We start from the raw sequence: 57,671 nt of genomic DNA on the forward strand, positions 1-57,671 counted from the left end.
TCACGAACACCGGCGAGGAGCCTGCGACATCGGCGCGCCGTGGTGTGCACATTCAGGGTGAAGATGTCGGAGTCGGCGACAAGACGCAGACCGACCTTGACGAGGTGTCCACTCTCTCGGGCATCCACCTGCACGACCTGTACATCCACGACGTCAACGGGGAGGACGAGAAGGATGCCGACGGCAGTGCCGGCATCCAGGTGAGCGTCAACATCGCCGGGCTCACCGACCAGCAGGAGCCGTCTCAGGGAGACGTGCATCAGCGCACGACGTTCGATGACGTCCTCATCGAGAACAACGTCATCGACACCGTCTCGCGCACGGGCATCATCACGTGGACCGATTGGAAGAACCGCGACGAGCTCGGGGAGGGCATCGGCTACGGCGACAAGGACCTCACGCCGTTCACGCCTCTGACCGACGTGGTGATCCGTGGCAACACCCTCAAGAACATCGGCGGCGACGGCATCACTCCGCACATGACCGAGGATGCTCTCGTCGAGCGCAACCTCGTCGACGGCTTTCACATGACATCGTCGGGCTACAACGTCGGCATGTGGGTCTGGAATGCCGACGGCACGCTGTTCCAGTACAACGAGGTGACCGGCGGCAACACGACCCGCGACGGCAACGCCTTCGATTTCGATCACGGCTCGCGCGGCGTCATCTACCAGTACAACTACAGTCACGGCAACGACGGCGGTGCGCTGCTGTTCTGCGCCGACGGTCGCGCTGGCGGAGTGTACGACGGCATCTTCCGCTACAACGTCAGCCAGAACGACTACTACAAGCTGTTCACCATCTGCGGCGGCGCGAACATGTACAACATCAACGTGCACAACAACGTCTTCTACGTCGGCGCGGGCTTGAACACGACGATGCTCGACGCCCAGGGTGGACGCAACGACATCACACTGAGCAACAACATCTTCTACAACCTCGGTTCGGGCGGCTACACCAGCAAGCCGGGCTGGACGTACGACAGCAACATCTACTTCGGCAACAACACGCCCTCGTCGTCGACGATCCCGGACGCGAATGCCATCACTGCCGAGCCGATGCTGGTCGCTCCCGGCACCGCATCCGGTGTGGATGAGCTGGACGGTTACCGACTCCTCGCAGGTTCCCCGGCACTCGGCACCGGAGCGGCGATCGGTGCGGGGACGAAGGACATCTGGGGCAACGTCATGTCGCAGAGCGCCCCGAATCGCGGCGTGTACGCCGGTGCCGGCGAGCTTGCAGCATCCACCGGGAATCTCCTGACGAACGCCGGCTTCGAGTCGGGGCGCTCGGGGTGGACATGGTGGAACGGCACTGTGGTCCGCGGCGAGGCGCACACCGGTGTGAACGCCGCCCGCATCGCCGGCGGGCAGGGTTCTGTCGAGCAGACCGTGACCGGCTTGAAGTCGAATACGACCTATACGCTGTCCGGGTCGGTTCGCACCGAGGGCGGAGAGATCCGGGTGGGGGTGAAGGGCCACGGCGGCCAGGAAGCGCATGTCGTCGGCGACTCGGCCGAATACACGCAGGTGTCGCTCGAGTTCACCACCGGTGCCGACGCGACCTCGGCGATCGTCTACCTGTACAAGGCGACCCCGGGCAACACCGCCTTCGGCGACGACTTCGCGCTGACCGAGGTCGACCTCGTGGCACCGGCCGCACCGCACGTGGCGCCGTTCGCCGGCAAGGTGTCGCGCACCCCGACGTTCACGGGCACGGGCGAGCCCGGTGCGAGCATCGAGGTGACCTTGGGAGGGCGCGCCGTCGCCGCCGGCGTCGTGGCCGCCGACGGCACCTGGAGTGCAACCGCCGACTCGCAGCTGCGTCCGGGCAAGCACCGTGGCTCGGTGACGCAGACGGACGCCGCAGGCAACGTGTCACCGGCAACCGGCGTCTCCTTCATCGCGGTTCCCGACGCCGCGTTGAAGAACGGCGGCGACGACTCCTGAGCCACCCGCTGAGAAACCACTTCCCGCACGAGAAACCACGCCTGGCGTGATGCCTCAAGCGGGAAGTGGTTTCTCGCAGTTACGGCGGGGCGGAGGCATGGCCGGCGCGGCGGGAGAGAATGGGGGGATGAACACCGCCGAGACCACGCACACGTTCGACGCCATCACCCAGGACGACCTGCGGCGGGCCGGCAGTGTGAAGTGGACGCGGTTCCCCGACACGATCGGCACCTTCATCGCCGAGATGGACTTCGGGGTCGCCCCGGCCATCTCGCAGGCGATCACTGAAGCGCTCGCCGACGGGCTCACCGGATACCTGCCGAAGCCCAAGGCCGACGCCCTGCAGGCGGCGACGGCACGCTGGTACGCCGAGCACTACGACTGGAATGTGCCCGCAGCCGACGTGCGCCTGGTCTCGGACGTGATCGTCGCGTACGAGTTCGCCATCACGACCTACACGCAGCCCGGCGCCGCGGTGATCGTGCCGACACCGGCGTACATGCCGTTCCTCGACGTGCCGCAGCGCCACGGACGCCGCGTCATCGAGGTGCCGAGCGTCGAGATCGACGGACGCTGGACGATGGACCTCGACGCCGTCGCCGCCGCATTCGCCGATGGCGGCGAGCTGCTCGTGCTGTGCAACCCGCACAACCCGCTTGGCACAGTCGCGACGCGCGACGAGCTGCTCGCGATCGCGAAGACGGTGTCGGATGCCGGTGGCCGGGTGTTCTCGGACGAGATCCACGCGCCGCTCGTCTACGCCCCGGCCACGCACATCCCATACGCGTCGGTGTCGGATGCTGCCGCAGCGCACACGCTGACTGCGACGTCCGCATCGAAGGCATGGAACCTGGCGGGCTTCAAGTGCGCGCAGCTGATCCTCTCGAGTGACGAGACCCGCGATGCCTGGGAGGCGGACGGCGGTTGGGCTGGTCATGGCACGGCGACGATCGGCGTGCTGGCACAGCTGGCCGCGTACACCGGTGGGGAGCCGTGGCTGCAGGAGGTCACCGCGTACCTCGACGGCAACCGCCGCGAGCTCGCCGAACTGGTCGCCGAGCACCTGCCCGGCGTGAAGGTGACGATGCCGGAGGGCACCTACATCGCGCTGCTCGACTTCCGCGCGACGGGGGTGACGGGCGACCTCGGCGCGTGGTTCCGCGAGCATGCGGGCGTGTCGATGACCGATGGCGCCGCATGTGGCCAGGCGGCGATCGGATACACGCGTTTCGTGTTCGCGACGCCGCGGCCGATCATCCGCGAAGCGATCCTGCGCATCGCGCGGGCACTCGAGGCCCGCGCGGCGGTGTGAGGGTCCCTGCCGCGCGCCGTTCGCGCGCTGGCGGGGAGCCAGATGTCGGTGATGAGGGCCGGATGACGGGCATTTGGCTCCCCGCAACCGGCGCGGGGTGCGCGGGATCAGCCATGAGCCGACTTCACCCCAAGCCCTGGGTCGCCCAGATCGTCAGCAGGGCGGTGGTCGTCACCAGGATCCACAGGATCGCGCCGAGCAGCAGCGGCCGCAGGCCGGCGCGACGCAGCGCCGGGATATCCGTCGAGAGCCCGATGCCGGCCAGCGCCATCGCGATGAGGAACACGCTCGCCTGCACGAGCACGTCGCGCGGCCCGTCCGGGATGATGCCGGTCGAATTCACGACGGCGACGATGAGGAACCCGATCAGGAACCACGGCACGAGCTTCGCGATCCGCTTGGCGTTCATCGGCTTGCCGTCGTCGTGTTTCCACGCCTCGATCACCGACAGCCCGATGCTGATCGGGATGATCATCAGGGTGCGCACGAGTTTCACCACGACGGCGAACCCCAGCGCTGCAGTGCTGTAGACGCTGGCTGCGGCGACCACCGAGCTGGTGTCGTTCACCGCCGTCCCGGTGAGCAGCCCGAACGTGTGCGGGTCGAGGTTCAGCGCATGCCCTAGGAGCGGGAACAGGATCACCGCGAGGATGTTGAACAGGAAGATCGTCGACACCGCGTACGCGACCTCTGCCCCGACCGCGCCGATCACCGGAGCGACGGCGGCGATGGCGGATGCCCCGCAGATGCCGGTCCCGACACCGATGAGGGTGGTCAGCCGGCCCTCGATGCGCAGCATCCGACCCAGCGCCCACGCCGCCACCAGGCAGACGGCCAGCGTCGTCAGCATCACCGGCAGGGACTCCAGCCCGACCTCGGCGATGCTGGTCAGCGACAGCTGCGCGCCGAGCAGGACGACGGCCAGCTGCAGCAGGAACTTGCCCGAGTACTGGATGCCCGGCTGCAGCCGTCCGTCGAGGCGGGCGAATCCGGTGCCGGACTCGTCGCGCTCCAGCATCCGACCTCGCACGAGCGACAGCAGCACCCCGATGACGATGGCAGGCACGGCCGAGCCGAGCACCGGAACGACCGTGCCGATGCCCGTGGAGATCAGGGCGATTCCTCCCGTGAGGAGCACGCCGGGCAGCACGTCACCGCCTCGTCGGGTGAGCCGGGCGGGCAGGGTCTGAGCGGGTGAGAACTGCACCATTCCAGCATTCGCGGTGTGTGCGCAGCGCAGTAGAGGGCAGCCGTCGATAGGGGTACAGGTCTGGACTGTATCCTGGGCTGCATGAAGGACGTTCCTGAGCTGGCTGCGCTCGAGCTGCTCGTCGCCGCGGTGCGAAGCGGCTCGATCTCGGCCGCGGCTCGTGAGGCCGAGGTGGCCCAGCAGTCGGCGTCGATGCGGCTGCGCAACATCGAGCGGATGCTTGGACTCGAACTGCTGCAGCGCACCACCCGCGGCGTCGAGCCGACGGCCGCGGGGGAGACGGTCGCGGCGTGGGCCGAAGAGGTGCTCGCGGCCGCTGAGCGGTTCCGGGTCGGGGTCGAGATGCTGCGCGATGAGCGTCGGCGTGAGCTCACCGTCGCCGCGAGCCAGACCGTCGCCGCGCACCTGATGCCGGCATGGCTGGTCGCCCTGCGCGAGCGGCAGGTGCGCGAGGGCCGCACGCCGACGGCGGTGCGTCTCATCGCGGGCAACAGCGAAGAGGTCGCGACGCTGGTGCGCGACGGTGCCGCTGACCTTGGTTTCATCGAATCGTCGGCGCTTCCAGAGCGGCTCTCGCGGGTCGCCGTCGGAGTAGATGCCCTCGTGCTGGTGGTCGCTCCGGGGCATCCGTGGGCCACGGCGGGGCCGATCGCGATGTCGGATGCTGCGGATGCGGCGATCGTGGCTCGCGAAGCGGGCAGTGGCACCAGGCAGACGTGGGAGGACGCGGTGCGCGCGCGCCTGGGGCGCGAACCTGCCGAGCCGATTGCAGTGCTGCCGACCTCGGCGGCCGTGCGCTCCGCGGTCGCGAACGGGCTGGCACCTGCGCTGCTTTCACGTCTGGTGGTGGCCGATGACCTGCAGCTCGGGCGGCTGGTGGAGGTGCCGATCGACGGGTATCCCGTGTCGCGGCCGATCACGGCGCTCTGGCGTGGCGGTGTGCGCGACCTGGAATCGACCAGCCGAGACCTGATCGAGGTCGCGACGGGCGGCTGAGGCCGGGTCGTTGCCGTGCCTCGCGTCTGGCTAGTTCGCGTGGCGTATGGTCGCTTCAAGGTGGGGGATGCGGCCAATTGGCCATCCGATGTGGGCTCGTAACGATGTCAGTGGCCGCGCGTAGCGTCGCCGGTGTGACAGAGACCTCCGTTGTGGAAGAGAGTGATGCACTCGCCGGGCTCGACGCGGCACAGCTGCAGGCCGTCGAACACGGCGACGGCCCGCTCGTGATCGCGGCGGGAGCGGGTACGGGCAAGACCCGTGTGCTGACCTCGCGGGTCGCGCGACTGCTCGAGGCGGGGGTCGCGCCTGAGCGGATCCTGCTGCTGACGTTCACCCGGCGGGCGGCCGCATCGATGATCTCGCGGGCTGCCGCGCTGTGCGGCGATGCGCAAGCGGCGCAGCGGATCGCCGGTGGCACGTTCCACGCCGTCGCGCACCGGATCATCGCCGAGCACGCGCAGCACCTCGGGCTCGCGGATGTCACCGTGCTCGACCCGGACGATGTGATCGACCTTCTCGACCTGCTGCGCAGTGAATTCGGACTCGACGGTGCTGCTCAGGACGGTGCTGCGGCGAAGCGCCTGCCGACGACACGCACGATCGCCGACATCTGCTCCCGTGCGATCAACACCGGCACACCCGCACGGAAGGTGATCGACGAGCAGTTCCCTTGGGCGCTGGAGCATGCGGATGCCATCCTCGCCCTGCTGCGGCACTACAGCATCCGAAAGCGCGAGCGCGGTCTGCTCGACCTCGACGACCTGCTCATCGCATGGCGGGCGCTCGTGCGCGACCCGGACGTCGGGGCGCGCCTGCGCGCGCGGTGGGACTGGGTGCTCGTCGACGAGTATCAGGACGTCAACAGCCTGCAGGTCGACATCGTGCGCGGTCTCGCCCCGGACGGCCGCGGGCTGACCGTCGTCGGCGATGACGCGCAGGCGATCTACGGGTTCCGCGGCGCGAGTGCCGGGCATCTGCTCGACCTTGCGGCGGCGTTCTCGGATGCCACGCTGGTGCGACTGGAGCGCAACTTCCGCTCCACGCAGCCGATCCTCGATCTCGCGAACGAGGTGCGCCCTGGCGAGCTCGGGCTGCGGCTGCGCGCGGACCGGCCCGATCCGGGCATCCGACCGTCTCTCGTCGTCTGTCGCAACGCGGATGACGAGGCGCGCACGGTCGCCGATCGCATCCTCGCGGCGCACGCCGACGGCATGCCGCTGCGTGAGCAGGCCGTGCTGATGCGCACCGGGTCGCACAGCGCGCTGCTCGAGGTCGAGCTGAAGGTGCGGAACATCCCGTTCCACAAGTTCGGGGGCATCGGGTATCTCGAGACCTCGCATGTGCGTGATCTGCTGGCGAGCTTCCGGGTGGTGCTGAATCCGTCCGATGAGGTCTCCTGGTACCGGCTGCTGACGCGGCACCGTGCGATCGGCAAGGTGTCGGCCCGCTCGCTGGCGGGGATCCTCGCCGACGGTGGCATCGATCGGGCGTCGGATGCTGTCGCCGCAGCCCCCGCGAAGGCCCGCACCGGTCTTGCGACCACGCTGTCGCAGCTCGGTGCGGTGGATTCCACGACGACGGTTCCGGAGCTGGTGGAGGCGTGCCGCGGGGCGGTGGATCCTCTGCTGCGGGCGCACTATCCGGACTGGCAGCGCCGCATTACCGATGTCGACGGCATCGCCGAGGCAGCAGCCCGGCAGTCGGATCTGCGGTCGTTCGTCAGCGAGCAGGCGATCGATCCGGTGAACGTCGCCGGCGACTGGGCGAAGAAGCCGCACCTCGACGAGGACTGGGTGACGCTGTCGACGATCCACTCCGCGAAGGGGCTGGAGTTCAGCTCCGTGCACGTGATCCGCTCGTGCGATGGCGCGATGCCCTCCGACATGGCGCTGTCGTCATCCGCGGGGCTGGTCGAGGAGCAGCGGCTGTTCTATGTGGCGCTCACGCGCGCCCGCGACACGCTCGACGTTTACGCCCCGTCCCGGCTGCCGACGCACCCCACGTCGTTCCTCGCCCGACATGTGATCGCGAAGCCGAGCCGGTTCCTGACCGAGGCTGCCCGAGGGCTGATGGATGCCGTCGACACCAGTGCATCCGACGAGCGCGTGCTCGAGCCAGTGGGGGCGCCGGCGATCGCGGGGCCGCGCGTGCGGCTCGACGAGTTCGATGACCTGTTCGCTTAGATGCTCGGGTTCTTTCAGCCGATCAGGCGACGTTCGGCTTCTTCGATCAGCGTGGCCGTCTCGCGCAGCGCGACGTCGCGATCGTGAGGTGTCAGGAGCCCAGCTCCGTACTGGCTCTCCGACTTGAGGCTGATGAGGCGAGCAGATCAGCGACCTCGAGGTACTTTCTCCCGATGCGCAGACGAGCCCGGCCGGCCGCAATGTCGGAAACTCGGGTGGAGAGCTTGTTCGGGGTCAACTCGATGCCTTCCGGTTCAGCAGGACGCTCGGGTCGTCTCCGATGAGGCGGAGCCCGTCATCCCGCCAATTCTGGACAATCGGCTCCCCCGTAGCGATGAGCTCCCTGACCTTCCGGGCCGTGAAGCTCAGGACCTGCAGGCTATTGCCTGTCCATCGCCCTACGTCGTCTGCGGTAGCTCCCGCCTGTGTCCGCCATTCGTCGGAGCGGGGATCGACGGTGTCTGCCACGATCACAGCGAGGTCGATGTCGCTGTGATCGTCCGCCTCGCCCCGGGCGAATGAGCCGAAGAGGAACGCGTGCAACGGTGGAGGATCCAATTGCTGCAGACGCTCGCGTAGTCTGCCCACAAGGCGGACCCTCGCGTCAGCGGCGGCCAGCACCGCATCGACGAGCACGTGGTCGTGGTTCAGCGCGTAGAGATGGCCGGTTGCCGCCGGGAAGGCGTTGACGAGGCCATGCTGGACGAGTCGGTTGAGTACTGGCAGCTGTCCTGCGCGTGTTCCGCGCGAGCTGGCTCTCCAGATCGCCGACGCGCTCTGCGGCTGCTCCGAGCGGGCGAGGACTTCAAGCACGGCGGAATCGAGGCTCGGGATGAGCGTGCGAAGCGGCGAGCCGAGATCCATCATTCAAGCCTGCAGAAATATCGTCATGTTGTCAACTATTTCTGCAGGTTCCCCAGCGGAAACCGCCGCTCCCCGGCATCCGACCCCGCTCAATCCGACTTCGTCTAGTTCAGTGCGGACGTCAACCGCGCCAGCCCATCGAGGAAGGTCGATTTCGCCGGTTCACGCTCCCACTCCGCCAGCGTGAGCTCGCGGCCGAGGGTGCGGTACTTCTCCTCGACCTCGCGCATCTGCGCCACGAACGACTCGCCGCGCACCATCATCGAGATCTCCGCGTTGAGGCTGAACGAGCGGATGTCCATGTTGCTCGAGCCGATCACGGCGACGTCGTCGTCGATCGAGAAGTGCTTGGCGTGCAGGATGTACGGCGCCGGATACAGGAAGATCCGCACGCCGGCGCGCAGCAGCGCCGAGTAGTACGAGCGCTGCGCGTGATAGACGAGGCCCTGGTCGCCGAGCTCCGAGACGAACAGCTGCACGTCGAGTCCCCGCTGGCACGCGGTGGTGATCGCGTACAGCATCGCCTCGTCGGGAACGAAGTAGGGGCTGGTCAGGATGACCCGTTCGGTGGCGCCGTGGATGAGCGAGAGGAACAGCCGCAGGTTGTTCTCGGTGCCGAACGTGGGGCCGCTCGGCACGAGCTGGCAGCGCAGGTCGCCGGCGCGAGGGATGTCGGATGCTGCGACGCGTTCGTCCACGAGATCCTCGCCGGTCTCGATCAGCCAGTCCACGTGGAACACGGCATCGACCTGCGCGACGACCGGACCTTCCACGCGCGAGACGAGCTCGTGCCACATCAGCCCGCGCTTGATGTTCTTCTCGGCGTTGTAGTCGCGCGAGATGAGGTTCTGCGAACCGACGAACCCGACCACTCCATCGACGACGACGAGCTTGCGGTGGTTGCGCAGATCCGGGCGCTGGTACTCCCCCTTGAACGGGCGCACCGGCAGCATCCACGACCACTTCACGCCGATCCGGTCGAGCTCGGCGAACGTCTCGTCCGACTTCGGGATCTTGCGCGAGGCGATGTAGTCGGCGAGCAGACGCACCGTGACGCCGCGCTGCACAGCATCCTCCATCGCCTTCAAGAACTTGCGGGTCGTGTCGTCCCACGCGGTGATGTAGAACGCGATGTGCACGTACTTCTGGGCTTGGTCGATCGCGTCGGCCATCGCGTCGATCGAGCCCTGGTAGTCGTCGATGAGCGTCATCGCCGCGCCGTCGACCTCGGGCATCGCGGTCAGGTCATGGTTCTGCTCGACGACGCGCTGGAACCAGCGCGGGTCGTCGGCCTGGGTGTCCGGCGTCGTCTCGCCGAGCACGGCGGTGATGCGATCGCGCTCGCCGCGGCGCTTCTTCGGCAGCAGGAAGTTGCCGATCAGCAGATACAGAGCTATGCCGAAGAACGGCACCAGGAAGATCAGCAGCAGCCATGACATCGCCGCTGTGGGCTTGCGGTCGCGCGGGATGTAGATCAGAGCGATGATGTTGATCGCGAACACGACGAGGACCGAGATGATCCAGATCAGGTTCGAGGAGAGCAGAGCAGTCATGCGGGATCCTTCAGACGGTGATGACTCAGTGTGGCACGCCGCAGGGCGTGTCCTATGGTCGGATCATGGCGGATCTGCGGGTGGCGTTCCTCGGTGGTGGCAACATCAACGGCGAGCTGCGCGGCATCGTCGAGCACGCGCGTCCGTACGACGTGGCGGGCACGTTCGGTCGGGGCGACGAGTTGCCGTCGGCCGCGGACATGGACGTCGTCGTCGAGGCGGCGACGCAGGATGCCGTGCGCGAGCGGGTTCCGTCGCTGTTGGATGCGGGTGTCGACGTGATCCTGCTGTCGGTGGGGGCGCTGGCGGATGCTGACCTGCGGGCGCGACTGTCGGCGCCGGACGGCGCCGCCGCGGGCCGTGGCATGCTGATCGCCTGCACCGGAGCGATCGGCGGGCTGGATCAGGTGCGGGCGCTGCGCGCGGCTGGCACCCTGCGGGCGGTGTCGATCGAGAGCCGCAAGCAGCCGGGCGCGCTGATGCAGCCGTGGATGGATGCTGAGCTGCGCGAGCGGCTGACCGAGGGAGACACCGAGATCGTGCTCGCCGACGGGCTCGCGGCCGAGGTCGCCCAGCAGTTCCCGTCGTCGGCGAACGTCGCGGCCGCGCTCGCGCTGGCGGCGGATGCCTGGGACACGGCGATCGCTCGGATCGTGGCCGACCCCGCTGCGACGCGTACGCGGCACGAGATCCGGGCGTCGGGGGAGTTGGGCGAAGTGCGCGTGGTGGTGGAGAACGCGCCGTCGGCGGAGCGGCCCCGCTCGAGCGCCGTGGTCGCGTGGGCCGCGCTGCGCGCGCTGGACGACTACGCCCGACTGCGCGGCTATGACGGGGTCGACGGGGTGGCATTCCTCTGAGTGCAGGCGTCAGCGGCGCCTCGTCAGGGAAGCGGATGCAAGAGAGCGAACCGCTCGCAGAGAACCGCCATGTCCGTCGCCCAGCCCCGGGAGCTCTCGGAGTGCTGGCGCCAGAAACGCTCATGGATGTCTCGCCAGGCGGTCAGCGTGCGGTCGCCTTCGCCCTCCGCGTTGGCGTGCTCAGCGGTGACCTGGTCGAACGGCACGATCGCCACCGAGGTCGTGCGGATCACCGCCCGCGGGGCGCCAGCGCCGTCGAGGATGACGCTGAGGTCGCCGACCTCGGGCATCCGCTCGCCGCTGGCCTCGTAGTCCCACACCGATGATGCGGTCCCGGTCTTGATTCCGGTCAGGACGAGGTCGAGCAGCCCGTCGGCATGCTCGGGCGTGGCCCCGAAGGCCCAGGCCTCGGGCACGTCGGCGGGCAGTGCGGGAATCTCCGCGCGCACGCGGTGCCAATAGGTGCTGAGGGCGTCAGTCGTCATGGTTCTCCTGAAGTGGGGGAAGCATCAGTGCACGAACGCCTTGAGAATGACGAACACGATGCCGAACGAGGCGGTGGCGAGCGAACCGAGGATCCTCACCGGGATGCTGCTTCCCCGGCGGAGGAAGGCGACGTAGCCGAGGAATGCGAGGATGATCGTGCCCGACCAGAGCGCCACGTCGTTGGCGATGTCGTCGGAGATCACGCGGGTCGTTCCCAGCAGCAGGATGATCGCCGGGATGGCCGCGGACGTCAGCATGCCGAAGGAATGACGCACTGACTGTCGAATCGCCGTGCGCACGCCGATCCCCTTGTTGTCGACCCCGGCGCCCATGCGGGAGACCGCGCCCGCATAGACGTGGGCTGCCCAGAACACCAGCACGGTCACGGCGACCGTGACGAGTACGACCACGGATGTCTCGCCGTGCGCGGACGAGACCGCGATCAGTCCGCTCACCAGGATCGTGCCGTACACCGCGGCCTCGGTCCCGAAGCCCGGCTGAAGAACGCGGTGCGCAAGAAGGACCTTGTGCTCGTTTGGTGAAGGCTCCATGTGATTGAGCCTATTCGCCTACGGTGTGGAGGGACTGACGGGAATCGAACCCGCGCTATCTGCTTGGGAAGCAGAAGTTCTGCCATTGAACTACAGTCCCGAACGCCTCGCGGCGTCTGGCCAGCATAACAAAGTCGAGCGACTCGCGATCACGACCCACCCAGCGATGTACGCCACGCCCCGGATGTCATCCTGCAGGCGGACGCGCCACCGGCATCCGAAAAGTAGCGTCGAAGACATGATCACAGCAGAAGGTCTCAGCAAGCGCTACGGCGACAAGCTCGCCGTCGACGACGTGTCGTTCACGGTGCGCCCGGGCAGCGTCACCGGATTCCTCGGGCCGAACGGCGCGGGCAAATCGACCACCATGCGCATGATCGTCGGCCTCGACCGGCCGACCGCCGGCCGCGTCACAGTCAACGGGCAGAGCTACGCCCACCTCCGCGCACCGCTGACCGAAGTCGGCGTGCTGCTGGATGCCAAGGCAGTGCACACCGGGCGCAGCGCGCGCAATCACCTGCGTGCCATGGCCGCCACCCACGGCATCCCGACCTCTCGCGTCGACGAGGTCATCGAGATCACCGGGCTCGGCTCTGTGGCTGGCAAGCGCGCCGGCGGCTTCTCGCTCGGCATGGGCCAGCGCCTCGGCATCGCGGCTGCCCTGCTCGGCGACCCGCACACCCTGATCCTCGACGAGCCGGTCAACGGCCTCGACCCCGAGGGCGTGCGCTGGGTTCGCCAGTTCGTGCGACACGCAGCATCCGAGGGACGCACTGTGCTGCTCTCGAGCCACCTCATGAGCGAGATGGCGCAGACGGCCGACCACGTGATCGTGCTCGGCCGCGGCAAGGTTCTCGCTGACGCGCCCCTCCCCGAACTCGTCCGCGCGTGGACCACCGCGCGGGTGCTGGTGCGCAGCCCCAGGGCCACCCAGCTCGCCGACGTCCTCGCGGGTCCTGACGTGGAGATCGTCGCCACCGACGCGTTCACGCTCGATGTCACCGGCCTGCCGGCATCCCGCATCGGTGATCTCGCGTTCGAGCGCGGAATCCCCGTGCACGAACTCACCCCCGCCAGCGGCTCACTCGAAGACGCCTACCTCGCCCTCACCGGCGAAGCCGTCGAGTACCGCACCCGCGCCGTCCCGCAGGAGGGCGCCCAGCTCGAGGAGGCCCGCGCATGACCGCCATCCAGGCCCGCGCCACGCACCTGCCCGTCAGCACCATCCGCCTCACCTTCCCCCGCCAGCTGCGCAGCGAGCTGATCAAGCTCATGACCGTGCGCGGCACGTGGTGGTCGGTGGCGATCGTCGCCGCCCTCAGCATCGGGCTGGCCTTCCTGGCGACCATGACCATGTCGCCTCCGTCCGACGTGATGATGGCCGTCGTCGCACCAGTGCAGTTCACGATGCTGCTCGCAGGCATTCTGGGTGTGATCTCGGTGACCGGCGAGTACTCCACCGGCATGATCCGCTCCACGCTCACCGCCAACCCGGTGCGCGGGTCGGTGCTGGTGGCGAAGTCGATCGTGCTCGCGGTGTTCATGTTCGTCGTCTCGCTCGTGATCCTGCTGGCGTCCGCGATCGCGATCACCCCGCTCGCCGCCGCGAACGACATGGCCGTGCAGTGGTCGGATCCCGCGCTGACCCTGGTGCCGATCCTGTCGGCCGCCGGCGCCATGGCGCTGTTCGCCCTGCTCGGCGTCGGGCTCGGTTTCCTGCTGCGCTCCGGCGCCGCTGCGATCGCCACGACCGTCGGCATCCTGTTCGTGCTGCCCATCATCGTGATGGCGCTGGCCAGCCTCGCTCCTGACGTGCAGTGGCTGATGAGCGTCGGCGATTACCTGCCGTCAGCGGCCGTGCAGTCCGCGATCATGCCCGCAGAGGGCTACGGACTCACCCGTGGCGAGGCATGGGTGACGCTGGTCGCCTGGCCAGGCATCACGCTGCTGGGTGCGTGGGCAGTGCTCCGCGGGAAGGATGCCTGACACTCAGCCGCACACAGAAGCCCGGGTCATGAGACCCGGGCTTCTGGCGTACGCGTTACGCTGAACACGTGCTTCTCAGCGACCGCGACATCAGGGCAGAACTCGCATCGGGCCGCGTCGGGCTTTCACCGTTCGACGACACGATGGTGCAGCCCTCCAGTGTCGACGTGCGCCTGGATCGGTACTTCCGGCTGTTCGACAACCACAAGTACCCGTACATCGATCCGTCCGAGGATCAGCCCGAGCTGACCCGCCTGATCGAGGTCAAGCCCGACGAACCGTTCATCCTGCATCCCGGCGAGTTCGCCCTCGGCGCCACCTTCGAACAGATATCCCTTCCGGACGATGTCGCCGCACGACTCGAGGGCAAATCCTCACTCGGGCGCCTCGGCCTGATCACGCACTCCACCGCCGGTTTCGTCGACCCGGGGTTCACCGGTCACGTCACGCTCGAGCTGGCGAATGTCGCCACCCTGCCGATCAAGCTGTGGCCGGGTATGAAGATCGGCCAGTTCTGCTTCTTCCGCCTGAGCTCGCCGGCCGAGAACGCCTACGGTTCCGGCCCGTACGGCAACCGCTACCAGGGGCAGCGCGGCCCCACAGCATCCCGCGCATTCCAGAATTTCCACCGCACCGACGTGAGCACGACCGATGCGGGAGCGATCGGAGGCTGACATGTCCAACCCTGTCGAAGGCGAACACGAAGAGGCGACCGAGCCCGCGTCGCCCGAGACAGGGCCGCTCGACGCAGGGCAGGCCCCGCCCGAAGCGGCGGTGTCGGATGCGGCGGTGTCGGATGCCATCGACGAGGCCACTGCGCTCGCCGACGCCGCACCCCTCACCGAGAGTGACGTCGCCGATGCGGTGATTCCGGATGCGGTGATTCCGGATGCGGTGATCCCCGCCCTCGACCTGCCGGAGCCCGAGATCCCCGAGCCCGTTCTGCCCGCCTCCGCCCTGGCCGAGCCCGTGATCCCGCCGGCGCCGGCATCGGATGCTGTAGACGCAGCGACTGATTTCTCCGGGGGCTCAGGTGTGACAGCATCCGACTCCACGGAACTCGCCGCACCGGCCACGCGAGCCGAGCGCCGCGCGCTGCCGAGCGTGGACTCGCTGCCGGAGCCGGCCCCGATTCCGCGTGACCCGGCAGTGGTGCCGCCCGTCTCGGGCGCGACGATGGGCGGGTACCGGGGTTGGACGATCGCGATCTTCCTCATCCTGATCGTGCTGCTGATCGCGGCCGTCGCGACGGTGATCGTGCTGGCGACCAGCGGTGCCAATCCGTTCCCGACCGCCGCAGCCGCCGTGGGATGGATCCCGCTGGTTGTATGAAGTCTGAACCGGCGTTATCCATCCCGGGTGGGGTGGCGGTGGTGGCCCGGGGTGGATTCTGCTGGTTCGGGGTGGGCTGGACCAGTTGATGGCATCCCGCGACTGGGGTGGACCCGGCGGCAGGCCCGGGATCGCGCCCGGACGAACGGTCGGATGCCCCGGACGCGCGGTCGGGCGCACCTGCCGCACGGCGACCAGGCTGGAAGCATGACCGTCTCCGCGCCCTTGCCCACTGTCGCCACTCAGAAGACACGCATGCCGTACGCGGCGCTGCTGACGATGATGGCGATGAGCTTTCTGCTCGTCAGTGCGGAATTCCTGCCGAACGGGGTGCTCACCGAGATCGCCGCAGAGCTGAGCGTGACGCCAGGGCAGGCAGGGCAGCTCGTCACAGTCACCGCGTTCGCCGGACTGCTCGTCGCGCCCACGATCGGGCTGGCGCTGCCGAGGCTCGACCGGCGCACGCTGCTGGTGTGGATGGCCGTGCTGGCCGCGATCTCGAATCTGGTCGTCGCAATCGCCCCGAGTCTGCCGCTGATGCTGGTCGCCCGAGTACTGCTCGGCGCGGCGCTGTCGGGGTTCTGGACCATGTCGATCACGGTCGCCGCGCGCATCGCCGGCCCCGAGCGCCTTGGCCGGGCGGTGATGTTCACCTCGGCGGGAACCTCGCTGGCGACCGTCGCCGGGGTGCCTGTGGGAGTGATGCTCAGCCAGGTGCTGGACTGGCGCGGCGTATTCGGGATCGCCGCTGCGGTGACGGCGCTGCTCGCGATCGGGCTTCGGATGCTGCTGCCGTCGGTGCCCGCCGAGAACGCGGCCCGGATCTCGATCCTGGTCGAGACGCTGCGCCGCCCCGGGATCGGTCTCGGCGTCGTCGGCCATGTGCTGGTGATCTTCGGCCATGCTCTGGCGTACACGTACATCCGCCTCGCGTTGGAGCGGGTGCAGGCAGACGGAGTGGCGGTCGATGAAGGAACCATCATCGTGCTGCTGGCGGTGTTCGGCGTCGGCGGCTTCATCGGCAACATCGTCATCGGCGTCGGCATCGACCGCACCTACCGGGTGCTCGCGGTCGCCACCCCGCTGGTGATCGCGCTGGCGCTGATGCTCATCATCGTCGGCGCTGGGTCGCTGTGGACGGTGGGCGCTGTGGCGTTCGTGTGGGGATTCTTCTTCGCCTCGTGGCTGCTGATCGTGAACACGTGGGTCGGTCACCGCATGCCCGACCGGCTCGAGGCAGGAGGCGGACTCATCGTGGTCGGCTTCCAAGCGGCGATCATGCTCGCGGCGGGGGTCGGCGGAATGCTGGTGGACGCCATCGGCATCGAACTCGCCTACAGCGTCGGCGCCGCGACGTTGGTCGTCGGAGCCGTGCTGTTCGGGCTGTCGGATCGGGTGTCTACGCGCCGATAGCCGGATGCCACGGGTCTCGGTTGGGGATCACAGACGATTTGGTCTGTGCGCTGCGTGTCGATCGGCGACGCGCCGGGCTGGAGCCGTTCGGTCTGTGATCTCCAACCGGCAACCCGCTCAGGCTCTTGCGGTCGTCTCCCGCGCCCGCCAGGCGGACGGCGTCATGCCGGTGTGACGCCGGAACGCACGGCTGAAGCCCTCGTCGGATCCGTAGCCGAGCTCGCGGGAGACCTCGCTCACCCCGCGTCCGTCGATCAGCAGAGCGCGGGCGGCGCGCATGCGCACATCGGCGACATATTGTGCCGGTGATGACCCGAAGGCAGCGCGAAACCGCTCGGCGAAGACCGAGCGGGAGAGTGCGCTGATGGATGCCATCTGCTCGACGGTCCACAGCCGGCCCGGTGCGTCGGCGACAGCATCCACCACCCGATCCAGGAACGGATCGTTCGTGCGCGACGGCCAGCCCTGCGGCGCGCAGCCGATGCGTGACCACGCACGGATGACGGACTGCAGCAGCGTGGTGGCCATCATGCGGCAGATGACCAGGTCGCCGTCCCGCTCGCACGTCGTCCCGTCGCCGCCCATGTGCTGGGCGAGCGCCGCCGCGGCGGGCTCGAGTTCGGCGAAGCCGCGGATCCAGGCGCTGTCGGGCAGCAGGTCGGCGAGGTGGACGGCGCTGTCGGAAAGTACGAGGTGCGACGCCAGCACCTCTGCGCCCGCCGGCACCTGCAGAGTCAGACTGCGGCGGCCCGAGACGAGCATCGCGTCGCCCGCCGCGAGGGAGTCGGGGATGCCGGACCCTGCCGGCGGCCGCACTCGCCCCGCCAATACGTAGACCAGCGAGAGCGCGCCGGTGTCGAGGGCGATGGCCGTCTCGACAGCAGGCGCGACGCGGCGCTGTGAGCGGATGCTGATGGCGATGCCGCCCAGCAGCCGCTCCAGCGCATCAGTGCGCGTGGACGGAGTCGGCGCCGGTGCGAGAAGGCTCATGTGAGGGCGAACCTTCTGCCGGGCGGGCGTATTCCGCCGGCGCTGTCCGTCAGCGGGTGTGGATATGGATGTGGTGCTCGGTCGCGTGACCGCGGTGCGGGTGGCCGTGGTGTGAGCCACGGTGGTGCGGGTGGTCGTGGTGGGCGTAGCCGGGGTGGGCGTCGGCGCCGCGACCGTGGCGGTCTGCGTGTCCGTCACGAGTTTCGTATCCGTGGCGGTGTCCGCCGTCGCGGTGGTCCTCGTGTGCGTGATGGCGCCCGTGTGCGTGGCGGCGTCCGTGCTCACAGTCGTGGCCGTGGCGCTGGCGACCTTCGGGTCGACGGGGGAGGCGCTTGCCCTCTTCCCAGCCGAACTCGCGGGCGATCTTCTCGAGCGATGCCGTCAAGGCGGCGTACTCGTCTGGCGTGACGGCTCCGGCCACACGGGCGCGAAGTTCGTCGACGGCCGCGCTCAGGCGGGTCTTCGCCAGCCGGCCGGCGTCGGTGAGGGTCCAGCCGCCTGGGGAGGAAGTGTCAGCCGTGCGCTCGATCCAGCCGAGGTCGATCAGGCGGCGCATCTTCGGGCCGCGCAGCGGCCGCGAGGGTACGCGGGCAAAGGCCGTGCCGTCGATGACGTTCAGCATCCGCCATTCGCGGCGGGTGACGCGCTCGTCGGCGAAGACGGTGGCGAACTCGGCCTTCATCAGGCGGTCGACGGCGGTGATCCAGTATCCGAAGGGATGTGTGTTGTCGGTGTTCATGGGAATCCTTTTGTTGTCATGTTGCATGTATATGCAGTGTGACATGGATTGTGTATGCATGTCAAATCGCATGTAAAGTCGGAGCCATGAGCAACGACCGTGACGCAGACGCCATCGCCCTCGCCCTGTCGCGCCTGCGCGGGCGCCGCGGCGGCCCGCACGGTCACGGGGGCCCCCACGATCACGACGGGCAGCACGGACACCAGCATCCACACGGCCCCCGCGGCGCGCGTCACGGTCGCATGGGGTGGGACGCGGCGCGCGGGGGAGCGCCGGCGGTGATCCGGATGCTGGATGCGCTCGCCGCAGCATCCGATCCACTCAGCGTCAGCGGACTGGCCGAGGCGATCGGCGTCGACCAGCCCCGCGCTTCGCGCCTGGTGCAGCAGGGCGTCGACCGCGGCTGGGTGCGCCGCGAGGCCGACCCCGCCGACGCTCGACGCACGCGCATCGCCCTCACTGACGAGGGATCGCAGATGATCCGCGGTGTGCGCGGGGAGCGGCGCGAACGTCTCGGCACAGCCCTCGAGGCGTTCACCGAGCCCGAGCGTGCGGAGCTGGCCAGGCTGCTCACCAAGCTCGCCGACAACTGGCATCCCTGAGCCTCGAGCTCATCTGGTCCCGACGGCACCGCGCCACAACCGCCGCGAAGCCAGAAACGCACCTCCCCGATGCCGGGAAGGTGCGTCTCTGACTGCGGGACGTCAGCCGGTCAGCTGCCGCAGGTGAACTTCGCGTCCGCCCAGTCGGCGTGATCGTTGCCGTTGCCGTCGGCGGTGGTGTCGACGATCAGCTCGACGAACTGGCCGCCGGTGACATCAGCGGTCAGTGCGAAGGTCTCGCTGGTCGCCTTCTGCAGCGGCGAGGTGACGACGGTCTCGCCGTCGACCTTCACCGAGAACACGACCGACCCGCGGGTCGGCTGCGCGTCGTCGATTCCGACGTCAGCGGTGAACGTGGTGCACTGTCCGCCGAGGAAGTACTTCACGTTGCTCGGTGCGTGGGCACCCAGACCCTTCTCGTAGACCTTGCCGGCCAGCGTCAGCGGCGTGCCGTCGCCGGCACCCTGATCGCCGTTCGACATGTCGCGCTCCACCGGACCCCAGCCGTTGCTGGCGGTCACCCAGTCGTGATCGCTGGCGAACACGGTGCTGGTCGGCGCCTTCGGCAGCGTCTTCACCTTCGTCACGCTGGTCACCTCGCGCTCGCCGATCGGCTCGACGGTCGTGGTGTAGGTGGCGGTGGATCCGATGTCGTACGAGCCGTCGACGTCGGCCGGAGCCGTGACGTTCCAGGTGGTGACGAGCGTGCCCTTCGGTGCGATCGACGCTGCGGTGGCCGGGGTGACGGCCTCGGCAGTCCAGCCCTCTGGCAGGTTCAGCGCGACCTCGACGTTCGCGATCGCCGCAGCCTCGTCAGAGGTGAACGTCGTCGTGAACTCGGTCGACTTGCCCTGCTGGATCACGTCAGCGCCGAGCTCGCCGCTCAGCTGCGCGCAGGCCGGGATGGCGTCGGATGCCCCGAGGTCTTCGACGGTGAAGTCGTCGACGATCAGGTCGGCCGTGCCGCCGCCGATGCGGTTCAGGCCCACGAACGTGTCGCCGCAGGCGCTGGCATCCACCACCTGCTCGAAACGCGTCGTCTCGTGCACGGCACCGAACTCGGTGCTCGACGTGACCCGCGGACCGGTCGAGGAGTCGTACCCGGTGACCCAGGCGTACTGTCCGGCCTCGGTCGACTGATAGTCGAACGACACGCGGTAGCGGTGGCCGGGCTCGAACGGAACCGAGTACTCCGAGGTGCGGTACACCAGACCGCGGTTCTCGTCATGCGCCATCAGCGAGTACTCGCCGCCCAGGATGTTGTCGATCTTGCGACCGTTCCAGCCCTTCTGCGTGAAGTCGTTGCGCTTGGCGATGTGCGTGCGCGGATCGGTCGATCCGCCGGCATTGCCCTTGTAGAACGGACCCCAACCGGCATCCGTGTCTTCGAAGTCCTCGCTGGCGATCACGCCGTCACCGAGCTCGGGAGCAGCGGCAGCGATGATGCGCACGTCGTCGACGCGCACCGCGGCGTCGCCGTCGCCGACCGAGACGGTGAAGACCGGCTTCGCGCCGCCCTTCGGCACCGTGAACGCGACCTTCAGTCGCTGCATGGTCGTTCCGTGCCACTCGTCGGATGCCATGTAGTTGACGGCATTCGACGAGTTGATCGCGACACTGGCATCCGACCCCTTCTTGCCGAGGTCGACGCCGAGCGTCGCCTGGCGAGTCTTGTCCTTGTCGACGCCCACCCACGCGCTGGCGGTGTAGTCGCCGGCCGGCAGTTTGTCGAGCTGCTGTGAGATGGATGCTGCGCCAGCACCGAACAGTGCCGAGCGGCGGCCAAGGCCGTCACGCTCGATCGCGACGTCACCGGTGGGGCTCCACGCGTCGAGGTTCGTCAGATTGAAGCCGGGGTCGGTCACCGGGGTGCCCTGGCCGAAGTCGACCTTCTTCGGCAGCGCGCTGCCGGAGTCGGCCTTCTTGCCCGCAACGAGCACGTACGGCTGACCGGCCGTGGCGTCGATGGTGACTGTGCCGTCGGTGACAGGCACGTCGGCGACCTTGGTGCGGCCGCCATCTCCCAGCGAGAACAGCTGCAGGGTGCGGTTCTTCGCGAAGTCGTCGGTGAGGGTCCAGGTGCTCTCTCCGCCGGCGGGGTTGTAGTGGTACAGCTTGTCGACCTTCTTGCCGGCCTTCGACGACCAGGGCAGCAGGTACGTGTCGCCGCGCAGAACCTCGTCGCCGTCGACCGTGATCGAGCGGTCGGATGCTGTCGTGCCGGTGATCCGCACGCCGTCTTCGAGGTCGATGGCCTCGTCGGTCCAGCGCGTGATCTCGTGGTGCTGCACGAACTTCGCCGGGACGTTGGCTGTCCAGACGTTCTCGAGGAACCCGTTGAAGTCGTTCTGGTTGGTCCAGCCCTCGAACTCGATGATGTGCGCGGTGCCCAGGCGAGCGTCGGGGTTCCAGGTGTCGGACTGCGTGTTGTTCACGAAGCGCAGGATCTGCGAGTTGACGCCCTTGTTGCCGGATCCGCCGTAGTTCTCGTCGGTGGCCCAGTGCGACCAGGTGTTGTTGGCGTTGAGCTTGTCGGCCCACTCGGATGCGACGCGGAAGTCGTGGTCGACCAGCGACTGCTGGATCTTCTTCGCCAGCCAGCCGAACTGGTAGTAGACGTCGACGTAGACCCAGTCCAGGTTGCCGTTCGTGGCATCGGCCAGCTCGCCGATGCGCTTGTCGAGCAGGCCGGAGTTCGTGTCGTAGCGCTGGTCGATGTAGTACGACTGGTCGAGCCAGTTCCAGCCGGGGGCGTTCGGGTTCATGATCTCGTCGCTGAACGAGTTCGCCTCGGGGTAGATCTCGGTGGCGTTGATGTGCACGCCGAACTGGGTGTTCCACTTGTCGGCGGCCTTGAGCGCCGTGTTGAGGTCTTCGAGGCCACCGGCGCGCTCGTTGAAGTTGTCGCCGTAGTCGGTGTTCGCCGAGTCGTGACCCTCGCTGGTGTACCCCTTCAGTAGAGCCGCCTGGCCGAGTCCGTCGGTGTTCTGCGCGATGCGCTTGACGTCGTCGAGCGTCCGCAGGAACGGGTGGGTCGCCTGCGAGGCGAAGTTGAACGGGATGTGCGTGATGACGTTGTTGGCCGTCTCGTCGCCGCGGAACGGGCCGACGCGCAGGTCGCGCAGCGCGATCGCGCCGTCCTGCCAGTCGACCGTGCCGTCGGCGTTCGCGTCGGGGGTGATGGCGACCTTGACCCAGGGGAGTTCCTCGGGCTCGGGGGCGTCCTTCGCGCGGTACAGCCATTGACCGCTTGAGATGCCGACCTCGACATCGTCGCCGTCCTTCACGGCCTGGCGCCAGAAGTTGCCGCTGTCCTTGTTCGCGGGCCCCGATGAGGCGTCGTACATCGCGTTGGTCGTGAAGGCTGCGGCGAGCTGCGACGTGTTAGCGATAACAGTGTTGGTGGACACCGGCTTGGCGTCGACGGGGGTCTCGGCGGTGACCGGGATGAACTTGTCTCCCGAGACGGCACGGTCGACCGACAGGTCGGCCGTCGCGACGTGCGCGCCGGCCTCGTCGGAGGAGACGGTGACGAGGTCGTGACCAGGGATGCGCAGGCTTGCGACCTGCTTCTCGGGGTCGTTGATCTCGGTGAACGCGAGCGTGACGACGTTCTTCTTCACGCTGAGCTTCGCGGTGAACTCGACGCCTTCGAGCTGGGTCGGCGTGATCGTGTACTCGGCAGTGGAGCCGTTGATCTTCTTCGAGCGCACTTCGACGGGCTGAACGGTGCCGTTGATCTCGAGCTCGGTGAGGGCGGTGTCGTTGCCGTGCATGACCGCGCCGCTGTCGCGGTCGGTGTACTGCACGACCTGGGGGAACGCGCTGGAGGCACGCACTTCGAGGTCGCCGCTGCGGAGCGTGATGTCAGCGGATGGGGACTCCGCGCTGAATGCCGGTGCTGCGGCGAGCGGTGACAGACCGGTGACGACCAGGGCTGCGCCCAGTCCTACTCCGGCCCATCTGCGAGGGGTTTTCATTCTGGCTCTCCTTCGAATCAGTCACCGGACTGGGGACCCGGCAGGTTCGAGGATGCCACGAAATGTTTGCGGAAACAAGGGTGGGATGTGCGGCGGACTGGTGATCGATCGTGTTTGGTCAGTTCACAAGAGCGTCAGAAGTGGGCAGGAGGAAGCCTCCGCGAGCGGTTGTCGCGGGGGCTCGATCGGATGCTGTCAGTGGGTCTTCTCGGCAGCGACCTGCTCGACGCGCACGTTGACGATCTGACCGGTGAGGTAGGACTTCAGGGCCTCGCGCGTGTCAGATGCGATGAATCCGGTGGCCTCGATCTTTGACAGGTCCAGCACGCTGTTGCGCGGGCGTGGCGCGATCGGGCCGGCTGCCCCCGCGTAGTAGTCGTCGGTCGAGACCGGCGTCACGCGCGCCGGGTCGTGCCCGGTCAGCTCGTACACCGCTGCGGCGATCGACGCCCAGGTCTGCGGCTCGCCGCCGCCGGTGAGGTTGTACGTCCCGAAGGGCGCATCGACGGAGAGCAGGTGTCGGATGCCGCGGGCGAGGTCGTCGGTGAAGGTGAGCCGTCCGGTCTGATCGTCGACGACCTTCGGGTCGATGCCGCGTTCGGCGAGGGACGCCATGGTGCGCACGAAGTTCGCGCCGTCGCCGATGACCCAGGAGGTGCGGACGATGTAGTGCCGCGGTGCGGTCGTGACGGCGAGGTCGCCAGCGGCCTTGGACTGCCCGTAGACGCCGAGTGGGGCGAAGGGGGCGTCCTCGTTGTAGGCGCCTGCAGCGGTGCCGTCGTAGACGTAGTCGCTGGAGATGTGCACGAGGGTGATGCCGTTCGCGGCGGCGATGCGGGCGAGCTGTGCGGGGCCGGTGGCGTTGATCGCCCATGCGGCCGCTCGGCCCTCTGTCGTCTCGGCGGTGTCGACGGCCGTGTAGGCGGCGGCGTTGATGATGGTGCCGTAGTCGCGCCAGTGCCGGGCAGCAGGTTTCGTGATGTCGAAGTCGGTGCGGGTGGCGTACTCGATGTGCGAGGCGTCTCCGAATTCCTTGCGCAGCGCCCGCCCGAGCTGGCCGTCGGCGCCCAGCACGAGGATTCTGCGTGGGGCGACGGGGGTGGCGTCGGCCAGTCGCGGGTGCGCTTGGTCTTTCTCGGACAGCACGGCGTCGGCGAGCGGGATCGGCCAGGCCACCGCGGCCGTCTCATCCGCGAGGTTCAGGAAGGAGTATTCGGCGTCGGGTGACCAGTGGTCGTTCACCAGGTAGACGTACGAGGTGTCGGGTTCGAGTGTCTGGTACGAGTTGCCGACGCCGCGGGGCACGAACACGGCGCGCGACGGGTCGAGTTCGATGGTGAAGACGGTTCCGAACGAGGGGCCTTCGCGCAGGTCGACCCAGGCGCCGAAGATGCGTCCTGTCGCGACCGAGACGTACTTGTCCCACGGCTCGGCGTGGAAACCCCGGGTGGTGCCCGGCGCGGGGTTGAAGGCGATGCTGTTCTGCACGGGACCGAAGTCGGGCAGCCCTGCGGCGACCATCTTCTGCCGCTGCCAGTTCTCCTTGAACCAGCCGCGGCTGTCGCCGTGCACGGGCATCTCGACGACGAGCAGCCCCGGGATCGGGGTCTCGGTGACGGTCAGCATCAGTGTCCCCGCTTCGCGTAGAACGCTTCGGTGGCGTCCTTCGCCGGCGCCCACCAGGCCTCGTTGTTGCGGTACCAGTCGATGGTCGCGGCGAGCCCGGCTTCGAAGTCGCCGTACTGCGGCGTCCATCCCAGTTCGTCGCGCAGCTTGGTCGAGTCGATCGCGTAGCGCAGGTCGTGGCCGGCGCGGTCGGAGACGTGATCATATGCGTCGGCGTCCTGCCCCATCAAGGTGAGGATCAGTTCGACGACGGTCTTGTTGTCCTTCTCGCCGTCGGCGCCGATCAGGTAGGTCTCGCCGAGCCGGCCGCGCTCGAGGATGGCGAGGACGGCGGAGGAGTGGTCGTCGGCGTGGATCCAGTCGCGCACGTTGAGCCCTGCGCCGTAGAGCTTGGGGCGGATGCTGCGGATCACGTTCGTGATCTGGCGGGGGATGAATTTCTCGACGTGCTGGTACGGGCCGTAGTTGTTCGAGCAGTTCGACAGCGTCGCGCGCACCCCGAATGAACGCACCCAGGCGCGCACCAGCAGGTCGGATGCGGCCTTCGTCGACGAGTACGGCGACGACGGGTTGTACGGGGTGGTGTCGGTGAACCGCTGCGGGTCATCCAGCTCGAGGTCACCGTAGACCTCGTCGGTGGAGATGTGGTGCAGGCGGATGTCGTGGCGGCGGGCGGCTTCGAGCAGCGTGTACGTGCCGATCACGTTCGTGTCCAGGAACGGCCGCGGGTCAGCCAGCGAGTTGTCGTTGTGCGACTCTGCGGCGTAGTGCACGACAGCATCCGCCTGCCCGAACAGGTCATCGACCAACTCGGCATCGGTGATGTTCCCGTGCACGAACGAGACGCGGTCAGCGGGCAGCCCTGCAAGCGAGGCCCGGTTGCCGGCGTAGGTCAGCGCGTCCAGCACGGTCACGTGGTGGTCGGTGTGCGCCACGACGTGGTGCACGAAATTCGATCCGATGAACCCGGCCCCGCCGGTGACGAGCAATCTCACAGGTGCGACCTCTCCAACAACTCCAGCAGATACGTCCCGTACCCCGACTTCACCAGCTTCTCGGCCCGCTGCCGCAGCTCGCCATCCGAGAGGAACCCCTGCCGCCAGGCGACCTCCTCCGGACAGCCGATCTTCATACCGGTGCGGCGCTCCATCGTGCGCACATAGTCGGCGGCATCCGTCATCTGATCGAACGTCCCGGTGTCCAGCCACGCCGTCCCGCGGGGGAGCACTTCCACCTGCAGCTTCCCGCGCTCCAGATACGCGCGGTTCACATCCGTGATCTCGTACTCGCCGCGGGCGCTTGGCCGCAGACCGCGGGCGATCTCCACGACATCGTTGTCGTAGAAATACAGGCCGGGCACCGCGTAGTTGCTCTTGGGAGCCGCGGGCTTCTCCTCCAGCGACACCGCGACACCGGCGCCATCGAACTCGACCACACCGTAGGCCGACGGCTCGGCCACCCAGTACGCGAACACCGCGCCGCCATCCACCTCAGCGAACCGCGACAGCCGCGTGCCGAGGCCGGGGCCGTAGAGCAGGTTGTCGCCGAGCACGAGGGCGACCGAATCGTCGCCGATGAAGTCCGCGCCGATCGTGAACGCCTGCGCCAGCCCGTCGGGCGACGTCTGCTGTGCGAACGACAACGAGATACCGAACTGCGAGCCGTCCCCCAGCAGACGCTCGAAATGCGCGGCATCGTGCGGCGTGGTGATCACCAGAATGTCTCGGATGCCCGCGAGCATCAGCGTCGACAACGGGTAGTACACCATCGGCTTGTCATACACCGGCACCAACTGCTTCGAAACACCCAGCGTCACCGGATGCAACCGCGTACCGGAACCGCCCGCGAGAACTATGCCCTTCACGCAGATATCCTCCCATAACCGGTTTTCGGAACGGCCTCAGCGATGGGACAGCGCCTTCTCCATGGAGTCCTGCAGGCGGGGAGCCAGCGACACAGCGAATGTGTCGGTCAGGTGGTGATGGTCGTAGTAAGCCAGCGCATTGCCGATGACGGGCTTGCAGACGTCATCGGTGCAGAACACATCGGTGAAATTTGCCACGTCGATCTCCGGGGCCAGACTCACGGCTTCATCGAACAGGTCCGTTCCTGGGAATGACTTGGCACGCGGGGTGGCGCAGCTATCGGGGTCGTCATAATGCTCTGCGATGCAGTCGGGCATGTTCTCGTCCATTCGCGGGGTGTCCCGGAGAACGAGCACATCGATATCGGCCGCCTCGAGCGTGCTCCAGTAGTCCGCGAACCCGGACGCCGCCAGACCGCCATCCGCAAAAGTGCTGTTGAACGACCAGGTCGTGACCAAGAGGTCGGGGGACTCTGCCAGAATCTCCTCGAGCACCTTGGCATTCGGCTCAGTGCAGGGGAAGTCGCTCGTAGCTTCCTTCTTCGTGGGCGATGGGTTGAACGGGCAGTCATTGCGCAAATAGGTCTGTCCGGACCAGCCCTGTTGTTCACCGATGTTGTCGAGTGCCGTCGAATACATCCGGGCATGCGAGTCGCCGACCAGCACGACGGACAGGTCGGACGCGGGCACACCGATGGCACAGGTCGGGGTGACTGCATCGTCAGTCTTGGCCACGCAGTCCGTATCGCTGACGGAGCGGTTGCGGTCCTGCTCTGCGCCGAGGGGGTTCGGAGTGATGGCCGCCGTGTCCGTGGTGAATGTCGGGATGCTCTTCCCGGTGACAGCCGCCGCACCGAGGTCGGGGAGCGAACGCGCCTCGCTTGCCAGGGCATCCCAGTCGCCGTTTCCTGCGGCGCGGGCGGTCATGACCGGGTACGCGAAGGTCAGGGCCGCGGCCGCGGCCATCGCGATCAGCGCTGCGATCAGGGAACGGAAGGTAGACGTCTTGAAGTACGTCGAGCTCCGAGTCGGCTGCTCGATGAAGCGGTAGCTGAAGTGCGCCAGTACGAACGACACGACGAGCATGCCCACGATGTCGAGGTAGTCGACCTTTCGGTCAGCGATCATTGTCCACAGAATGATGACGGGGAAATGCCACAGGTAGAGCGAGTAGGAACGGTCGCCGATCCACTGCGTGATGCTGAGGCGTGAGCCGAACGTCCACGGGTCGTATTTGGCCAGCGATTGTCCGCTCTCCTCTGATCCGGGCGTTCCCGCCAGGATTATGAAGGCGGTGCCGAGGATCACCGGGACTGCAGCAAGCCCGGGGAACGGCGTCTCGTTTGTCAGGACGAAAGCGGATACCGCGATCGCCGCGAGGCCGACGTACGCGAGGGCATAGCGGGACATACGGCTCGGGCGTCGGAATCGGACGGCCGCGAGCAAGCCGCCGGCGCCGAGTTCCCAGACACGCGTGGTCGTGACGAAGTAAGCGCTGGGCTGGCCATCGGCGACCGTGAAGATCGAATAGGCGAGAGAGACCAGGACGACCGCGCCAAAGAGGATGAAGAGGGTGCGTCGAAGGACCGTCTCGCGACTCGCCGTTTCGGAGGCGCCGCGCATCTGGCGCGCGACGAGCCACAGCGCTACGATGACGAGCACCGGCCAGAAGATGTAGAACTGCTCTTCCACGGAAAGCGACCAGAAATGCTGGAACGCCGTCGCCGCGTTCTCCGCGGCGGAGTAGTCGACCGCGTCAGCGGCCAGGACCCAGTTCTGCACGTAGAAGATCGATGCGAGCGCCTGCTTGCGCAGATCGTCGAACATGGTGACCGGCGCCAGCCACGCTGTCATGCAGACGGTAACAGCGATCGCTACGAGGCTGGCAGGAAGGATGCGGCGCGCGCGGGCGGCCCAGAACGCTCCGAGCTTGACTCGCCCGCTTCGTGTCGCCTCACGGATGAGATGGCTCGTGATCAGGAACCCGGAGATCACGAAGAAGACGTCAACGCCGATGTACCCGCCGGACAGCCGGTTCGGACGAACGTGGTAGATGACGACGAGAAGCACCGCGATCGCGCGAAGTGCCTGGATGTCGGCGCGGAGGGCGCGCGGACCGCGCGTGGACCGATCCCGCGCCGAAGGTCGTTCGCGCGGGGTTTGCGGGGTAGCGGCTTCCGCGACTGGGGGGAGGCTGATCGTCACCGGGCCTCAGCCGCCGATCTGCCTATGCTCAAGCACGTCGAAGAATGCGCGGCAGATGTAGTAGTCCTCCGCCGTCGTGATCTTGATGTTCGAGCGGGGTCCGTCGACGCGGTGCAGGGTGTGGCCGTACCGGCGCAGCAGACTGCAGGTGTCGATGGAGTCGTTCTCGCCGTCGGCGACGGCACGGTCGTACACATCGAGAGCCGTGCTCAGCAGGGCGCTCTGCGGCGCTTGCGCGACATACAGGTTGTCCCGAGGGTAGACGTCATCGACGAGACCGTCGCTCGAGGCGACCGCGGTCTCGTTGAACTTCGTGGTCGTGATCGCCGGGCCGGACTCGCGCACCGTGCGGATGTTGTCCGAGATGAGATCGGCGTTGATCAGCGGGCGGACTCCGTCGTGCAGCAGCACCACGGAGTCGGGCGGGCTGTCATTGGCGATGGCCCGAAGGGCGCGGTGCCGCGACTCCTGCCCGGTGGCTCCGCCGTCGACGATCCAATTCACCTTGGTGAGTTCGTACCGCGCGACGAGGCGGGCGAAGCGTTCGCGCCATTCCGGCAGGATCGAGACAGCGATGCGATCGATCTCGGGGTGGTCCTGGAAGTGCTGGATCGTGTGGACGATCAGCGGAGTCCCGTGGATCTCCAGGAACTGCTTGGGCAGGCCGGCGGAGCTCATGCGTGAGCCGACACCGCCGGCGAAGATCGCAGCGATGTTCATCGGGCGGCCTCCTCTTCTTCCTCGTGCTCTTCCGCGTCGGGCTCGTTGTGCCCCTCAGCGATGTGTATCTCGTCGGACGTCTCCTCGACCAGCGCGGACGGCGGCGCGTCCTGCAGGACGAGCCAGTCGATGACGCGATCGGCGGCGCCGGTGTCGATGCGGTCGAAGTTCTCGGCGCGGAATTGCGCGACCTTCTCCTGCTCGAAGTCGCCGGTGGTGATCGCCTGCACGACCTCGTCGAACGTCGTGCACACCTTGCCCGGTGCCGTCTCGTCGTAGTCGCGGTGGAAGCCGCGGGTGGCCGCATAGTTCACTCGATCGGGCGCGTAGAACATCATCGGACGGTCGAGCAGCGAGAACTCGTAGATGATCGACGAGTAGTCGGTGATCAGCAGATCGACCATGTGCAGCAGGCCGAGCCCATCGGCATAACGGGTGAAATCAAAGAACCGGTCCTGGTACTGCTCAGGGATCTCGATGTCCTGCTTCACGAAGTGGTGCATCCGGAACAGGACGACGGTCTCGCGACCGACGGCCTCGTAGAGCGCGTCGAAGTCGATCCAACTGTAGTCGTAGAACGCGGTGTAGATGGAGCGTCCGCGGAAGGTCGGCGCGAAGAGGATCACGCGCTTGCCCGCGATCTGCGGGTGTTCGGCCGCGAACTCCTCTGTGAAACGCGCCGTACGGTCGTCGTCCAGGAACCAGTCGACCCGGGGGAGCCCGGTGGGGATGACGGCGGACTCCTCAATGCCGAAGGCCTCGGCGTACACCGGCACGAGGTGCTTCGAACCCGTGATCGCGTATGTGTACTGGCGGTGCGGGTGCCACAGCTTGGGCGATCCGATGTTCCCGAAGCGGCTGTACCCGACCGACTTGAAACCGCTCCCCGCGTGCCAGAGCTGGATGACGCGGGTGCGAGCGGTGTCGATCTTGACGCTCTTGAGCAGGCCGAAGTAGTCGTCGAGGAGGATCACCTCGCTGGTCGCCATCAGGAAGAGGATGCGGATCGTCGTTCCCCACCCGCCGGTCTTGGGCAGGCGGAACGAGTACTTGAAGTCGAGCTCCTTGTCGAGGCCGCGCTCGACGAGACGCTCCTGCACGCGCAGCAGGTTGCCCGCGATCGTGAGGCGCTGATCGGAAGCGAACAGGACCCGCCCTTTCTTCACGCCGACCAGGCGGTTGACCCGCGTGTAGATCCAGCCCGCGTACTTCATCATGCTGGGCTCGCTGAGATACTTCCGCTTGAACCATTTGATCGGACCGACCCGCTTGGGCTTCGCGCCGCCCCGGGTCAGCTGGTAAGTCCGCATCAGGAAGTCCAGCGAGTCGATGTTCTCGCTGATGCCGAACGAGACGGTGACCACCGAGCGGTTCTTGTTGTAGAGGAACACGCGGGATGCCTCGTCGAGGCGCTCCAGCTCTCGTCCGTCGTAGCTCACGATCGCCAGCGGTGCGTCGTCCATCCTGACGCGGATGCGCCAAGTGCCGTTCGGGATCTGACGGCGCCCGCCGAACCGGGTGATGTTGATGTCGATCCGGAACTCGCCGTCGCGGAGGGCAGTGGCATCCACGGGGAAGTCTCGGCCGAGATCGACGATCTCGAATGCGATGGCGGTGGGATCGAGCGAGCTCGCCGGTGCCGCGGTGAGCGGTGCGAGCCGCACATGGATGGAGAGCAGGACGCGCTCCCACGTGATCTTCGTGACGGCACCCTCATAGGGGTAGTCCACGTTCGCCCAGTCGATGGCGCCGGTGGACACATCCTCGGGGCGGTCCGGCTGTGGAGTGGTCATGCTGTCGTTCGCTCCTCGTGCCATGCGATCGTTCGATCGATGCCGGCGTTCAGCCCCGCCTGCGGTCGCCATCCCAGTCCGCGCAGTCGGGTGTCGTCGAGTCCCTGGCCGCGGGTGGGGTTGTAAGCCGAGAGGTCGACGCCGGCGGAGAAGCGGACGTTCAGATCCTTCTCGGGGCGCGCCCGGGTGAACGCTTCGGCGAGATCCCGGATGGAGATGAACCCGTCCCGGTCCGCGATGTTGTAGGCCGGGGCGTCGCCGAGCAGCATGGCGTAGAACATGCCCGCGACGGCATCCGCCACGTACGTGTAGGTGCGGCGGGCGCTGCCGTCGCTGTTGAGCGTGATGTCGCGACCGTTGATGACGTCCGCGGTGAAGTCCGCCTGCACCCGGCCGTCGTCGAGCAGCATCCCTGGCCCGTAGATATGCCCGAACCGGGCGATGGTGACGGGGATGCCGTACTGCGCGCGATAGCTGGTGGCGATCGTCTCGGCCGCTCGCTTGCCCTCGGTGTACGAAGCGCGAGGATTGAGGATGTCGACGGATCCGTACTCGTCCTCGGCGACGAGGGAGCCGTCGTCGGCGCGCTGCCCGTACACCTCTGCCGACGACATCAGGACGAAATGGCCGTGACCGGCTTCGACGCAGAGGTCGAGCAGGCGGAAGGTCCCTTCCACGTTTGCACGGATTGTGTCGACGGGACTCGCCGAGTGCAGCGAGGGGCGGGCAGGCGAAGCGCCGTGCACGACGATGTCGACTGAGGAGTTGAGGTCGAGGGGAGCGGTGACATCCTGCGCCAGCAGCGTGAAGTCTTCGCGGTCGAGGATGTCGTCGAGCAGCGTCCGGGCCTTGGCCTCATTGCGCACGAGCCCGATTACGCGCATCCCGGCGTCCCGTCGGAGGTTCAGCGCGAGCAGGGTGCGCACCACGTAGGAGGGGATCATTCCGCTGGCGCCGGTGACGAGCACGGTCTTGCCGCGGAGGGAATCCCAGGGCAGATCGTTGGCGAGGATCTCGTCGACATCACGGTCGATCACGCGAATGTTCGCATCGAATTCACCGGCGGGTCTGGAATCGGACATCCGACAATGCTAATCGAGAGGTCTTACCGCAATCCCCAGCTACGGAGCAGTTTGCCGCACCGGCGCCGGATTCTGCGCATGACACCGGGCTTCGGCGTCGACTGGTCGGCGTTCGGCGCGTCTCCCTCGGGCTTTCGGCTCCCCGCGTTCGACTCCGCGGCCGCGGCCGCGGCCCGTTCGCGTTCCTGGTCCTCGGCGACGATCTCATCTGTCGTGCGGATCTTCGGGAACTGGCCGACATTGAGCTCTATCTCCGGTGGCGTGACGAACAGCGTCCAGAACTTTGGACGCCGTCCGATTCGGTCGCCGATCCGCACTCGCATCACTTTTGAAGTGGCATCAAACGTGAGCGTTGCCTGCCCGCCATCGATGTCGAGCACCGCGGGGTGCTCGACAAAGTCGACCTCGTCAATGGCGGCCGATGCGTCCAGCCCGACGACTGTCGCGATGCTTCCCTGCCCGTCGTGAACTCCCGACAAGTGGACGCGCACGCGGCCGTCCTCGTTCTGCGTCGCGCTGAGCGGAGTCAGCCTGCGAACCGTCTCCGCCTGTCCGTCGGGGATCAGCGTCGCGTGGCCGCCGTCGTTCGGGTACACGAGATGGAGTCGGCCCTTGACGAAGCTTGCGCTAGGGGGGAGGTCGGACCGTAGGTTCCTATGGGTCAGGGCGCTCCCGAGGCGAACACGCGTTTGCAGATCCCAGTACGTGGACTCGAGCGTGGACCCGTGAGCGGCCGTTGAAGGGTCGATAGTGGTCGTCAACGCCCCTGTGATCCGGACGGAGCCATCTGCGGCTTCCTCGGTGTGCACAGACCAGGTGGAGGGCGTACTCCAGACGACCTTGTCCTCCCGGTTCCGGATGGCGAACGCCCCCGTCGCGCGAGAAACCTCAGCAGTCATGTCCCGATCGTCATCGCTGAACGCCTCGGAGAGCTCAGGTGATAGCACTTTCAAGATGCGCTCCCCCTTCCGCCGGAGTGTGGGGCGGCGTCCTTGCGCACTCGACCACTCCACTGTCGTCGTGACTTCAAGCACGCCAGCGTGCCAGGTCATCGACCTCGCCGTTCCCCAGCCCGCGATCGCGACATCCTCCGAGCACAGACGCTCAAGAAGGTCTTGCCGGTCTGCACCAACCAACTGCGCGCGCAGACGAACCGATACGCTCAGCGAGTCATCGAAGCGGGACAGTTCGAAGTCCTCGCGCAGTGCTCGCGACTCGGCGAAGATCATACGGCGAGCCTCGACGGAACGCTTCGCGTAGCCGACGTTGTAGGCGCCCAGCACCCTAGCTCCGTATTGCAGGCGAGCGATCTGTTCGTGCAACAGCTTCCGATCGGGCCCGGACAGCTCAACGTCGACAGCTTCGCAAAGTCGCCGTAGCATCTGCCAGTAGTAGATTTGTGTGACGTCGAAGAGCGTCGTTCCGCTGCCCGCAGTGGTGACCCAGTGGTAGAACGGTACACTCGCCAACCGTGACATGACCTTCGCATAGCGGGCGACACGAAGGTTGAAGAACTGGTCCTCCCAGAGCACTAGGCGCCCCTCGGGGAAGCGGATTGAGTACTCCTCGAGCAGTCGGCGACGGTACAGCTTGTGGGGGTTAAGTGGCGTGAGGGGATGGTCACCATCGCGGTCGAGCGCCTGTCGCTCATCTTTCTCAAACGAATCGAACACCCAGCCCGCATCATCGGTGCGGACCTCTTTACCCGACAGCACGTCCGCGTCGCTGCCCTTGGCCAGCTCGTACCCGGCGCGCAGCGCATCTGGATAGAGCGTGTCGTCATGATCCATGAACAGGACGTACTCGCCCTGTGCTTTATCGATTCCAACGTTTCGGGGTCGGGACGGCCATCCGCTGTTCTCGATGCGGTCCAACTGTACGTTTGCGTGGGATGACTGCAGCATCTTCAGCCGTTCGAAGGTGTCATCCGGTGAGCCGTCATCGATGAAGATGACCTCGAACTCGTCGGAGGGCATGGTCTGGCCGTCCAAAGAATCCACCAGACGCTGCAGACCCTCGGGGGCAGTCTTGTATGTCGGAACGACCACGGAAACCTTGATCATCAGCGAACACTCCTGTCTGCCTGCTGTTCGACCCGCACGGCGACGATCTGACCGGTCAACCCGCTGTCGAGCACCTTCAGGCTGACCTCGGCCACTTGGTGTGGATCCAGCAACGACTCCGCAGGTTCCTCGCCGAACGCGCTCGTGCGCATCGGCGTGCGCGTGCGCTGAGGATTGATGCAGTTGACACGCACGCCGTCCTCCGCCCATTCCTCGGCCAGCGCCTGGGTGAGATTGACGACGGCGGCCTTGCTGGCGGAGTAGATGCCGTAATTGGCGCGTCCACGCGTGTGCGAACTCGAGGTGAACAGGAGAACTTGCCCCGCAGTCTCCTTGAGGTACTTGTGCGCGGCGCGGGACACGATCACCGGAGCGAGGAAGTTCGTCTCGATGCTCGACTCGATGTGCTTGACCTTCGTCTTGGTCAGCGGGCCCATCCGCAGCACACCGGCAGACATGACCACCGCATCGATGCGTCCGGAAGCATCGTGCGCCTGCTTGAGAGCCGTCTTCACTGCACTCCGGGAGCGCACGTCGGTGTCAGTTGTCGACCGGCTGAACTGGTGCACCTCGGCTCCCGCCGTGCGGGCGAGCTCGACGATGCTTTCGCCGATGCCGTAGCTGCCTCCGAAGACGACGATGACTTTTCCGGCGAGATCGGGCATCTCGGCGTCTGCGGTCAGGCTTGCGGATTGCAGTTGGAAGAGCTTGTCGGCGATGTGCACGTCGATCGGCTCGGTGACCTTCATGTTCTCGGGTGTGCCGTCCACTACGTAGATCGGAGTGCCCGGAAGGTAGGTGAACACGACACCGCAGTCGTCCGTCGCGTGGAACGTCTTGTCTTTGTCTGCGAGTTCGTAGGCAGCGCGGATCGTGCCGAGACGGAAGGCCTGCGGAGTCTGGCCGCGGCGCAGAATTGCACGATTCGGGATGCCGGTGATGTGCGACGCAGAGTCGACCTGGATGATGGTGTCGGCGGACGGGATCGCGGTGTCGACGGCCTCATAGTGATCGAGCGCCTCGACGCACTCCTCGAGTATCCGTTCGTTGACGAACGGACGCACCGCATCATGGAACAGGACCTTGGTGTTCGCGTCATCTCCGAGGGCGGCCAACGCCGCCTTCGTCGAATCATTGCGTGTCTCGCCCCCGGGGATGATGCGGGTCAGCTTCGGGAAGCGCTCATCATGCTTGAGGGACTCGAGTTGATCGATTGCACCGGCGTTCATGACGATGATGATCTCGTCGATCACTTCACTCGCGTTCATCACGTCGAGTGTGTGCTCGACGATGGCCTTGCCGGCGATCTTGATCAGCTGTTTCGGGATGCCCAGCCCGACGCGCACTCCGATGCCGCCCGCTAGGATCACCGCGACCGTCCGGGGTGCAGTGGTTGAATCAGGCATTGATATCCCTTCGCGGTGCGGAGACATTCGCATGCAGGATCACCTGCGCCAGGTGATCCGACGCGGAACCGTGATCCGTATCCACTTCAGCGACGAACTTCTCCCGCATGACACGCGTCATCTCAGCATCCGCCAACCCACTCCGCACCGTCTCCGCGAGCTCGTCAACGCTCGAAGCCATCGGCAGGCCGAGGTCGTCTGGGTACTTTGCGTAGAAGTCGCGCCGCTGGGCGTACGAGTTCAGGTCGGGTGCGATCAGGTACGAGGGAACCTCGGCGACGGCGGCCTCGAACACCGCTGACGAGTAGTCGGTGATGAAGATGTCGGACACCAGCAGCAGGTCCTGCGTCGAGATGCCGGGTGCTGTGCGCAGACCGCCCTCGGTGGGCACCGGCACCAGGGGGTGCAGCTTGGTGATCATGGCGTATCCGGCATCCGACATCGCCTGAGTCAGCTCGAGAGGGTCGATGCCCGACATGAGCCCCTCGGTGCGGAAGGTCGGGGCGAACAGCGCCACCTTCTGGCCGACCAGGTCGGGGTACAGGTACTCGAAGCGCTTGCGGACCTTTGCCTTGTGCGCCGGATCGCGCAGCTTGTCGACGCGTGGCAGCGGCGCGACGACGACCTTCGAGACGTCGACGCCGAAGGCCTCGGCGAACGGCTCGCGGCAGCGTTCGGCGCTGGCGATCACGATGTCGTAGCCGGCGTGCATGCGCATGGCCTTCGCCAGCATCGGATCGCGTCCACCGCGCTGTCCGACGATGCTGAGCCCGAACTTCTTCAGCGCGCCGAGGGCATGCCACAGCTGCACGACGGTCAGCCTGTCGGACGGCGGCGTCGCTGACGCGATGATCGAATATCCGTCGACCACGAGCACCCGTGACGTCGACACGTGGTACATCTCGACCAGCAGGTGCAGTGCGTAGCCGAACTTGCGAAGGATGCCGGGGGGCACCATCTTCGCGATCATCACGACCTCGACGGTGGGGTCGGCCCTGAGGATCGCATCGCGCAGCAGCAGGAAGTCCGACGGCGGCCTGCTGCTCTGCCTGGTCAGCAGCATCACCTTGTGCCGCCTCGGCAGCACCCGCATCACCACGCTCACCAACGTCAGCGCGAATCGGGCAGCGTACGCGGCGAGCACATCCAGGCGCAGGCGCTGCGCCAGCACCATCACGAGGCGGCCTCCATACGCGAAGCGGCCCGCACACCCACCAGATGCTCTGCGATCCGCTCGCTGGAGTGCCCGTCGAGGGCATCCGCGAACTCGTCGAGGAACGCATTCAGGCGCGCGTCATCGACCACCGCACCGCGGATCGCGTCTTGCAGGGCGTCGGCTTCGCGCACGACCGGACCGATCGCATAGTGATCGAACGGGCGGTAGAACGACCGGGCCGACTCGTACTCCTCAAGGTCCGGCACGAAGAACACCACCGGCCTGCGCAGCAGCGCGAACTCGAAGATAGACGACGAGTAGTCCGTCACCAGCACATCGGTCGCCATCAGCAGGTCGTTCATCTCGGTGACGGCGGCAGCATCCAAGATTCCTGCAGGCAGCGGCCCGGCAGCGACGAACGGATGCTGCCGAACTCCGACCCGCCAGCCGGCGCCGAGCGCGTCGGCGATACTCGCCCAATCCGCCTCGGGAGCCGCGGTCGCGCTGCGCTGACCGTTGCCGCGGAACGTCGGCGCGTACACGACGAACCGCTCGTCATCGCCCACGCCCAGTTCGCGCCGTACGCGCGCACGGGTCGCAGCGACAGCATCCGCGTCGAAGAACACGTCCGACCGGGGCATACCCCAAGGCCGCACTCGCTCGACGGGGATGGCGAACGCCTCGGCGTAGTCGTCGACGATGCCCGACGAACTCACGATGGCATCCGTGTAGTTGCGGTGGATCTCGCTGCCGGGGGTCGGCCCGCCAGGCAGCCCAGCGCGACTGTGTCCGACCTGCTTGAAAGCGCCGGCGGCGTGCCAGATCTGCACCAGGCGGGCGCCCTTGCGGATCGGGACGTGGTAGATCAGCGGGTAGAAGTCATCAAGGACGACGACCGCGCTCGTCGCGATCAGCTTCGGCAGGTTCCAGACATCCCTCAGTGACCGACGCGAAGCGAGGCTCGGCTTGAAGACGCCGATGATCTCGACCTCGGGATCTGTGCGCACCATCGCGTCGCGCAGAAAGGCCATGTTGCCGACGAAGTCGCGGTGCGAGTCCGACAGGAACAGCACGCGATCGGTCTTCACTGGTTTCAGGGTCGCCCAAACCCCGTAGGGGAGGATGTAGGGGAGGAATCGGATGCTGCGAAGCACCCGACTCTTCCGGAGCCATTGGCGCACGAAGAGTTAACCCGGAGTTTGATCGGCGGACAGAACCCGTTCAGTATACGAGGACGCTCCGACCGGGAACCCTCAGGGTTCTGAGCCTCCGCGGCCCCTCAGCGCACTGCGCGCAGCGCCCCCTCTGACGGATCGCGCAGCCCGTCGAGGCCTGCATCAGCGAACGCCAGCACGGCGTCGAGCACCGGATCGGCGTTCAGCACCCGGTTGTGCCCGAACCCCTGCGTCAGCAGCAGTCGCGACTGAACCGGGTGCGCCGCATGCAGCGCCTCGGAGTTGCGCGCCTCGAGCCCGCGATCGCCCCGGTCGTGCACGATGAGCAGCTCGGTCTGCGAGGGGAGCGGCTGCACGAGTGAGTCGTACCGGGCATCCGACTCATCGCGGCTGAGGTGCATCCGACGATAGAACGACGCCTCGAAGTGCGCACGTGCCGCGTGAGGCAGGCCGACCATCTGCAGGAACTGATCATGGAACGCCTGCACCTCGCCGCCACCTGCGATCGAGACGACCCGCCGGGCATCCACGCCATCCCGGAGCGCGGCCAGCGTCGCGAACGCGCCGAACGAGTGCCCGACGATCAGCTCGAACGGCCCCTCGGCATCCGACAGCATTCGCATCGCGGCCACCCAGTCGCGCACGTCGGTGCGCCGCCCGGGGGATTCGCCGTGCGCCGGGGCATCGAATGCCACGACGCGAAATCCCTCGCCGACAAGGTCGCGCACGAGTGTTGCGAACTGCGAAGCACGGCCGTTCCAGCCGTGCACGAGCAGTGCCGCCCGCGTGCCCGTGCCCCACTCGTAGGTGGCGACTTCGCGTCCGCGCACCTGTATCGTGTCGCGGCGGGCCGCGCGGTGCGTGACCCAGTCATCCTCCCGCACGCGCATGCGATCGGTTGCGAAGAAGGTTCCCAGCGCAAGTCGTCCGCCCAGCGCGGGCGCGATGTGCGACGAGAGTCGGATGCTGGCAGCGGTGGCGTTCATGAGAATCGACACGGGTTACTCCTATCAATACGAACGATCGTACATAGACTATATGAACGATCGTTCGTAGACTAGGGGGATGGTCAAAACGGTCGCAGACGGCAGACGCGCGCGGGGTGATGCCTCGCGGCGGGCTGTGCTGACCTTCGCGACCGACCTCGCCTCAGTGGAGGGCCTCGACGGGCTGAGCATCGGCAGGCTCGCTGAGGCCTCTGGACACAGCAAGAGCAGCATTGCCGGTCTCTTCCAGAACAAGGAGGGGCTGCAGCTGGCGACCGTCGCCGCCGGGCGGGACGTGTTCACGCAGGTCGTCGTCGAGCGGGCGCGTGAGCGCGAGCGCGGGCTGGCGAGGCTCGACGCGTTGATGCGCCACCTGATCGAGTACTCGCGCACCCGCGTCTTCGCCGGAGGCTGCTTCTTCGCCGCGGTCAGCGCTGACGTCGATTCCAAGCCAGGGCCGGTGCGCGACGCCGTGCGCGAGGCCATGGCGCAGTGGTACGACTACATCGCGGTGCAGGTGCGGCACGCGGTCGACGCCGGTGAGCTCGACCTCGACGCGGACGGCATCGAGCAGGTTGCCTTCACATTGCCGGCGCTCTACGAGCACGCCAACGCCCGCTCACTGCTGGACGGCAGCGATCGTCCCTACGAACTCGCGACCCGCGGCATGCGCGACGTGCTCATGGCCGCGGGCGCCGACGCATCGGCGCTGGGCATGCTGCGCGGCTGAGCCCGAATCCGGGAACGGAGACTGCTCAGACCGCGCGGCGCTCGGGCACCGGCAGCAGCAGAAGCAGCCCGATCAGCAGCACCAGAACGATGCCGAGGATGCCGAAGGTCGTCGACTGGGTCGTCACGATCAGGAGCGTCCAGGCGCCGGAGGCCATCCAGCTCGCCGCGCGACCGGTCGTCGCGTAGAGGCCGAAGATCTCGCCCTGGCGACCGGCGGGCGTGAGCCGAGCCAGGAACGAACGCGACGCGGCCTGCGCAGGTCCGACGAAGGCGCACAGGATCAGGCCGCCGATCCAGAACACCGTCGTCCCGGCATCCACCAGGAAGAACACCGCGAGCCCGGCGATCACCATCGCCGTCAGCGAGAGCACGATGATGCGCTTGGGTCCGAACCGGTCGTCATAGCGTCCGGCGATGATCGTCGAGACGCCGGCGATCAGGTTGGCGGCGATGCCGAAGATCACCAGCTGCATGAACTCGAATCCGAACACCACCGATGCGATCACGGCGCCGAACGCGAAGACGCCGCCGAGGCCGTCGCGGAAGACGGCGCTGGCGAGCAGGAACCAGAAGGTCGGCCGCGTCTCGTCGTTGCGGTACAGGCCGATGACGTCCTTGACGAGCAGCGGGTACGACGCGAAGAAGCCGACCTTGCGCTCGGGCTTGCCCAGCGACGGCTCGGGGACGTTGAGGAAGATCGGGATGCTGAAGATGATCGCCCACACCGCGCATCCGACCGCGATCAGTCGGAACGGCAGCCCGTTGTCGGTCGACATGCCGAACCAGTCCGCGGTGTCGAGCACGACCACGATCACCAGCGCCACGATGCCGCCGATGTACCCGAAGCCCCAGCCGAGCCCGGAGATGCGGCCGATGTTCTTCGGGTTCGCGATGCCGATCAGCATGGCGTTCGAGTTCACTGCGGCGATCTCGCCGAACACCGCGCCGGCCGAGATCAGCGCGACACCGACCCAGAACATCGAGGGCACCGGCGTGACGAACCATAGACCGAACATGCACAGGATCAACGCACCGGTGCCGATGCCCAGCCACAGCTTCTGTCGCCCGGCCGCGTCGGCCTGCTGGCCGAGCACCGGGGCGATGAACAGGATCGCCAGCGCGGCGATCGTCGACCCGAGGCCCAATCCCGACGTGAGGTCGGCGATCGCGGCCACCTTTGCCGGATCCTTGTCGTCGAGCGCCGCCAGATCCGCCGGCAGGAAGGCGTCGGTCGTCAGATACAGGGCAGTGAAGATGAACGTGAGGATGACCGTGTTGAACGGCTGCGTGGCCCAGTCCCACAGCGCCCACGAATAGATCTGCTTCTTGGGCGCCGGGGTGTCGCCGCGCAGGTCGAGACCCATCACCGCCACGGCGTCGGTGTTCGCTGTCGCCTCGGGGCGAGGCACCGGCTGCTCATCACTCATGATCGAAGTCTGGCCGTCACGGGTGAACGCGCGGTGACGGCGCGCCGCTCAGGGTGGCGCGCCGCCCCGATCAGTGCGCCGTGGTGACCCCGACGGCGTCGTGCACGATCACCGCTGCGGCGCGTGCGCCGGCCCCGGCCGCGACGATCAGCTGTTGCGGACCGGGGGCGGCGGCATCGCCCGCCGCGTACAGACGTCGGATGCTGGTGCGCCCCGACCCGTCGGTGAGGAGGTGTCCGTCGCTGTCTGTCGTGGGGGAGCACCCGTGCAGGAACGACAGGTCGAGCGACCACTCCGGTCGCACGAACCCGCCAGCCACCGAGGTCGAGCGTCCGTCTTCGAGGTCGACCCGCTCGAGCCGCCCCTTGTCGCCGACCAGCCCGCTCACCAGCCCGCGCTCGACGGTCACGCCGTGAGTGGCGAGTTCGGCCTCGGCGACGGCGTCGATCACGTCGGCCCCGTGGGTGAACACAGTCAGTCGGTCACTCCAGCGGGCGATCAGCCTGGCCCGGTCGGCGAGGTCGGCACTCTGTCCGAACAGCCCGAGGTGCCGGCCCCGAAGCTCGAACCCGTCGCACGCCGCGCAGCTGAACAGCGTCATGCCGTAGAAGCCGAGCAGTCCGGGCACGGGTGGCAGCGTCTCACGCAGTCCGGTGGCCAGCAGCACGGCGTGGGCGCGCACCTGCTCGCCCGGCTCACGGCGCCCCACCGTGGCTGCGAATCCGTCGCCGTCCTCGCGCAGCGAGAACACCCGCTGCCTGGTGCGCACATCGACCGTCGGATAGGCGTGCAGCTCTTCTCGGGCCAGCTTGCGCAGCTCATGCGGAGGGATGCCATCGCGCGTGAGGAACCCGTGTGAGAAGACGGTGGCGGCGTTGCGGGGACGGTCAGCATCCACGACCAGCACCCGGGCCAGCGAGCGACCAAGGTTCAGGGCGGCCGAGAGCCCTGCGGGCCCGCCGCCGATCACCAGCACGTCATAGGGCTCGGTCACGAATTGACTCCGGCCGGCAGGTCGCGCACCAGTGGGTGGTCGAAGTCGTACGTGCCGACCTTCGCCGCGCCCCCAGGAGAGCCGATCTCGGTGAAGAAGTCGACATTGGCCCGGTAGTAGTCGGCCCACTCGTCGGGCAGGTCATCCTCGTAGTAGATGGCCTCCACTGGACAGACCGGCTCGCAGGCGCCGCAGTCGACGCACTCGTCGGGGTGGATGTACAGCGAGCGCTCACCTTCGTAGATGCAGTCCACCGGACACTCATCTATACAGGCGCGGTCCTTCACGTCGACACACGGCAGCGCGATCACATAGGTCATCGCACCAGAGCCCCGTCCGAGATCGCGACCTGCTCGTCGCGCGGCACGACCTTCACGCGCTCGCGCACATGCTGGTGCGTCTCGCCGAGACCGCGCTCGTGGGCATCCAATGCCAGCCAGCCATCCCATGTCGTGTACGAGTGCTCGGCGAGCAGCTCGGTCACATCGGTCTGCTCGGCGGGGGCGGACAGTCGCCCGGCAGCGTGGTCGGCGAGCAGGTTGGTGATCGTCTCGAGGGCATCCGACTTCGTGTGCCCGATCAGCCCCACCGGACCCCGCTTGATCCACCCGGTCGCGTAGAGCCCCGGCTCGACCCGACCGCCCTCGTTGGGCACCACTCCACGGCGCTCGTCGAACGGCGCATCCTGCACCGGCGGCCCGAAGTAGCCGACGGCCCGGTACACGGCCTGCACCCCGTACTCGCGGAACTCGCCGGTGCCGACCGGCCCGGTTCCGTCCGAGGCCGGGGCCGTGCGCTCGAACCGGATGCCCTCCACCTGCTCGTCCCCTCGGATCTCCACCGGCGCGTGCCAGAAGTGCAGATGCAGACGGCGCGCGGCGCCGGTGGACGGCCGGTCGCGCCAGGCGTTCAGAGTGCGCAGCATGACCTTGAGCTGGTTGGTGGATGCCGCGGTCGCATCGACCCCGTCGAAGTCCTCGTCGTACAGCACGATGTCGACGCCGGGCACCTCGCCGAGTTCGCGCAGCTCGATCGGGGTGAACTTGATGTCGGCCGGGCCGCGGCGGCCGAACACATGCACATCGGTGACGGCCGACGCCTCGAGCCCGGCGAGCACGTTGTCCGGCACCTCGGTGGTCCGCAGGTCCTCGGCTTGCTTGGCGAGCACGCGGGCGACGTCGAGCGCCACGTTGCCGTTGCCGATCACCGCGACCGATGCGGCATCGAGCGGCCAGGTGCGGGGCACGTCGGGGTGGCCATCGAACCACGACACGAAGTCGGCGGCGCCGTACGACCCCGGCAGCTCGACGCCGGGGATGTCGAGCCTGGCGTCGCGGATCGCGCCCGTCGCGAGTACCACGGCGTGGTACCGCGCGCGCAGCTCGTCGAGTGAGATGTCCCGCCCGATCTCGATGTTTCCGAGGAACCGGATCGTCCGCCGATCAGCATCCGGGTCGGCCGACGCACGGTCGAGCATCTCGTGCAGCGACCCCACGATGCCCTTGATGCGGGGGTGATCGGGTGCCACGCCGTACCGGATCAGCCCGTACGGCGCCGGCAGCGATTCGAACAGGTCGATCACGACGTGGTGCCCGCCGGCGGCCGCGTGCGTCGCGAGGATGTCGCCGGCGTAGATGCCGGCGGGACCTGCGCCGACGATCGCGACGCGGAGCGTGCCCTCAGTGAGCGGGATGGATGTGGCGGAGGTCATGAGCGAGCCTTTCGAGAGGAGACGAGGTCGGCGGCAGGATCCGCCGGAACGGTGACGATCGCGCCGGAGTCGACGGCCAGCCCGGCATCGAGCGCGTCGACCCAGCGGGTGAAGATCGATGATGCAGCCGAATCCTCCGCCGGCCGCGTCAGCGCCGCATCAGCATCCGGGCTCAGGCGCACGACGTCACCGACGACGATCACCGCTGGATTGCGCACGCGACGGGCCGCGGCCAGCGCGGCGATCGTGTCGAGGGTGCCGATCGTGACGCGCTGGCCCGGGCCGAAGCCGTCCTCGACGATCGCCACCGGGCATCCACGCCCGCGCTCGCCGCCGGCGAGCACACCAGCGGCGTGCGCGAGTGTGCCGACTCCCATCAGCAGCACGATCGTGTGATCGCTGCCGCCGGGCAGGGCGTCGAGCGGGTCGTGCGCGCTGACGACGGTGAACGCCACGGCCACCCCTCGGTGCGTGAGCGGGATGCCGGCGAGGGCCGGCACCGAGACGGCGCTGGTGACGCCGGAGACGACGGATGCTGTGATTCCGGCGGCCTCGGCGTGCAGCTGCTCCTCGCGACCGCGACCCAGCACGAACGGGTCGCCGCCCTTCAGGCGCACAACGTTCTTCCCCTCGCGCACGTGTCGCACCAGCAGGTCGTTGATCTCGGACTGCGGCACCGGGTGATGCCCTGGGTGCTTGCCGACATCGATCACGTCGGCGGTCAGCAGCACGCCCTCGGCGGTGAGCTGGTCGAGAACCGCGCGGGCGCCGAGCCGGTCGGCGACGATGACGTCGGCGTCCTGCAGGGCGCGCAGCCCCCGCAGGGTGAGCAGGCCGGCATCTCCCGGCCCCGCCCCGACGAGCGTGAGTGTTCCGGTCATGACGTGCCTTCCGTGAGGAGTCCGCGACGGCGCAGCATCCGCCGCTCCAGCGGCCCGAAGAAAACGAGTTCGATGAGGATGCCGATCGTGAGGATCAGGATGATGGTTGAGAGGACACCGGCGAGATCGGCGAGTTCACGAGACTGCTGCAGCATCGTGCCGAGGCCGAATCCGATCGAGCCGCCGATCGTGATGATCTCGGCCGCCATCAGCGAACGCCACGAGAAGGCCCACCCCTGCTTGATACCCGCGAGATAGCCGGGCAGAGCCGCGGGCAGCACGATGCGGGTCGCGGATTGCCAGCGGCTCGCGCCGAGCACCGTGCCGACCCGGCGCAGCTGCGGCGGCACCTGATCGATGCCGGCGAGCAGACCGTTGACGATCGAGGGAATCGCGCCCATCAGGATCACGAAGTAGACCGTGGCATCCGAGAGACCGAACCAGATGATCGCGGCGGGCACCCAGGCAACCGAGGGAAGCACCTGCAGACCGGAGATCAGGGGACCTGCCGCACGACGAAGGAAGCCCCATTCGGCGAGCAGCAGACCGATCGGCGTGCCGACGACGACGGCGATCGCGAAACCCAGCACGCCGCGTTCGAGGCTGGTCAGCACCGCCTCCTGCAGACGGCCGCTCGCCCAGCCCTCGCCGAATGCGCCGAGCACCTGCGTGGGACCAGGGATGATGTCGGGTCGCGGCTGCGCGATCAGCACGTACGCCTGCCACGCGGCGATGAGAACGATCAGCAGCACGATCGGAGGGAGCGCCTTCGAGAGGAACTCCTTGGCGCGGGGGGCCGCCACACGCTGCTCTGACTGCAGTCGGTCGAGACCCTGTTCGAGGTCGCGCAGGACGTCGGCCGGTGCCTCACGCGTCACGGTGAGTGTCGAATCACTGGGCATTGCGACGGATCTCCTTGCGCAGCTCGGCGGTGATCTCGGTCGCGAGCGCCGCGACTTCGGGCGACTCGATGCGCCGACCCTTCGTCGCCGCGATCCGCCATTCACCCGCGATGCGGCCGGGACGGCTGGACAGCAGGATGACCCGCTGCCCGAGCCGTGCTGCCTCGCGCACATTGTGCGTGACGAACACGATGGTGCGCCCTGTTGCCCGCCACACCCGTTCGAGCTCTTCGTGCAGGAGGTCGCGGGTGATGGCGTCGAGCGCCGCGAACGGCTCGTCCATCAGCAGCACAGCACGCTCCTGCGCGAGTGCTCGCGCGAGCGCCACGCGCTGGCGCATGCCACCGGAGAGCTCGTGCGGACGCCTCTCCGCGGCATCCGCGAGGTTCACCGTCGACAGCAGGCGCAGTGCTTCTTCGCGGCGCTCGGCGCGAGCGACACCACGCAGACGCAGGGCGAGCTCGACGTTGCCTCGAGCGCTCAACCACGGCATGAGCGCGGACTCCTGGAACATGACGGCCGCCCCGCCGTCTGGGGTCGTGATCTCGCCCGCGCTCGGGCGCTCCAGGCCCGCGATGAGGTTCAGCAGGGTGGACTTGCCGCAACCAGACGCACCGAGCAGGCAGACGAACTCACCGGGCGCGATGTCGAGAGAGACGTCGTCGAGCACGACAGGACCGGTGCCGTAGCGCTTGGAGACGTGCGAGATGCGAACCGAAGGATCGACGGGTGCTGCGGGCGCGGCAGGCAGCGCGATGCCGTCGAAGCTCGGGGCGATCGGGCGGGTCTGCGCAGGAGCATCCGATCGAATCGCGGTGTCGCCCCTGGTCATTTCTTCGCCCCCAAGCCCGCATCGTCGACCTCTTCCGCCCTCGACTCCGCGAGCAGACCGTTGAGTGCCCGCAGGTCGAACAGGCCCGCGATCGAGCCGTCCTTCTGCGTTCCGGCGGCGACGCCGTTCTCGACGAGGGCGGCGAAGGCGTCCGCGTGCGGGTCGGGAGAGAATGTCACGTTCTCAAGGGCCCGCGCGAGCACGTCGTCGTCGAGGGGCTTGCCGGTAGCGGCCTCCAGCGCGGCGTTGATCGCGCCTGGCACCTGGTCGGGGTTCTCATCGATCCATGCGAGCGCGGCCAGGTGCCCGGAAAGCAGGTCTTCGACGACATCCGGGTGCTGCGCCGCGAACTCCGCACGCACGAGCAGCACGGTCGTCGGGAATGCTCCATCCGGCCACAGCTCGCTCTCGTCGACGAGAACGTGCGCGCCGCCCTCGATCACGAGACGCGATACCCACGGCTCTGGCAGCCAGGCGCCATCGAGCGCGCCCTGCTGGAACAGCGTGAGCGTCTGCGCGTTCTCGGTCGGCGTGACCTGCACGTCCCCGCCGCCCGAGGTCGTCGTCTCGAAGCCCTCTTCCTTCAGCCAGCTGCGCAGTGCGACATCTTGAGTGTTCCCGAGCTGCGGGGTTGCGAGGGTGGTGCCGGCAAGGTCAGCGGGCGTGTCGATCCCGTCGCGGACGACGAGGGCCGCACCGCCGGAGGTCGCACCCGCGATCACCCTGGCGGAGGCGCCGCCTGACTGGATGAAGGTGTTGATCGACGGGTTCGGCCCGATGTAGGCCGCGTCGATCGCACCTGCCGACAGCGCCTCGACCACCGCAGGGCCTGCGTTGAAGACCTGCTCCTGCACGGTCACGTCACCCAGCGCCTCATCGAAGAGGCCCTCTTCGATGCCGATCAGCGCAGGGGCGTGCGTGACGTTCGCGAAGTAGCCGAGGCGCAGCTCGGACACCTCGCTCGGCGCGGCATCGGCGGAAGACGAGGCGCACCCCGCGAGCATCGCCATGGCCAGTCCGAGGGTGACAGCGGTCGTGGTGATGCGAGTGGGGGTGTTCATGTCGCCTCCTTCAGGCGGTCGGTGGTGCGAAAAGTCAGTCGAGGTCGACGACAGTGGCGGCGGCGAGGGTGGCGCCGTCGACGGGGTGGATGATCAGGAGGGAACCCGATTCGCGGTGCCGGGCGTATGGCTCCACCGGCAGATCGGCTGCGAACCGCAGGCGCACGCGGCCGATCTCGTTGGCCGCGAGTGCGTCGGCCTTCTCGTGCGAGAGGGTGTCGAGGTCGCGTCGTGACGTCACCTCGGCGACGAGGCCCTGCACGGTGGCGGTGCCGTGCTTCACGAGCACGCGGTCGCCGCCGCGCAGCGGACGAGAGTCGAGCTGGAACACCTCGACCTCGGCCTCGCGCAGCCCGGTGGGAAGCGTCCCGGACGCGGCGATCACAGCGCCACGCGCCGCATCCACCTCGTCGGCCAGGGTGAGGGCGACCGACTGTCCGGCGCGAGCCGCGGATGCCTCCACGCCGGCGATCCGGATGCCGGTGACCGTCGTCTCCCAGGCGCCGGGGTACACGGCGACCCGCTCGCCGACGCGCACCGTGCCCGAGGCGATGCGTCCAGCGAAACCGCGGTAGTCGCGCAGGCGCTCCGCCTCTGCGGGGTCCTGCGCGTACTCGGGGGAGAGTCCGCCCTGCGGGCGGATGACCGACTGCACCGGCAGGCGAAGCGCTTCGTCATCGCGCGCGCCGATGGCCGGCAGCGTCTCGAGCAGATCGAGCAGCGTCGGGCCGTCGTGCCACGGCGTCCGGGGCGAGAGCTCCACGATGTTGTCACCGTCCAGTGCCGAGACCGGCAGAACGTGCGGCGCCTCAAGGGCGAGCGAGGTGGCCACACGATGGACGTCGTCCTCGATGGCGCGGAAGGCGGTCTCGTCGAAGTCGATCAGGTCGATCTTGTTCACCGCGATGATCACGTGCGGCACGCGCAGCAACGACACCACCGCAAGATGGCGGCGGGTCTGCTCGGAGACACCGCGACGGGCGTCGACCAGCACGATGACGGCATCGGCCGTCGCCGCACCCGTGACCATGTTGCGGGTGTACTGCACGTGGCCGGGGCAGTCGGCGAGGATGAAGCTGCGGGTGTCGGTGGCCAGATACCGGTAGGCGACATCGATCGTGATGCCCTGCTCGCGCTCTGCGCGCAGGCCGTCTGTCAGCAGCGCGAAGTCGAACTCGCCGTGCGCGAAGCCGCGCTCCGCCGAGGTGCGGGCGATCTGCGCGAGCTGGTCGGCGAGAATGCCCTTCGTGTCGTGCAGGAGACGGCCGACGAGCGTGGACTTGCCGTCGTCGACAGAGCCCGCTGTGGCGAAGCGGAAGAGGGTGCTCTGCGGAGTGATCGTGCTCTGCGGTGTGATCGTGCTCATCAGAAGTAGCCAATCTTCTTGCGGTCTTCCATGGCGGCCTCGCTGATGCGGTCATCTGCACGCGTGGCGCCGCGTTCGGTCAGAGTGGACTGGGCGACTTCGCTGACGATCGCGGCGATGTCGGCAGCATCCGATTCCACAGCCCCTGTGCAGCTCGAATCGCCCACCGTGCGGTACCGGACGCTCCGTGAGACGATCGCTTCCCCCTCTCGAGGCTGGGAGTGCTCAGTCACGGCCCACCACATGCCGTCACGGCGGAACACGTCACGGTCGGCTGCGAAGTACAGCGGCGGCAGCGCGATGTTCTCGCGCTCGACGTAGCGCCAGATGTCGAGCTCCGTCCAGTTCGAGATCGGGAAGGCACGCACATGCTGGCCAGGCAGATGGCGGCCGTTGTACAGGCTCCACAGCTCTGGACGCTGATTGCGCGGGTCCCACTGCCCGAACTCATCACGCAGCGAGATGATGCGCTCTTTCGCGCGGGCCTTGTCTTCGTCGCGGCGGGCGCCGCCGAACACGGCATCGTGCCTGCCGGCGGCGATGGCGTCGCGCAAGGGCTGCGTCTGCAGGGTGTTGCGGGTGCCGTCTGCGCGCTCGGCGAGACGCCCGTCATCGATGAACGACTGCACGCTCGCGACCTCGAGGCGCAGGCCGAGCCGAGCAACCGTCTGGTCGCGGAACGCGATCACCTCGGGGAAGTTGTGCCCAGTGTCGACGTGCAGCACCGGGAAGGGGATGCGTCCGGGGGAGAAGGCCCTCGCCGCCAGGTGCAGCACGACCACCGAGTCCTTGCCGCCCGAGAACAGCAGCACGGGTCGCTCGAACTCGGCGACGACCTCGCGGATGATGTGGATCGCCTCGGCCTCGAGCAGGTCGAGAGTGGTGAGCGCTTCCTCGTGAGTCAGCGCCTTCTCGTCCGTCAGCGAAGGTGCGGAGGTCAGAGTGGTCATTCGTGGAGCCCGCATTCTGTCTTGGCGGTGCCGGCCCAGCGGCCGGATCGGGGGTCTTCTCCCGGAGCGACCGGGCGTGTGCAGGGGGCGCAGCCGATCGAGGGGTAGCCGCTCTCGATGAGCGGGTTCACCACCACGTCATGCTTGGCGGCGTAGGCGGTCAGGTCGTCGAAGCTCCACGCCGCGACCGGGTTCACCTTCACCAGGCCGTTGCGCTCGTCCCAGGTCACGAGTGGCGTGCCGATGCGCGTGGGCGCCTCATCGCGGCGCACGCCGGTGAACCACACCTCGTAGTCGCCGAGAGCCCGCTGCAGCGGAGCCACCTTGCGGCGCGCGCAGCACAGCGCAGGGTCGCGGTCGAACAGGTTCGCACCGTAAGTGGCGTCCTGCTCGCGCACGGTCTGCTCGGGCTTCACATCGACGATGCGCACATCCAGCGTGCGGGCGACCTCGTCGCGGGTGAACGTCGTCTCGAGGAAGTGGTACCCGGTGTCGAGGAACAGCACGTCCACCCCTGGGATCTGCGCTGCCACCAGGTGCGGCAGCGCAGCATCCGCCATCGAGCACGCCACCGCCGCCTGACGCAGGCCGAAGTTCGCGGCCACCCACGCCACCACCTCGGCAGGGCCTGCCTCATCGGGCTGCCCGCTGCGCAGCTCACGCGCTCCGCGCTCGGCGAGGGTCCGCAACTCGTCGGCGTCGCGCAGGTTGATCGTCGAAAGGGTCATCCGAGCGCCTCCTCATCGGCGCGGTGCGCCCAGTGCGCGAAGGTCTCGTCAGCGTCGCGATCGTCGAGGTAGCGGCGCAGCACGCGCTCCGCATAGTCCGCGATCCCGTCGGCGGGCACCTTCAGCCCGCGCACGGTGCGGCCGAGCCCCGCCTCGGGGTTTCCGTCGGTGGCGAGGCCGCCGCCGAGATGCACCTGATAGCCGGGCACCTTGTTGCCGTCGTCGTCGGTGATCAGCTGACCCTTCAGGCCGATGTCGGCGGTCTGGATGCGCGCGCACGAGTTCGGGCATCCGTTCACGTGCAGCGAGATCGGGCGGCCGATCTCGGGCTCGAGGTGCCCAAGGCGCTGCTCGAGCTGCTCGATCGCCTGCGCCGCATTGACCTTCGTCTCGACGATCGCGAGCTTGCAGAACTCGATTCCGGTGCAGGCGATCGTGCCGCGGCGGAACAGGCTCGGCCGCGATGGCAGGCCCAGCTCGTCGAGGCCGGCGACGACGGCATCCACCCGCTCCTTCTCGATATCCAGCACGAGCACCTTCTGGAACGCGGTCGTGCGGATGCGCTGCGAGCCGTTCGCCTCGGCGAGGTCGGCGAGCTTCGTCAGCGTCGTGCCGGACAGGCGCCCGACCGTGGTCGCGGCGCCGATGAAGTACCGGCCGTCCTTCTGGCGGTGCACGCCGACGTGGTCGGGCGAGCCCACCGGCGCCGGCGGCGGCGGGCCGTCGGGCAGCGGTGCGTCGAGGTACTCGGTCTCGAGCACCTCGCGCAGCTTCTCGGGGCCCCAGTCGGCGAGCAGGAACTTCATGCGGGCCTTGTTGCGCAGCCGGCGGTAGCCGTAGTCGCGGAACAGCGCGGTCACCCCTCGCCACACCTCGGCGACCCGCTCAGGCGGCACGAAGGCGCCGAGGCGCTCGCCGAGGCGCGGCACCGCAGCCAGGGCGCCGCCGACCCACAGGTCGTAGCCGATGCCGAGGGTCGGATGCTCGAGGGCGACGAACGAGCAGTCGTTGATCTCGTGCACGACGTCCTGACTCGGATGCCCGGTGATCGCAGTCTTGTACTTGCGCGGCAGATTCGAGAACTGCGGGTCGCCGATGTGCTCGTCGATGATCTCGCGCAGCTGCGGCGTCGGGTCGATCAACTCGTCGACGGCGATGCCGGCGACAGGGGACGCCAGGAACGTGCGAGGCACGTCGCCGCATGCCTCGGTGGTGTCGAGGCCGACCTCGGCCAGGCGCCGCCAGATCTCGGGCACGTCCTCGATGCGCACCCAGTGCAGCTGCACGTTCTGCCGGTCGGTGATGTCGGCGATGTCGCGGCCGAACTCGGTGGCCAGTCCGCCGATCACCCGCAGTTGTGCGGTGGTCAGCTGCCCGCCGTCGAGGCGCAGCCGCATCATGAAGAACTCGTCCTCGAGCTCGTGCGGCTCGAGCTGCGCGGTGCGCCCGCCGTCGATGCCCGGCTTGCGCTGCGTGTACAGCCCCCACCAGCGGAAACGTCCACGCAGGTCGGTCGGGTCGATCGAGGCGAAGCCGTTCTTCGAGTAGATCGTCTCGATCCGGTGACGCACGTTGAGCCCGTCGTCAGCCGCCTTGATCTCTTCGTTCTCGTTGAGCGGCGCCGTGCCGTCGACCGCCCACTGCCCGTGCGGCTTGGTCGGCACACGGGACGTGCGGGTGCGGGCGCCGCGCACCGGGGCTGCGGATTCGGAAGTCATGCGGGCAAACGTAAAACGCGCACCCCGTGCCGGTCACGGCATTTCTTCGTGTGACGAAACGCGCGGACACGTCACGTCATATTCGGTCAGAGAGTCCCGAACCGCGGTGCAATGTGCATTCGGAGTATCGTGCCACGACCAGGTCGACGAGCTCCGTCGGCGGCTCGGAGTCAGGCCCGGAGCCGGTCCCGGAGTCAATGGCCGCCGCGCCGTCGAGCAGCGGAGCCGTGATCGCATGGTCGCCGGCCTGACGGCCGGCGAGGTCGAAGAAGAAGCCGCGGGCGAGCAGGTAGGTGGCGACGTCGGCATGTGGATGCTGTCGCAGCACATCGGGGAGAGTGGGCGTGCGAGCCGCCAGGTACGCGGTGATGACCTCTCGGCCGGTGACCTCGGCGAGCAGGGCGGATTGCTGCTCAGCATCCGACACCGAGCGGGGATCGCGCGACCCGGCCACGGCGAGCACGATCGGAACGTCCGGCTCCTGCACGACCCCGGTCTGTTCGAGCTCGGCAATGCGCGCTGCCAGCACCCGCGCCAGCCGCACGTCAGGTCCGAGAGGTGCGGTGACGACCACCTCGTCGCGGCCTGCGGCCGCCTGCCCGAGATCGACGCGCACATGGAAGCCCTGCGAGAGCAGCAGCGGCACGACCACCGTCGGCCCGGTTGATGCTGCCACGGCCGTGACGGCATCCGGCTGCTGCACGTCGACGAACGCGGCACGCACATCGACGTCGGGCAGTCGCTCGGCGACGGCGGCGACCAGCGCCGCGATCGCCGCAGCGCCGTCGGGATCGGACGTGCCGTGCGACACGGCGAGCAGAGCAGGACGGGACATGGCCTGGAAGTCTAGGCCGGCCACAGCGTCACCGCGCGCGTGTCCGTCATATGCCGACGCGCACGCCGGCGAGCCCTGGGCGCAGCTTCTGACCTCAGAAGCTGGTGACCAGGTCGCCGAGCACCTCGCGCAGCGTCGTCGGGTCGGTCGCGTCGTAGTAGTGCGCCCCTGTGGCCCCGGCGATCGCCTTCAGCGTCTCGACATCGGCGTCCTTGCCATAGGCGAGCGTGAAGATCAGCACCGGACTGTCATGGTGCAGCTTCTCGAGCGTCTTGTTCATCGCCGCCATCTCGGTGGTGGGAACCTTGACGTCGTTCTCGCCGTCGCTGAGCAGCACGATCGCGTTGATGCGGTCGGGGTCGTTCGCCGCGGCCTGCTTCTTCGCGAAGTCATCGACCGCCTGGTACAGCGGGGTGTCGCCCATCGAGGCGATGCCCTTGAGGTCGGAGACGAACTCGTCACGGTTCGCGCCGATGTCGCCGACAGCGGTCAGCTGTCCAGGTACGAGCTTGCCGTCCGGCGACTGCGCGAACGCAGCGAGTCCCACGTTGTCGCCGGGCGTGAAGTGCACGAGGGCGGCCTCGATGGCCTTCTTGGCCTGAGTGAGCTTGGTGTCCTTCGCCGAGATCTTCTCGTCCATGGAGCCTGAGACGTCCAGCAGGAACAGCACGTTCGCGCGCTTGCGCACCTCGGGGAACGCGTGCTGCGCGGCCATCAGCACGTCGCCGGGCGAGGCGAGCTGGATCTTCGTGCCCTGCGTGCTGAGCTGGCCGATCCGCTCCACCTCGTCGTCGAGTTCGCGGTTCAGGTCGCGGTAGCCGGCAGAGCGCACGATCGACTGCCCTTCGGCGCTCTGTGTGAAGCGGACGAAGTCCGCCGTGGCGGCCTGCTCGGCGGCATCCACCCAGTCACCCGCCAGGGGGATCACCGGATTGTCGGCGACGTACGCGCCGTCGGTCGGGTAGATCGGCACCAGCGGATCGGCGGGCGGCTCCTCGAGGGTGCGGGTGACGCCGTCGCGGCTGACGATGCCGCGGTTGTAGTCCCACACCGACTTCTCATCGACGATCACGGCCGAGAGGAAGTCGGCCGCGGCGCCCTTCGTCTCGGCCTGGCGTGCGTGCCAGAGGAAGTGCTCGGGGGTGGCCATGTAGTGGCTGGTCGCCAGCTCCTGCTCGTGCACGCGCGCGCGCACCTCAGCATCCTGCACATCGGCCGCGGTCACCTTGCCGAGCTTGTCGGAAGCGACGCCGTACGACGCGAGCATCGCGGCCGCACCGGAGGTGGCGACCAGCGGGCTCGTCTTGCCCAGCTTGAACGTGCCGACGTCGTGCATCCCGTGGCTCGACCAGATGTCAGCATCCGCACCCGCGGCGAGCACTTCAGCCCACGTCGGCGCCTGCTCGTCCCAGCGGATGGCGGATGCCAGTGAGTGCGGCATCGCCGGGATGAGGTCGGAGTACGCGACCGGAGTCGATTCGCCCACCGGGGCATCCGCGCCGGCGGTCGCCAGCCACATCGACGAGTCGGGCAGCCAGACCGTGGGGCGCTTGTCGGCGGCGTAGACCCCGAACGAGGCGGCGGCATCCTCCGCAGCCATGCCCGACTTCGAGCGACTTGCCTCGACCGTGACGCACGAGCCGTCGATGTCGCGGGGTGCGGCGTTGTATCCCTCGGCGAGCTGCTCGACCATCTCGGCGTTCTCGAATGACGACAGCACGCGCACGATGGTGCAAGGCCCGGCGCCGGCTGCCGCTGCGGGGGTGTCGGCGGGGAACTCGATGAGCTCGGCGGCCGGGGCGTCTCCGGCAGGTGCTCCATTGTCACCGGCATCAGGGTCGCCGCCTGCGGCGTTGCCGGCGATGCTCGCTGTGACGAAGCCGAGACCGGCGAGCAGCGTCACGATCGCTGCCGACATGGCGATGATCGCCACCTTGCGCTTGCGGCGGGGCGGCTGCTCTTCGGAGAGGCTCGGCTGCGGCGCCGGTGCTGCGGCGGGTGCCGCGAGTCCGGCGCCGGAGCCGCTGGCGGCGCCTGTGAAGGTGGGGATCGGCTTGGTCGCCGGGGTCGCGCGACGCGCTGCCCTCGAGGTGGGCTTGTGCGTGATCGGCTTCGGCGCCGACGCGGGGATCGCACCACCGGCGAGCGGGGTGCCCGGCTCACCCGCACCCACATCGAGATGCGTGGATCGGCGGGCAGGCGGAAGTGTGGGGTCGGACATAGCGCTCCGTTGCAGACGGCGCGCCGGGTAACACGCCAAGCGAGATGATATCGTGTCGCGCCCGCGGAGTATACGTCAGACTTTCAGCTTGCCCGTCGAGCGTGACGCGGCCTCAGCTGCCGGCGGTGTTCATCATCCCGAGCACCACAGCGCACCACCACGCCAACTGCGAGATCGCGGCCGACCCGGCGCACCACACCTTGAAGCGCCTCGGCACCCGCTGGAACGGCATGTGCACCGGCATCCGCGCCATGGTGTCGGCGAGCTTGCCGACCGCGACACCGTTGAGTCCTGCGATGAGCACGGCGACCATCTTCACGGCCGTGAGCGGCTCGCCGAGATCGGGGGCGAGGAACGCCCCCGATGCCAGCAGACCGGTGATGCCGAGCCACGCCAGCGGCGTGACGGCATGCTCGATGCGATGCACGTCACCCAGTGTCGCCCGGCCGAACACCCATTGCAGTGCCTTCGCATCGAGCACGACCGTGGCGCCGAGACCCGCGATCACCGACGCCAGGTGCACGAAGAGGAACGGCAGGTGGAACATGTCGCGCACCTGCACGGACGTGCCCACCCACAGCGACAGCCCCATGCCGAGCAGTACGGCCCAGTACCCCAGGGCGCGCCGATGGCGCGCCAGACGGAGGTCCTCGCGGAGGCTCAAGGGGAGGCTCGGGGCCACGGGGGCTGGTCCCTTCGGATGGCGACGGGCGGGCATCGCCGCCTCGGGCAAGGCGGGTGGGTGCAGCCCCCGCGCCCGTCGCGCGTCGGCATGCCCGCTTGCGCGGTGACCCCAGAATCACTGGCATCCATCAACCGCGACGGACGCCGGAATCCCATGTTAGTCAGGGGAGTGCGGTGCACTGAACCCCCGCGGACAACTCGGGATGCTCCACCTTTCGAATGATCTTTCGCCGAGGATGCCCGTTCTGACCGCTGATCGGGCGGATCCATTGGCGGCGTCGCCTAGCGTGGATGCAGACCTACCGAGGAGAAGAATTGTTCACCAAGCCCGCTCGCCTGTACCGCGTGCTCGCGATCGCCGAGGCGATCACCTGGACGCTGCTGATCAGCGCCCTCATCGCCCGCGCCGTCGGAGCGAACCCCGTGGTGGTCACGATCGCCGGTGGCATCCACGGTTTCGTGTTCCTCTCTTATGGCGCGATGGCGATTCTCGTCGCGTTCAACCAGCGCTGGCATCCTGGCGTCGCCGTCACGGCCGTCGCCAGCGCGATCGTGCCGTACGCGACCATTCCGATGGAGATCTGGCTGCATCGCACCGGACGCCTCGAGGGCGATTGGCGCCTCGTGGAGACCGACGATCCGCGCGATCGCACCTGGTACGACCGCACGATGCGCTGGTTCCTGTTGCGTCCCTGGGTGCTCGGCGCGCTGATCGCCGTCGCGATCGTGGCGCTCTACACGGTGCTGTTGATCCTGGGCCCTCCCGGCGGCAAGTAAGTCTGCACTCGCCGTCTGCGTCCGCGTCCGCGTCCGATCTCGGTGTCGGACTACTGACGGTCGGGTGCGTACCCGGCGTGTCGGGCCCGCGCCGCACCGTGCGTGACGCCGCGCATCAGTAATCCGACACAGTGGATGCCCGGGGCTGGGTCCCTGAGCATGTCGAAGGGTCAGGTGTACGAAGACGCGAGCAGCTCGGCGAACAGCTCTTCGGCATCGCACTCGACCCGGCGCCGCGCGAACCAGTCGCACACGTTCACGCAGTCGCGGTGCAGCAGGTCGAGCCCTTGCGGGTTCGCGATGATGTCGACGATCTGAGGCAGGTCGATCACCCGCACCCTGTCGTCGTGCACGAGCAGGTTGTACGGCGAGAGGTCGCCGTGCGCGAAGCCGGCATGCGCGAAAGTGCGCATGATCTCGACGACCTGGTCGTACAGCGCGGCCAGTTCGGAGGTGCCGCTGCGCACCTGCGCGAGCCGAGGCGCCGCGGTGGAGCCGGTGCCGATGAACTCCATCAGCACCTCGGATCCGTTCACCTGCACCGGATACGGCACGGGGGCGCCGATCTCGTGCATCCGGCACAGCGCCTCGAACTCGGCGAACGACCACTCGGCGGCCGCGACCTCGCGGCCGAACGCGGTCTTCTTGGCGATCGCTCGCGCGTCGCGGGACTTCTGCACCTGCCGACCCTCGGTGTAGACCGAAGAGCGGTGGAATGCGCGGTGCTCGGCGCTGCGGTAGCGCTTCGCGGCGAGCAGCGTGCGCTGAGA

Annotated in this window: 49 protein-coding genes and 1 tRNA gene (2 of these 50 only partly in view); 13 read left to right on the forward strand and 37 right to left on the reverse strand. The window is 67.8% G+C overall.

Going from position 1 to position 57,671, the window contains the following annotated elements:
* Both MNR00_RS00845 and MNR00_RS00850 read left to right on the forward strand, forming a co-directional pair.
* A protein-coding gene (locus MNR00_RS00845; protein ID WP_241927280.1) for an Ig-like domain-containing protein crosses the window boundary here: on the forward strand, positions 1-1,949 show its 3' portion. The gene continues 403 nt to the left of window position 1, outside the view; 1,949 of the gene's 2,352 nt are visible here — the last part of the coding sequence; its start codon lies beyond the left edge, outside the window; its stop codon occupies positions 1,947-1,949.
* Positions 1,950-2,076: 127 nt separating this feature from the next.
* Entirely contained in the window at positions 2,077-3,261 is a 1,185-nt protein-coding gene (locus tag MNR00_RS00850) for an aminotransferase class I/II-fold pyridoxal phosphate-dependent enzyme (protein WP_241927281.1), read from the forward strand.
* Between the two features lie 124 nt (positions 3,262-3,385).
* Here MNR00_RS00850 and MNR00_RS00855 read toward each other — a convergent pair whose 3' ends face one another.
* On the reverse strand, positions 3,386-4,471 hold the full coding sequence (locus tag MNR00_RS00855) for a putative sulfate exporter family transporter (RefSeq protein ID WP_241927282.1): 1,086 nt from the start codon (positions 4,469-4,471) through the stop codon (positions 3,386-3,388).
* An 81-nt stretch (positions 4,472-4,552) separates the two neighbouring features.
* Here MNR00_RS00855 and MNR00_RS00860 point away from each other — a divergent pair, with 81 nt between their 5' ends.
* Positions 4,553-5,467, forward strand: a complete 915-nt coding sequence (locus tag MNR00_RS00860) for a LysR family transcriptional regulator (protein WP_241927283.1) — start codon at positions 4,553-4,555, stop codon at positions 5,465-5,467.
* 134 nt (positions 5,468-5,601) lie between these two features.
* Positions 5,602-7,653: an ATP-dependent helicase gene (locus MNR00_RS00865; protein ID WP_241927284.1), complete on the forward strand. Its 2,052-nt coding sequence runs from the start codon at positions 5,602-5,604 to the stop codon at positions 7,651-7,653.
* Between the two features lie 234 nt (positions 7,654-7,887).
* On the opposite strand, the gene MNR00_RS00870 is transcribed toward MNR00_RS00865, so the two are convergent.
* Together MNR00_RS00870 and cls are read right to left on the reverse strand one after the other, a co-directional pair.
* Positions 7,888-8,517 (reverse strand): nucleotidyltransferase domain-containing protein, encoded by a 630-nt coding sequence (locus MNR00_RS00870; protein ID WP_241927285.1) that lies wholly within the window; start codon positions 8,515-8,517, stop codon positions 7,888-7,890.
* 104 nt (positions 8,518-8,621) lie between these two features.
* On the reverse strand, positions 8,622-10,070 hold the full coding sequence (gene cls / locus MNR00_RS00875; RefSeq protein ID WP_241927286.1) for a cardiolipin synthase: 1,449 nt from the start codon (positions 10,068-10,070) through the stop codon (positions 8,622-8,624).
* A gap of 65 nt (positions 10,071-10,135) precedes the next feature.
* On the opposite strand from cls, the gene MNR00_RS00880 reads away from it, so the two are divergent.
* On the forward strand, positions 10,136-10,927 hold the full coding sequence (locus tag MNR00_RS00880; protein ID WP_241927287.1) for an aspartate dehydrogenase domain-containing protein: 792 nt from the start codon (positions 10,136-10,138) through the stop codon (positions 10,925-10,927).
* A 23-nt stretch (positions 10,928-10,950) separates the two neighbouring features.
* Here the strand turns inward: MNR00_RS00880 and MNR00_RS00885 are convergent, their stop codons facing one another.
* The 3 genes from MNR00_RS00885 to MNR00_RS00895 form a co-directional block, all read right to left on the reverse strand.
* A complete protein-coding gene (locus MNR00_RS00885; protein WP_241927288.1) occupies positions 10,951-11,412 on the reverse strand; it encodes an ASCH domain-containing protein in 462 nt (153 codons plus the stop codon).
* A gap of 24 nt (positions 11,413-11,436) precedes the next feature.
* Complete coding sequence (locus MNR00_RS00890) at positions 11,437-11,964, reverse strand: hypothetical protein (protein ID WP_241927289.1); 528 nt, start codon at positions 11,962-11,964, stop codon at positions 11,437-11,439.
* A 26-nt stretch (positions 11,965-11,990) separates the two neighbouring features.
* Positions 11,991-12,064, reverse strand: a tRNA-Gly gene (locus MNR00_RS00895).
* Between the two features lie 138 nt (positions 12,065-12,202).
* Between MNR00_RS00895 and MNR00_RS00900 the strand changes: the two genes are divergently transcribed.
* From MNR00_RS00900 to MNR00_RS00920, 5 genes are all read left to right on the forward strand, one after another.
* Positions 12,203-13,147 (forward strand): ABC transporter ATP-binding protein, encoded by a 945-nt coding sequence (locus tag MNR00_RS00900; RefSeq protein WP_241927290.1) that lies wholly within the window; start codon positions 12,203-12,205, stop codon positions 13,145-13,147.
* Positions 13,144-13,950, forward strand: coding sequence for an ABC transporter permease subunit (locus tag MNR00_RS00905; RefSeq protein ID WP_241927291.1), 807 nt, complete (start codon positions 13,144-13,146; stop codon positions 13,948-13,950). Before MNR00_RS00900 ends, MNR00_RS00905 begins: the two co-directional genes overlap by 4 nt.
* A 68-nt stretch (positions 13,951-14,018) precedes the next feature.
* Complete coding sequence (gene dcd, locus MNR00_RS00910; protein ID WP_241927292.1) at positions 14,019-14,624, forward strand: dCTP deaminase; 606 nt, start codon at positions 14,019-14,021, stop codon at positions 14,622-14,624.
* 1 nt (position 14,625) lies between these two features.
* On the forward strand, positions 14,626-15,282 hold the full coding sequence (locus tag MNR00_RS00915; protein WP_241927293.1) for a hypothetical protein: 657 nt from the start codon (positions 14,626-14,628) through the stop codon (positions 15,280-15,282).
* A 207-nt stretch (positions 15,283-15,489) separates the two neighbouring features.
* Positions 15,490-16,695, forward strand: a complete 1,206-nt coding sequence (locus MNR00_RS00920) for an MFS transporter (RefSeq protein ID WP_241927294.1) — start codon at positions 15,490-15,492, stop codon at positions 16,693-16,695.
* 117 nt (positions 16,696-16,812) lie between these two features.
* Here MNR00_RS00920 and MNR00_RS00925 read toward each other — a convergent pair whose 3' ends face one another.
* Both MNR00_RS00925 and MNR00_RS00930 read right to left on the reverse strand, forming a co-directional pair.
* The gene (locus MNR00_RS00925) at positions 16,813-17,685 is read right to left on the reverse strand and encodes an AraC family transcriptional regulator (protein ID WP_241927295.1); all 873 of its coding nucleotides are present in this window, start codon (positions 17,683-17,685) and stop codon (positions 16,813-16,815) included.
* A gap of 49 nt (positions 17,686-17,734) precedes the next feature.
* A complete protein-coding gene (locus tag MNR00_RS00930; RefSeq protein WP_241927296.1) occupies positions 17,735-18,424 on the reverse strand; it encodes a hypothetical protein in 690 nt (229 codons plus the stop codon).
* Positions 18,425-18,510: 86 nt separating this feature from the next.
* On the opposite strand from MNR00_RS00930, the gene MNR00_RS00935 reads away from it, so the two are divergent.
* On the forward strand, positions 18,511-19,026 hold the full coding sequence (locus MNR00_RS00935) for a MarR family winged helix-turn-helix transcriptional regulator (protein ID WP_241927297.1): 516 nt from the start codon (positions 18,511-18,513) through the stop codon (positions 19,024-19,026).
* A gap of 110 nt (positions 19,027-19,136) precedes the next feature.
* Here the strand turns inward: MNR00_RS00935 and MNR00_RS00940 are convergent, their stop codons facing one another.
* From MNR00_RS00940 to MNR00_RS01000, 13 genes are all read right to left on the reverse strand, one after another.
* Positions 19,137-23,006 (reverse strand): endo-alpha-N-acetylgalactosaminidase family protein, encoded by a 3,870-nt coding sequence (locus MNR00_RS00940; RefSeq protein WP_241927298.1) that lies wholly within the window; start codon positions 23,004-23,006, stop codon positions 19,137-19,139.
* Between the two features lie 195 nt (positions 23,007-23,201).
* Positions 23,202-24,632 (reverse strand): bifunctional dTDP-4-dehydrorhamnose 3,5-epimerase family protein/NAD(P)-dependent oxidoreductase, encoded by a 1,431-nt coding sequence (locus tag MNR00_RS00945; protein ID WP_241927299.1) that lies wholly within the window; start codon positions 24,630-24,632, stop codon positions 23,202-23,204.
* Positions 24,632-25,627: a dTDP-glucose 4,6-dehydratase gene (rfbB, locus tag MNR00_RS00950; protein WP_241927300.1), complete on the reverse strand. Its 996-nt coding sequence runs from the start codon at positions 25,625-25,627 to the stop codon at positions 24,632-24,634. The genes MNR00_RS00945 and rfbB overlap by 1 nt, the downstream gene beginning before the upstream one ends.
* Positions 25,624-26,496, reverse strand: a complete 873-nt coding sequence (rfbA, locus tag MNR00_RS00955; RefSeq protein ID WP_241927301.1) for a glucose-1-phosphate thymidylyltransferase RfbA — start codon at positions 26,494-26,496, stop codon at positions 25,624-25,626. The genes rfbB and rfbA overlap by 4 nt, the downstream gene beginning before the upstream one ends.
* Positions 26,497-26,532: 36 nt before the next feature.
* Positions 26,533-28,701: an acyltransferase family protein gene (locus MNR00_RS00960; RefSeq protein ID WP_241927302.1), complete on the reverse strand. Its 2,169-nt coding sequence runs from the start codon at positions 28,699-28,701 to the stop codon at positions 26,533-26,535.
* A 6-nt stretch (positions 28,702-28,707) separates the two neighbouring features.
* A complete protein-coding gene (locus tag MNR00_RS00965; RefSeq protein WP_241927303.1) occupies positions 28,708-29,421 on the reverse strand; it encodes an IspD/TarI family cytidylyltransferase in 714 nt (237 codons plus the stop codon).
* On the reverse strand, positions 29,418-31,214 hold the full coding sequence (locus tag MNR00_RS00970) for a CDP-glycerol glycerophosphotransferase family protein (protein ID WP_241927304.1): 1,797 nt from the start codon (positions 31,212-31,214) through the stop codon (positions 29,418-29,420). The genes MNR00_RS00965 and MNR00_RS00970 overlap by 4 nt, the downstream gene beginning before the upstream one ends.
* Positions 31,211-32,296, reverse strand: a complete 1,086-nt coding sequence (locus MNR00_RS00975; RefSeq protein WP_241927305.1) for an NAD-dependent epimerase/dehydratase family protein — start codon at positions 32,294-32,296, stop codon at positions 31,211-31,213. Before MNR00_RS00975 ends, MNR00_RS00970 begins: the two co-directional genes overlap by 4 nt.
* 23 nt (positions 32,297-32,319) lie before the next feature.
* Entirely contained in the window at positions 32,320-34,359 is a 2,040-nt protein-coding gene (locus tag MNR00_RS00980; RefSeq protein ID WP_241927306.1) for a glycosyltransferase family A protein, read from the reverse strand.
* A complete protein-coding gene (locus MNR00_RS00985) occupies positions 34,359-35,792 on the reverse strand; it encodes a bifunctional cytidylyltransferase/SDR family oxidoreductase (protein ID WP_241927307.1) in 1,434 nt (477 codons plus the stop codon). Before MNR00_RS00985 ends, MNR00_RS00980 begins: the two co-directional genes overlap by 1 nt.
* Positions 35,758-36,939 (reverse strand): CDP-glycerol glycerophosphotransferase family protein, encoded by a 1,182-nt coding sequence (locus tag MNR00_RS00990; RefSeq protein WP_241928891.1) that lies wholly within the window; start codon positions 36,937-36,939, stop codon positions 35,758-35,760. Before MNR00_RS00990 ends, MNR00_RS00985 begins: the two co-directional genes overlap by 35 nt.
* Positions 36,939-38,009 (reverse strand): CDP-glycerol glycerophosphotransferase family protein, encoded by a 1,071-nt coding sequence (locus MNR00_RS00995; protein ID WP_241927308.1) that lies wholly within the window; start codon positions 38,007-38,009, stop codon positions 36,939-36,941. Before MNR00_RS00995 ends, MNR00_RS00990 begins: the two co-directional genes overlap by 1 nt.
* Positions 38,010-38,200: 191 nt before the next feature.
* The gene (locus MNR00_RS01000; RefSeq protein ID WP_241927309.1) at positions 38,201-39,094 is read right to left on the reverse strand and encodes an alpha/beta fold hydrolase; all 894 of its coding nucleotides are present in this window, start codon (positions 39,092-39,094) and stop codon (positions 38,201-38,203) included.
* Positions 39,095-39,161: 67 nt separating this feature from the next.
* On the opposite strand from MNR00_RS01000, the gene MNR00_RS01005 reads away from it, so the two are divergent.
* Positions 39,162-39,812 carry a TetR family transcriptional regulator gene (locus tag MNR00_RS01005; protein WP_241927310.1) on the forward strand — a complete coding sequence of 217 codons (651 nt, stop codon included), beginning with the start codon at positions 39,162-39,164 and terminating at the stop codon, positions 39,810-39,812.
* A gap of 25 nt (positions 39,813-39,837) precedes the next feature.
* Here MNR00_RS01005 and MNR00_RS01010 read toward each other — a convergent pair whose 3' ends face one another.
* The 15 genes from MNR00_RS01010 to MNR00_RS01080 form a co-directional block, all read right to left on the reverse strand.
* The gene (locus MNR00_RS01010; RefSeq protein ID WP_241927311.1) at positions 39,838-41,241 is read right to left on the reverse strand and encodes an MFS transporter; all 1,404 of its coding nucleotides are present in this window, start codon (positions 41,239-41,241) and stop codon (positions 39,838-39,840) included.
* Between the two features lie 70 nt (positions 41,242-41,311).
* Positions 41,312-42,235, reverse strand: coding sequence for an NAD(P)/FAD-dependent oxidoreductase (locus MNR00_RS01015; protein ID WP_241927312.1), 924 nt, complete (start codon positions 42,233-42,235; stop codon positions 41,312-41,314).
* Positions 42,232-42,555 (reverse strand): ferredoxin, encoded by a 324-nt coding sequence (fdxA, locus tag MNR00_RS01020; protein WP_241927313.1) that lies wholly within the window; start codon positions 42,553-42,555, stop codon positions 42,232-42,234. Before fdxA ends, MNR00_RS01015 begins: the two co-directional genes overlap by 4 nt.
* Positions 42,552-43,946 (reverse strand): FAD-dependent oxidoreductase, encoded by a 1,395-nt coding sequence (locus MNR00_RS01025; RefSeq protein ID WP_241927314.1) that lies wholly within the window; start codon positions 43,944-43,946, stop codon positions 42,552-42,554. Before MNR00_RS01025 ends, fdxA begins: the two co-directional genes overlap by 4 nt.
* The gene (gene cobA, locus MNR00_RS01030) at positions 43,943-44,827 is read right to left on the reverse strand and encodes a uroporphyrinogen-III C-methyltransferase (RefSeq protein ID WP_241927315.1); all 885 of its coding nucleotides are present in this window, start codon (positions 44,825-44,827) and stop codon (positions 43,943-43,945) included. The genes MNR00_RS01025 and cobA overlap by 4 nt, the downstream gene beginning before the upstream one ends.
* The gene (locus MNR00_RS01035) at positions 44,824-45,729 is read right to left on the reverse strand and encodes an ABC transporter permease (RefSeq protein ID WP_241927316.1); all 906 of its coding nucleotides are present in this window, start codon (positions 45,727-45,729) and stop codon (positions 44,824-44,826) included. The genes cobA and MNR00_RS01035 overlap by 4 nt, the downstream gene beginning before the upstream one ends.
* Entirely contained in the window at positions 45,719-46,561 is an 843-nt protein-coding gene (locus MNR00_RS01040; protein WP_241927317.1) for an ABC transporter ATP-binding protein, read from the reverse strand. The genes MNR00_RS01035 and MNR00_RS01040 overlap by 11 nt, the downstream gene beginning before the upstream one ends.
* Entirely contained in the window at positions 46,558-47,622 is a 1,065-nt protein-coding gene (locus MNR00_RS01045) for an ABC transporter substrate-binding protein (RefSeq protein WP_241927318.1), read from the reverse strand. Before MNR00_RS01045 ends, MNR00_RS01040 begins: the two co-directional genes overlap by 4 nt.
* Before the next feature lie 34 nt (positions 47,623-47,656).
* The gene (locus tag MNR00_RS01050; RefSeq protein ID WP_241927319.1) at positions 47,657-48,988 is read right to left on the reverse strand and encodes a GTP-binding protein; all 1,332 of its coding nucleotides are present in this window, start codon (positions 48,986-48,988) and stop codon (positions 47,657-47,659) included.
* Complete coding sequence (cysD, locus tag MNR00_RS01055; RefSeq protein ID WP_241927320.1) at positions 48,988-49,938, reverse strand: sulfate adenylyltransferase subunit CysD; 951 nt, start codon at positions 49,936-49,938, stop codon at positions 48,988-48,990. Before cysD ends, MNR00_RS01050 begins: the two co-directional genes overlap by 1 nt.
* Complete coding sequence (locus MNR00_RS01060) at positions 49,935-50,666, reverse strand: phosphoadenylyl-sulfate reductase (protein ID WP_241927321.1); 732 nt, start codon at positions 50,664-50,666, stop codon at positions 49,935-49,937. The genes cysD and MNR00_RS01060 overlap by 4 nt, the downstream gene beginning before the upstream one ends.
* Complete coding sequence (locus MNR00_RS01065; protein ID WP_241927322.1) at positions 50,663-52,384, reverse strand: nitrite/sulfite reductase; 1,722 nt, start codon at positions 52,382-52,384, stop codon at positions 50,663-50,665. The genes MNR00_RS01060 and MNR00_RS01065 overlap by 4 nt, the downstream gene beginning before the upstream one ends.
* A gap of 76 nt (positions 52,385-52,460) precedes the next feature.
* A complete protein-coding gene (locus tag MNR00_RS01070; RefSeq protein ID WP_241927323.1) occupies positions 52,461-53,219 on the reverse strand; it encodes a CbiX/SirB N-terminal domain-containing protein in 759 nt (252 codons plus the stop codon).
* A 94-nt stretch (positions 53,220-53,313) separates the two neighbouring features.
* Positions 53,314-55,440 carry a VWA domain-containing protein gene (locus tag MNR00_RS01075; protein ID WP_241927324.1) on the reverse strand — a complete coding sequence of 709 codons (2,127 nt, stop codon included), beginning with the start codon at positions 55,438-55,440 and terminating at the stop codon, positions 53,314-53,316.
* A 112-nt stretch (positions 55,441-55,552) separates the two neighbouring features.
* Positions 55,553-56,104 (reverse strand): hypothetical protein, encoded by a 552-nt coding sequence (locus MNR00_RS01080; protein WP_241927325.1) that lies wholly within the window; start codon positions 56,102-56,104, stop codon positions 55,553-55,555.
* Positions 56,105-56,415: 311 nt separating this feature from the next.
* Between MNR00_RS01080 and MNR00_RS01085 the strand changes: the two genes are divergently transcribed.
* Complete coding sequence (locus MNR00_RS01085) at positions 56,416-56,901, forward strand: DUF3817 domain-containing protein (protein WP_241927326.1); 486 nt, start codon at positions 56,416-56,418, stop codon at positions 56,899-56,901.
* Between the two features lie 170 nt (positions 56,902-57,071).
* Here the strand turns inward: MNR00_RS01085 and MNR00_RS01090 are convergent, their stop codons facing one another.
* Positions 57,072-57,671, reverse strand: the 3' portion of a protein-coding gene (locus MNR00_RS01090) for an RIO1 family regulatory kinase/ATPase (protein WP_241927327.1). The gene runs 288 nt beyond the window's last position; 600 of the gene's 888 nt are visible here — the last part of the coding sequence; its start codon lies beyond the right edge, outside the window; its stop codon occupies positions 57,072-57,074.

The organism is Microbacterium sp. H1-D42, from assembly GCF_022637555.1.
Classification (GTDB): domain Bacteria; phylum Actinomycetota; class Actinomycetes; order Actinomycetales; family Microbacteriaceae; genus Microbacterium.

What these genes read in the sequence shown, in the direction of transcription:
- MNR00_RS00850 (WP_241927281.1), top strand. Translation starts at nt 2,077, where the DNA reads ATGAACACCGCCGAGACCACGCACACGTTCGACGCCATCACCCAGGAC.
- MNR00_RS00855 (WP_241927282.1), bottom strand. Translation starts at nt 4,471, where the DNA reads ATGGTGCAGTTCTCACCCGCTCAGACCCTGCCCGCCCGGCTCACCCGA.
- MNR00_RS00860 (WP_241927283.1), top strand. Translation starts at nt 4,553, where the DNA reads ATGAAGGACGTTCCTGAGCTGGCTGCGCTCGAGCTGCTCGTCGCCGCG.
- MNR00_RS00870 (WP_241927285.1), bottom strand. Translation starts at nt 8,517, where the DNA reads ATGGATCTCGGCTCGCCGCTTCGCACGCTCATCCCGAGCCTCGATTCC.
- cls (WP_241927286.1), bottom strand. Translation starts at nt 10,070, where the DNA reads ATGACTGCTCTGCTCTCCTCGAACCTGATCTGGATCATCTCGGTCCTC.
- MNR00_RS00880 (WP_241927287.1), top strand. Translation starts at nt 10,136, where the DNA reads ATGGCGGATCTGCGGGTGGCGTTCCTCGGTGGTGGCAACATCAACGGC.
- MNR00_RS00885 (WP_241927288.1), bottom strand. Translation starts at nt 11,412, where the DNA reads ATGACGACTGACGCCCTCAGCACCTATTGGCACCGCGTGCGCGCGGAG.
- MNR00_RS00890 (WP_241927289.1), bottom strand. Translation starts at nt 11,964, where the DNA reads ATGGAGCCTTCACCAAACGAGCACAAGGTCCTTCTTGCGCACCGCGTT.
- MNR00_RS00900 (WP_241927290.1), top strand. Translation starts at nt 12,203, where the DNA reads ATGATCACAGCAGAAGGTCTCAGCAAGCGCTACGGCGACAAGCTCGCC.
- MNR00_RS00905 (WP_241927291.1), top strand. Translation starts at nt 13,144, where the DNA reads ATGACCGCCATCCAGGCCCGCGCCACGCACCTGCCCGTCAGCACCATC.
- MNR00_RS00915 (WP_241927293.1), top strand. Translation starts at nt 14,626, where the DNA reads ATGTCCAACCCTGTCGAAGGCGAACACGAAGAGGCGACCGAGCCCGCG.
- MNR00_RS00920 (WP_241927294.1), top strand. Translation starts at nt 15,490, where the DNA reads ATGACCGTCTCCGCGCCCTTGCCCACTGTCGCCACTCAGAAGACACGC.
- MNR00_RS00925 (WP_241927295.1), bottom strand. Translation starts at nt 17,685, where the DNA reads ATGAGCCTTCTCGCACCGGCGCCGACTCCGTCCACGCGCACTGATGCG.
- MNR00_RS00930 (WP_241927296.1), bottom strand. Translation starts at nt 18,424, where the DNA reads ATGAACACCGACAACACACATCCCTTCGGATACTGGATCACCGCCGTC.
- MNR00_RS00935 (WP_241927297.1), top strand. Translation starts at nt 18,511, where the DNA reads ATGAGCAACGACCGTGACGCAGACGCCATCGCCCTCGCCCTGTCGCGC.
- MNR00_RS00940 (WP_241927298.1), bottom strand. Translation starts at nt 23,006, where the DNA reads ATGAAAACCCCTCGCAGATGGGCCGGAGTAGGACTGGGCGCAGCCCTG.
- MNR00_RS00945 (WP_241927299.1), bottom strand. Translation starts at nt 24,632, where the DNA reads ATGCTGACCGTCACCGAGACCCCGATCCCGGGGCTGCTCGTCGTCGAG.
- MNR00_RS00965 (WP_241927303.1), bottom strand. Translation starts at nt 29,421, where the DNA reads ATGAACATCGCTGCGATCTTCGCCGGCGGTGTCGGCTCACGCATGAGC.
- MNR00_RS00970 (WP_241927304.1), bottom strand. Translation starts at nt 31,214, where the DNA reads ATGACCACTCCACAGCCGGACCGCCCCGAGGATGTGTCCACCGGCGCC.
- MNR00_RS00975 (WP_241927305.1), bottom strand. Translation starts at nt 32,296, where the DNA reads ATGTCCGATTCCAGACCCGCCGGTGAATTCGATGCGAACATTCGCGTG.
- MNR00_RS00980 (WP_241927306.1), bottom strand. Translation starts at nt 34,359, where the DNA reads ATGATCAAGGTTTCCGTGGTCGTTCCGACATACAAGACTGCCCCCGAG.
- MNR00_RS00985 (WP_241927307.1), bottom strand. Translation starts at nt 35,792, where the DNA reads ATGTCTCCGCACCGCGAAGGGATATCAATGCCTGATTCAACCACTGCA.
- MNR00_RS00990 (WP_241928891.1), bottom strand. Translation starts at nt 36,939, where the DNA reads ATGGTGCTGGCGCAGCGCCTGCGCCTGGATGTGCTCGCCGCGTACGCT.
- MNR00_RS01005 (WP_241927310.1), top strand. Translation starts at nt 39,162, where the DNA reads ATGGTCAAAACGGTCGCAGACGGCAGACGCGCGCGGGGTGATGCCTCG.
- MNR00_RS01010 (WP_241927311.1), bottom strand. Translation starts at nt 41,241, where the DNA reads ATGAGTGATGAGCAGCCGGTGCCTCGCCCCGAGGCGACAGCGAACACC.
- fdxA (WP_241927313.1), bottom strand. Translation starts at nt 42,555, where the DNA reads ATGACCTATGTGATCGCGCTGCCGTGTGTCGACGTGAAGGACCGCGCC.
- MNR00_RS01025 (WP_241927314.1), bottom strand. Translation starts at nt 43,946, where the DNA reads ATGACCTCCGCCACATCCATCCCGCTCACTGAGGGCACGCTCCGCGTC.
- cobA (WP_241927315.1), bottom strand. Translation starts at nt 44,827, where the DNA reads ATGACCGGAACACTCACGCTCGTCGGGGCGGGGCCGGGAGATGCCGGC.
- MNR00_RS01035 (WP_241927316.1), bottom strand. Translation starts at nt 45,729, where the DNA reads ATGCCCAGTGATTCGACACTCACCGTGACGCGTGAGGCACCGGCCGAC.
- MNR00_RS01040 (WP_241927317.1), bottom strand. Translation starts at nt 46,561, where the DNA reads ATGACCAGGGGCGACACCGCGATTCGATCGGATGCTCCTGCGCAGACC.
- MNR00_RS01045 (WP_241927318.1), bottom strand. Translation starts at nt 47,622, where the DNA reads ATGAACACCCCCACTCGCATCACCACGACCGCTGTCACCCTCGGACTG.
- MNR00_RS01050 (WP_241927319.1), bottom strand. Translation starts at nt 48,988, where the DNA reads ATGAGCACGATCACACCGCAGAGCACGATCACTCCGCAGAGCACCCTC.
- cysD (WP_241927320.1), bottom strand. Translation starts at nt 49,938, where the DNA reads ATGACCACTCTGACCTCCGCACCTTCGCTGACGGACGAGAAGGCGCTG.
- MNR00_RS01060 (WP_241927321.1), bottom strand. Translation starts at nt 50,666, where the DNA reads ATGACCCTTTCGACGATCAACCTGCGCGACGCCGACGAGTTGCGGACC.
- MNR00_RS01065 (WP_241927322.1), bottom strand. Translation starts at nt 52,384, where the DNA reads ATGACTTCCGAATCCGCAGCCCCGGTGCGCGGCGCCCGCACCCGCACG.
- MNR00_RS01070 (WP_241927323.1), bottom strand. Translation starts at nt 53,219, where the DNA reads ATGTCCCGTCCTGCTCTGCTCGCCGTGTCGCACGGCACGTCCGATCCC.
- MNR00_RS01075 (WP_241927324.1), bottom strand. Translation starts at nt 55,440, where the DNA reads ATGTCCGACCCCACACTTCCGCCTGCCCGCCGATCCACGCATCTCGAT.
- MNR00_RS01085 (WP_241927326.1), top strand. Translation starts at nt 56,416, where the DNA reads ATGCAGACCTACCGAGGAGAAGAATTGTTCACCAAGCCCGCTCGCCTG.